The organism is Marinobacter sp. UBA5687, from assembly GCF_002420325.1.
In the GTDB taxonomy this organism is placed as follows: Bacteria; Pseudomonadota; Gammaproteobacteria; order Pseudomonadales; family Oleiphilaceae; genus Marinobacter; species Marinobacter nauticus.
The window spans coordinates 1-40,537 of the sequence record NZ_DIHV01000019.1; the positions used below are offsets into that span (position 1 = coordinate 1).

The following is a 40,537-nucleotide window of genomic DNA, read 5'->3' on the forward strand; positions in this document are numbered from 1 at the left end:
GCAAACCCGACCAGATAGGTCAGGCCGTACCAGTGAATTTTCAACGGCCCAAGGGCGATCGCCACCGGGTCAAACTGTGGATGTTGCAGCATGAATGCTCTCTCAGCTCAGAAGAAACCGTAAACCAACCAGAACCAGCATAATGGCAAAGATGCGCTTGAGCAGGCGTCCATCCAGACGATGGGCCAGCCCGGCGCCGATGCGTGCAAAGAACACACTGGTGGCGACCACACCCACCAACGCCGGCAGGTAGATAAAACCAAGACTCAGCTCGGGCAGATGGGGATCCTGCCAGCCGGTCCAGACATTGGCCAGGGCGCCCGCAATTGCAATCGGGAAGCCGCAGGCCGCCGACGTCGCCACCGCCTGCTGCATTTTGACGTTGCACCAGCTTAAATAGGGCACGGTCAGGGTGCCACCACCAATACCGAAGATAGCCGACGCCCAGCCAATGATGCCGCCGGCAGCACCCAGCCCGGTGGTGCCCGGAACATCCCGCCCCGGTTTCGGATTAACCTCAAGAATCATCTTCAGTGCCACCAGAATGACAAACACCCCGATAATGGTTTCCAGCACCGGGCCGCTTAGCATTGCCGCAGTCCAGGCACCAAGCACGGCACCGACCACAATACCAACGGTCATGGGGCGAAACAGATCCCAACGCACCGCACCATGCTGGTGATGTGTGCGTATGGAACTGATGGAGGTGAACACAATGGTGGCCAACGACGTACCGACGGCAAGGTGGGCAGCAATCTCCGGGCTAATGCCCTGTAGCCCGAAACTGAAGATCAGCACCGGCACAATCACCAGCCCGCCCCCAATGCCAAACAGGCCGGCCATGGTGCCCGCCAATGCGCCCAACAGAAGATACAGTATGATGATGCCTATCATGCTCATGGTTACAGACCACCCCGGCTCAGATCAGGCTGGTATGATACGCAGGAATGCCTGCAACTTCAGCCCACGCATCCAAGGAATTCCGTTCACCCATGTGCCTAATTGCCTTTGCCATCGGCCAGAACCCCCGTTTTCCCCTGGTGGTTGCTGCCAATCGGGATGAATTCTTCCGCCGCCCTACGGCCGCCATGGACTGGTGGCAGGCGGATAACGGCCAGCACATTCTGGCAGGCCGGGATCTTGCTTCCGGCGGAACCTGGCTGGCGATCAGCGCGGACGGTCAGGTCGCTGCCGTAACCAACGTGCGAGAAGGCAGCCCGGAAACCGGCCGCTCCAGCCGGGGCGAACTTCCCGTTCGCGCGCTGGCAGAACCCGCCAGCGAACTAGGCGCGGCCCTGAACGGCGAGACAGATCGGTATGCCGGCTTTAACCTGGTGTCTCTGACAGAACGTGGTGGCTGGTATTACAGCAACCGCGACGCGCACCCCGGGCGCCAACTATTCCGTGGCAGCTTTGGCCTGAGCAACCATCTCTTACAGACACCCTGGCCCAAACTGCTGCGCCTGAGAACGGCCTTTGCCTCCGCGGTTGAAGCGGCGAGCGACCGTACCGAGGCTTTGCATGCCGAGCTCCTGCCCCTGCTTCAGGACACCAGCCCGGCACCCGACGCCATGCTTCCCGATACCGGCGTGGGACTTGAGACCGAACGGTTTTTATCGTCACCGTTCATTGTCGGCAGTGACTACGGCACACGGGCCACTACCATCGTTACGGTGGATGCACAGGGCGAAGTCAGGGTGACAGAACAATCCTGGGGGCCCAATGCCCAGACACTGGAAAAACGGCAATTCAGCTGGCAGCGATAGCAAACCGACTCTGATATAATCCGCGCAATTTCCGAAACACCCGACCGGAGGTCGCCCCATGGCCGGCGAGAACACCAGCAGCGCTTCCATAGCCGACTTTGAGAAATCCCTGAACGAACTGGAACAACTGGTTCGTGACCTGGAGCAGGGCGAGCTGTCCCTGGAACAATCCCTGGCGGCTTTCGAGCGCGGCGTTAAACTGACAAGGGAATGCCAGAGCGCCCTGAAATCCGCCGAACAGCGGGTCGAGCAGCTGGTACAGAACAGTGACGGCACACTGGAAACCCGACCTTTCTCGGCAGACGACGAGCAGTGATGGACCATCGCATCCGCCAGGCAGAGGCCTATCTGGACCAGTGCCGCCAACAGGTTGACCAGGAACTGGACCGCAGTCTTACCCGGAATACCACCTCAGAAAGGCTCCAGGAAACCATGCGCTACAGCGTGCTGGGCGGCGGCAAACGGGTACGCCCGGCCCTCTGCATGGCGGCCGCCCGGGCCATGGGCAGCCACGACAGCACAGCCCTGGCGCCAGCCTGCGCCCTGGAACTGATCCACGCCTATTCCCTGGTCCACGATGACCTGCCGGCCATGGACGATGATGATCTTCGCCGGGGCCGACCGACCGCCCACATCGCCTTTGACGAAGCCTCTGCCATTCTGGCCGGGGATGCGCTGCAAACACTGGCATTCGCGTTACTGTCAGAAGCGCCGGCGTTGTCAGACCGACAACGCGTGGCCATGATTTCAGAGCTGGCCCGCGCCAGTGGTCATCAGGGCATGGTTGGCGGTCAGGCCATTGATCTGGAATCGGTGGGGCGGCAACTGAGCGTAGAACAACTGGAAGCCATGCACCGGCACAAAACCGGCGCCCTGATCGAAGCCAGTGTTCGTCTGGGCGCACTCACCTCCGAGACCGTGACCGAACGCCAGCTGACCAACCTGACCGATTACGCCAGCGCGCTGGGGCTTGCGTTTCAGGTGCAGGATGATCTTCTGGACATCGAGGGCGACACCGAGATTATCGGCAAGCGCCAGGGCTCCGATGTGGCCAAGGCGAAACCCACGTATCCGGCATTACTGGGTATCGACGGGGCACGCCAGCACCTGGCCCGGCTTCTTGATGAAGCCCTGGGCGCACTGGAGAGCTTCGGCCCGGAAGCCGACACCCTCAGGGCCATGGCTGACTACGTGGTGGCGCGCAGCCACTGAACCATTTACAAGGCCAAAGCATCACCATTTTGTAACAACTGGCCCGGGATGTATGAAACCGGGTCGCCTGTTCCCTTATAATGCCAGCCATAGAACTCACATTCCGATAAAGACCCGAGCTGATGCAGGACACATACATTTTCAGGGAAATCCCGTCGCAGCGGCCCAATACGCCACTGCTCGACCGGATAGACGTGCCATCCCAGCTGCGTGAGCTGCCAGCGGAGGACTTGCCCCGGCTGGCCAGGGAATTGCGAGCGTTCTTGCTGTGGTCAGTTGGCCAGACCGGTGGTCATTTCGGCGCAGGCCTTGGTGTGCTTGAGCTGACGGTGGCCCTGCACTACGTGTTCAATACCCCCGAAGACCGGCTGGTATGGGACGTCGGCCACCAGGCCTACCCCCACAAGATCCTGACCGGTCGCAAGGAACAAATGGGTAGCATTCGCCGTAAAGGAGGCCTGGCCGGCTTCCCGAAACGGGCAGAGAGCGAGTACGACACCTTCGGCGTAGGTCATTCGAGCACATCCATCAGCGCGGCACTGGGCATGGCAATCGCCGCCCGGATGCAGAAAACCGGCCGCAAGAGCATTGCCGTTATCGGGGATGGTGCCATGACCGCGGGTATGGCCTTTGAAGCCCTGAATCATGCCGGACACCTTCATGCCGACATGCTGGTGGTGCTGAACGACAACGACATGTCGATTTCACGCAACGTCGGCGGGCTTTCCAACTATTTCGCCAAGCTGCTCTCCAGCCGTACCTACAATCAGGTGCGCGACAGCAGCAAGAAGGTGCTCAAAGGCACCCCTCACCTGATGGCCCTGGCAAAGAAAACCGAAGAACATTTCAAGGGTATGATTGCGCCCGGCACACTGTTTGAGGAGCTGGGGTTCAACTATATTGGCCCCATCGACGGCCACGACCTGCCCTTGCTGGTGGAAACCCTGGAGAACATCCGTGAGCTGGAAGGCCCGCAGTTCCTGCACGTGGTCACAACCAAAGGCAAAGGTTTTGCCCCTGCCGAAGCGGACCCGATTGGCTACCATGCCATCAACAAGATTGAACCGGTGCCCGCCAGCAAGCCGGAACCGGTGAAGCCGAAACCGGCCAGCCCGAAATACGCCAACGTCTTCGGGCAGTGGCTATGCGATGCCGCCGAACAGGACAGCCGGGTAGCCGGAATTACCCCCGCCATGTGCGAGGGTTCAGACCTGCTGGCCTTTTCAGAGCGTTTCCCGGATCGCTATTTTGATGTCGCCATTGCCGAGCAGCATGCCGTCACCCTGGCGGCAGGTCTGGCTTGCGATGGTGCCAAGCCGGTCGTGGCCATTTACTCAACATTTCTGCAGCGAGCCTATGACCAGTTGGTACACGATGTCGCCATCCAGAACCTGGACGTCCTGTTTGCCATTGATCGTGCGGGCCTGGTCGGCGAAGACGGCCCCACCCACGCTGGCGCCTTCGACATCAGCTATCTACGCTGCATTCCCAACATGCTGGTGATGACGCCGTCGGACGAAAACGAAACCCGACAGCTACTGCACACCGGCCTTGAATACAGCGGCCCGGCTGCCGTTCGCTACCCCCGGGGAACCGGACCTGGGGCCGAAATCCAGCAGCAACTCACCCCACTGCCCATCGGCAAGGGCCGGCGCGTACGCGACGGTAGCGGTATTGCCATCCTTAATTTCGGCACTCTGTTGGCGCCGGGACTGGAGGCAGCAGAAGCCTTGGGCGCCACGGTCGCCGACATGCGCTTCGTCAAGCCTCTGGATGAGGCCCTGGTACTGAAACTGGCGGAAACCCACAACCTGCTGGTCACCCTGGAAGAAAACGTTATTGCCGGTGGCGCGGGCAGCGCGGTGACGGAATTCCTGAATGCCCGCCAGGTTTCCATGCCGGTATTACAACTGGGACTGCCGGACGCGTTCGTTGAACACGGTCAGCATAAGGAATTACTGCGGGACTGTGGGCTGGATGCCGAAGGCATTCTTCGCAGCATTGCCACGCGAATGGAGCAGCTCGGATACCCGACAGTGGTGGCGGCTAAATAACTCGGGAACGAAGGCGGATCACAACTGATCCGCCAGAGGTCGATCAGACCGGGTCGTCATCCTGGTGGGTTTCCAGCCAGTGGCCCAGTTTGCTCTGTTTTGTATTCAGGTAGTGCTCGTTGTGCGGATTGCGGCCCACATGCAGAGGCACGCGCTCGGCAATGTTGATGCCGTAGGATTCCAGCGCCTTCACTTTGCGCGGATTGTTGGTCATCAATCGCAGGCTTTTGATGCCCAGGTGCTCAAGCATGTCCTTGCACATGCTGTAATCCCGGAGATCTGCGCCAAAGCCCAGACGCTCATTCGCTTCCACGGTGTCGGCGCCCTGGTCCTGCAGACGGTAGGCCCGGATCTTGTTCAGCAATCCGATACCGCGGCCTTCCTGCCGCAAGTACATCAGAATACCCCGACCCTCCCGGGCGATACTGCGCAACGCTTCTTCCAGCTGATAACCACAGTCACAACGCATGCTGTACAGGGCATCGCCCGTCAGACACTCCGAGTGGGTCCGTGCCAGCAGTGGTTCTGCGCTATCAATGTCCCCCAACGTCAGCGCCACATGCTCCTTCCCGGTGTCCGGCTCCTCAAAGCCGTGCATATCAAACACACCAAAGGGGGTGGGCAAACGGCAGGTTTCAATGTAACGAACAGCCACTGTGTTTCCTCGTGGTTCGGATAAATTGGGCGGGCATTCTATCATGCGGCTGCTTGCCTGGCGTAGTGTCGACACAGTTCCCCTCCGGATTATGCAGTACCCGAAAGGTTACGGTCGCCGCCAGGCTTCAGATCATTGCTCCCGGGCCTGCCAGTGGCCGGAGCGGCCGCCTTTCTTTTCCAGCAGGCGCAGAGTATCGATCACCATGCCTTTGTCGACCGCCTTGCACATGTCGTAAATGGTCAGGGCGGCCACACTCGCGGCCGTCAGCGCTTCCATTTCAACACCGGTCTGACCAGCCAGCTTGCACCGGGTCTCGATCGCCACCGATGCGCCATCATCGCCAGCCCTCAGTTCGACTTTCACGGAGGTCAGGTTAAGCGCATGGCACAGGGGAATCAGGTCGTGGGTTCGTTTCGCAGCCATGATGCCTGCTATCCTGGCCGTCGCCAGCACATCACCCTTGGGGTGCTCACCTTCCAGGATCATTCTCAGGGTTTCCGGAGCCATCCGGACACAGGCCTCGGCTCTGGCCTCGCGTTCCGTCACCGCTTTGTCGGTGACATCCACCATTCGGGCTTCACCCTTGTCATCCAGATGGGTCAGTTTTGTCACAGAAAACTCCGATTGATCTGTTGAAGAGGTTACTTTGGCATGGCCCGGGCCTGGTTGGAATCCGTAATCGCCCCGGGCCACAGATGGCTACCACCAGAAACCGATACCAGCCACGCCCTGGCCGCCAAGCGCGCGGGCCCGGGACTGGTGCTCAGGTCCGAGACCTCCGATACCGTAAACCGGCACATTTGCCGTTGCGGCCAACGCCTGAAAAGCAGCCCACCCGATTCCGGGTTGCCCCGGATGGCTGGGCGTCTCCAGTACATTACCCAGGAACACGTAATCCGCCCCCAGGCGCTCTGCATGGCGCAATTGCTCAGCACTATGGCAAGATACACCCAACCAGTAATCGTCGCTGACAGGGCGTTCTGAATGCTGCTGCGCCTCGCGCCAGGGCAGGTGAACGCCCTGGACATCTGGAACGGCCCGACACAGGTCTGCCGCCCCATGCAGAATCAACCCGACGCCCCTTTCCCGGCACCCGCCCAGAGCCGCTACGGCCAGCTCAAGGTACGCAGCCCCGGAGAGGGTCGGAGCGCGAAGCACCACCAGTGAATCCAGCTGCCCCCGGTCGAGAGCGGCACCGAGTCTGGCCAGGCCTGCCGGCGCATCCTCAATTGTTCCGGTAACCGCCAGCCGATGGGGCAATCGCAGCGCCCTGATGATGGGCCGGTTAGCGGCAGGAAACTCTTCGTCCTTGAGCGCCTCAGGAGCCAGCCAGCTGACCGGCTGACCTTCTTTCCCCTCTGGCTCGCCCTGAGCCGAGTGGCTTGACCAGACATCAAGAAACACACACTTGTCGCCGTAGTCGTGACGTATGCCAATCACCGGCTCCAGGCTGTCCTCAGTCAGAACCAGCCCGGTCTCTTCGGCGATTTCCCGACACAGTGCCTGCTGGACGGTTTCTCCGGGCTCGACCTTACCACCCGGAAACTCCAGCAAACCGCCCTGATGGGCTTTGTCCGGGCGCCTTGCAATCAGGACACGACCATCGCGAACGATCACGCCCACCGCTACATGAACAGTCTTACGGTTAGCCGAAAGACCCTCGACAGACTCAGGTACGGTATTCGGCATTGATGGTCACGTAATCATGGGAAAAATCACAGGTCCAGACCGTTTCTCGGACATTGCCCCGCTTCAGGTCAATAGCAATGGTGATCTCTTCCTGATCCATCACCGCCTGGCCCCGAGCCTCGGAGTAGTCGTCGGCACGGCCACCGTTGCGCACCAGGCAGACATCGCCCAGGTAAATTTCAAGGGCATTGAGGTCCAGATTCTCCACACCGGCACGACCAACGGCCGCCAGGATACGCCCCCAGTTCGGGTCTGACGCGAACAGGGCGGTTTTCACCAGCGGGGAGTGCGCCACGGTATAGGCTACATCAAGCGCTTCTTGCTGGCTGGCTGCGCCGCTGACATCAATGGTGACGAATTTGGTAGCCCCCTCGCCATCCCGGACAATGGCGTGGGCCAGTTCCAGGTATACGTCCTGCAAGGCCGCCCGCAGTTCCGGCAGCAGCGGGCTGTCGGCGGTAATCTCAGGCCCGCCATACTGGCCACTGGCCAACAGCATGCAGGCATCGTTGGTGGAGGTGTCGCCGTCAATGGTAATGCGGTTGAACGACTTCTCGCCGAGCTCAGAAGCCAGCGTTTGCAGTACCTCCGGCGCAAGACGGGCATCGGTAGCGATGAAGCCGAGCATGGTGGCCATGTTGGGGCGAATCATGCCCGCGCCCTTGCTGATTCCGGAAATGGTCACCCGATGGCCATCCAGATCCAGCTGCCGCGACGCGCCTTTAGGGCGGGTATCGGTGGTCATGATGCCGGATGCCGCCTCTGCCCAGCGGTCTTCCCGGGTGTCGGCCAAAGCCTCTGGCAGTGCACTGACGATCTTGGCGACCGGCAATGGCTCTCCAATCACCCCGGTAGAGAACGGCAATACCTGGCTGGCAGAAATGCCCGCTTCTTTCGCCAGCGCCTCGCAGCAGGCCGCGGCGTCCGTCAGGCCCCGTTCGCCGGTACCGGCGTTGGCATTGCCGGTATTGATCAACAGATATCGAGGAGCATCCTGGGACAGGTGGCGGCGACTAAGGACCACTGGGGCCGCACAGAACTGGTTGCGGGTAAAAATACCCGCTACCCGGGTTTCCGGCGCCAGCTCAAACACCACGATGTCTTTTCTGCCGGGCTTTTTGATCCCCGCACTGGCTATGCCCAGCTTGATTCCCGCCACCGGGAAGAAATCGGGTAAGGTTCCTGGACCTACCGCCATGCCTGTCTCCTTGAATTTTCCTGATCTTCAAACGACAGAACCCGCAAGCGCCAGCGCACTGGCGAATTGCGGGTTCTGGTTTCCGGCTACTCAGTGGCTGATCAGCTCACCTTTCCGCAGCATTGCTTGTATTTTTTGCCAGACCCGCAGGGACAAGGCTCGTTACGACCGACCTTGCGCTCCTGGCGGACAAAGGTCTCCGGGGTTGCCTGCTGGCCATCGTCACCCTCGCCTTCTGCCTGGGCGGCACTGGCCTGCTCGTGACGGAGTTTGGCGCGCGCCATTTCCCGCTCCAGCTCTTCCTTGCGTCGACGTTCGATTTCCGCCATTTCCTCCTGGCTCTGAACCCGCACATGGCACAAAACCCGGGTAACGTCACGCTTCATGGTATCGAGCATGGTTTCGAACAGGTTAAACGCCTCGCGCTTGTATTCCTGCTTCGGGTTCTTCTGAGCGTAGCCACGCAGATGGATACCCCGGCGCAGGTGATCCATGTTGGACAAATGCTCCTTCCACAGGGTATCCAGCACCTGCAGGAACACCTGCTTCTCAAACTTGCGCATGGCTTCGGAACCGGCCACTTCTTCCTTGGCCTTGTACTCAGCCACAATGGCGTCGAGAATCTTCTGGCGAAGATTGTCTTCATACAGTTTATTGTCGTCCTTCAGCCACTGCTGGATGGGCAGCTCAATCGCCATCTCGGACTGCAACTGAGCCTCCAGCCCCTGCACATCCCACTGTTCGGGCATGCTTTGCGGCGGAATAAACTCACTGACCACCGAATCCACCACGTCTTCGCGGATGGTATCGATCATCTCGGAAATGTCGTTGGACGCCATCACCTCGTTGCGCTGCTCGTAAATGACCGTACGCTGATCGTTGGCGACATCGTCGTATTCAAGCAGCGTTTTACGCATATCGAAGTTGCGGCCTTCGACCTTGCGCTGCGACTTTTCAATGGCATTGGTGACCATCCGGTGCTCGATGGCTTCACCTTTCTTCATGCCCATGGCCTGCATCAGATTCTTCACGCGCTCCGGCGCAAAGATCCGCATCAGGTTGTCCTCCAGCGAGAGGAAGAATCGGGAAGAGCCCGGATCCCCCTGACGACCGGCACGACCCCGGAGCTGGTTATCAATCCGGCGGGACTCGTGGCGCTCGGTACCGATGATGTGCAAGCCACCGGCGTCCAGTACCTGGTTGTGGCGCTCAGTCCACTCCGCCTTCATGCGAGCCACTTCCTCTTCCGAGGGATTATCCAGGGCCGCAACTTCGTACTCCCAGTTACCACCGAGGACAATATCGGTACCCCGCCCCGCCATGTTGGTGGCGATGGTAACCGCACCCGGCCGTCCGGCCTGGGCAATAATCAGGGCTTCGGATTCGTGCTGTTTGGCGTTCAGGATCTTGTGGTCAATCCGCGCCTTCTTCAGCAGCATGGACAGAAGCTCGGAGGCTTCGATGGATGCGGTGCCCACCAGAATGGGCCGCCCTTCTGCGGTCACATCCTTGATTTCATCGATAATGGCGTGGAATTTCTCTTCCTGGGTCAGGTACACCAGGTCGTTGTAATCAATCCGCTGGATCGGCTTGTTCGGCGGAATCACCACCACGTCCAGGCCGTAGATCTGGCGGAATTCGAAGGCTTCGGTATCGGCGGTACCTGTCATACCGGCCAGCTTGTCATAGAGACGGAAATAGTTCTGGAAGGTAGTCGACGCCAGCGTCTGGCTTTCGGCCTGAATCTTGAGCCCTTCCTTTGCTTCAATCGCCTGATGCAGACCTTCGCTCCACCGGCGACCGGGCATGGTCCGGCCAGTGTGTTCGTCTACGATCACCACCTGACCGCCCTGGACAATGTAATCCACGTCTTTCTGGAACAGGTGATGGGCACGGAGCGCCGAGTGTACATGGTGCAGCAGGCTCAGGTTGGCAGCCGAATACAGGCTTTCGCCCTCTTTCAGCAGGCCCTGGCCAAGCAGCAGATCTTCGACCTTCTCGTGACCGGCTTCGGTCAGTTCAACCTGGCGGGATTTCTCGTCAATGGTGAAGTCACCGGAGGATTCGCCTTCCTCGCTGACTTCGCCTTTCTCAAGACTCGGCACCAGTGCATTGACGGCCTGATACAGCTTGGAAGAATCCTCAGCGGCACCGGAAATAATGAGCGGTGTACGGGCCTCGTCGATCAGGATGGAATCCACTTCGTCGACAATGGCGAAGTTAAGACCGCGCTGAACCTTGTCTTCAATACTGAAGGCCATGTTATCGCGCAGATAGTCGAAACCGAACTCGTTATTGGTACCGTAGGTAATATCGGCCTGGTAAGCAGCCCGCTTTTCTTCCTGTGGCTGGCCAGACGCCACTACTCCCACCTGCATGCCGAGGAAGCGGTAAAGTTTGCCCATCCACTCGGCGTCACGGCGAGCCAGGTAATCGTTCACGGTTACCACGTGCACGCCTTTACCGGGAAGCGCATTCAGGTAGACCGCGGCGGTAGCCACCAGAGTTTTCCCTTCACCGGTCTTCATTTCGGCGATTCGACCTTCATGCAGGGTCATGCCCCCGATGAGCTGGACATCGTAGTGGCGCATGCCCATCACCCGGCGGCTGGCCTCCCGCACTGTGGCAAACACTTCAGGCAGCAGGCTGTCCAGCGCTTCACCTTCATCAAGTCTGCGCCGGAACTCAGCAGTCTTGCCTTGCAACTCGGTGTCAGACAATGCGCCAAACTGTTCCTCAAGTTCATTGATGCGCGTGACTACTTTGCGCATCCTCTTGATTTCTCTGGCGTTCTTACTGCCGAACATCTTGGTTGCAAGCTTTGTGAACATAGACCACTGCTTCTTCAGTTAAACGGAGGAAGCCGGCATTCTAACCTTATTTGGCGACAGGACAAAAGGCGGGGTTCACGGGAATGGAATCAGCGGCTTGCGCGCTGGATGTATTTCACGGGATTTTCGGATTTACCATTACGGATAACTTCAAAATGCACATGGGGGCCGGTGGACCGGCCGGTGCTGCCCATCAGTGCAACAACCTGGCTTTTCTGCACCACATCCCCAACCTTAACCTTGATGGCCTTGGCGTGGGCATACCGGGTAACCAGGCCGTCGCCATGGTCGATTTCAACCAGATTTCCGTAGCCATAGCGCTCGTCGGCCCAGGTTACAACACCAGCCGCCACGGCAATAATGTCGCTGCCTTCCTTGCCTGCCAGATCAACACCGGCATGCCAGGTACGTTTTCCGGTAAAAGGATCCGAGCGGTATCCGTATTTGGACGAGAGCCAGCCCCAGGTGATCGGCCGCCCCTGCACATAGAGCTCATCTTCCAGCTTTTTGCGGGAAGCGACTTTATCGAGCAGGCGCAGTTGCTTTTCGCGATCGTTGATCTGCTGTTCCAACTGATTGATCATGTCCGTCAGCTCGGGAGCCGTGTAGGAATCCCCGGGTAGCACATCTTCTTCGGGGCCACCAACCGCTGCCGGCTTGTCAAAATTGAATTCATCGCTGGCGACCATGCCCGTTTCCACGAATCGCTGGCCGAGCGCATCCAGGCGCAGCAGACGACCCTGAATCTGGCCCAGCCGAAGGGTCAGTGCATCAATCTGCTGCTGCACGTTCTCACGAACCCGGGCGACTTCGTCCTTCTGATCTTGCAGCCTTTCTTTCCAGCCGGCCACAAGCTCAGACTCGGTGGGTTGCCGAGCTTCAAACTGACTGATCGCCACCTGATAGCCAGCCCATCCGGCTGCCGCCAGCGTGGCCAACACCAGAAAGACCAGGCCACACAACAGCGGCCCATTCAGCGGTATTGCCCTGGACTGACCGTGACGTTTGCCTACGAAAATTACGTTCATATCGTCTTTCGGTTTCATTGTTGAGCCGCAACCGTATCCCTGTAGTGCTGCGACCCGGAAATATTCCGAGCGGGTCTGCTATCCTTGGCAACAACTACGTACTGAATAATCGCAGCGCCCGGTAGACTCTCTCACTCGTGACAATGTAAAACGAGAGTAACAATGGCGCTACGCACAAAGCGTGCCGAAGTGTAACCAATCGTAAACAGGCTCGTCGAGAAAAAAGCGACCATGACGGAAAAAAATGATCAAAAAATGATCTTCGGCAAAGGATCGGCTGGCAACAATACGCTCAAAGAGCTGATGTCCAAAGCCGAACTGCACCTACAGGCCGAACAACTGGTACTCGCGGCCATTCCCGCAGAACTGTCCGAGGCTACCCGATTCGTCAGCTGTCGGGAGGGGGAACTGGTGCTGTCCACTAATAATGCGAGCAAAGCCACGCGACTGCGCTTCCGCCAGCACGAGATCATGTCGGCACTGAGGGAGAATGAACTGTTCCGCTACGTCTGGAAGGTCAGAATCAAGGTCAGCCCACCCAGATTCGCCAGCCGACGCAAACCGGTAAAAGAGCCGCTCAGCAAAGAAAATGCCCGGCTCCTCCAGGAGGAAGCCGGGCACACGAAGGATAAAGCTCTACGCGAGGTTCTCGAAAAACTCGCCAGCCACGTCCGGGATTAAGGCTTCCCGCCTTAACCCGCCGCCAGCACAGGTTTCATGTAAGAGATAGGTGCAGTGGCTTCATCATCGAAGGTCACTACTTCCCATGCATCTTCTTCTGCCCTGAGCTTGCGCAGCAGCTTGTTGTTCAGGTCGTGACCTGATTTGATACCACGGAACTCACCAATCAGGCTGTTGCCCAACAGATAGAGATCGCCGATGGCATCCAGTACCTTGTGCTTGACGAACTCGTCATCGTAGCGGAGACCGTCCTCATTGAGGATCTTGTAGTCGTCCACCACAATCGCATTATCCACGCTGCCACCCAGTGCCAGGTTCATCGCCCGCAGCTTTTCGATATCGCGCATGAACCCGAAGGTTCTGGCCCGGGACACTTCCTTCACAAAGGAGGTGCTGGAAAAGTCCACGGTCGCTGTCTGGGCACGGCCCTTGAAGACCGGGTGATCGAAATCAATCCCGAAGCTCACCTTGAAGCCTTCAAACGGCAGGAAGGTAGCTTTTTTGTCGCCCTCTTCCACAGTGACTTCGCGCTTGATGCGGATAAAACGCTTGGCCGCTTCCTGCTCGGAGATACCGGCAGACTGAAGCAGGAACACGAACGGCCCGGCAGAGCCATCCATGATCGGCACTTCTGCAGCGCTGAGTTCGACAAAACAGTTGTCGATGCCGAGACCAGCCATGGCGGAGAGCAGATGCTCTACCGTCGCCACACGGACACCGTCTTTTACCAGCGTCGTGGACAGCATGGTCTCACCCACATTCTCCGCACAGGCACGGATTTCGACCATCGGGTCGAGGTCCGTGCGGCGGAAGATGATCCCCGTGTCGACGGGTGCTGGCTTCAGGGTCAGGTATACCTTTTCCCCGGAATGCAGGCCAACACCGGTCGCGCGGATGGTGTTTTTGAGTGTCCGTTGTCTGATCATCGGTTCATTATTCCGTCACAAAAAGTCGATATTCTGAACAAAAAACTGCCCGGAGAATATCAGAATTCAAGACTGAGTACCATTTAACCAACATGACTTTACTTAACTTTTGCAATAGTCATGAGCTATGGCGCATCAGCTCAACTTAGGCGGAAGCTTATGCTTTCTGATTCACAGTAAAGCCAGCCCTGCCACGGTTGAAACAGATTATCAATCAGCCTGCCGGCGAAGGAATGCGGGAATATCGAGATAGTCCACGCCCTGTTCTTCGCTTTCTTTGCTCTGATCCAGCGCCACATTACCCTGGGCAACCGCACGACGACGCAACACGGCCGGGCGATCCAGCTGGTTGTAATCGGTCTTGCCATCGAGGGTACGGGTGTTGTCCACCACCTTGGTCGGCTTCTCGCGCTCGCCACCCAGGCCAGTCGCCACAACAGTAACCTTGAGCTCGTCGGTCATTTCCGGATCGATCACGGTACCGACCACCACAGTGGCTGAATCGGACGCGAATTCGCGCACAATGTCGCCCACTTCGGAGAACTCGCCCAGATTCAGGTCCATACCAGCGGTGATATTGACCAGAATACCCTTGGCACCCTGCAGGTTGATATCTTCGAGCAGCGGGCTGCGAACCGCGGCTTCTGCGGCTTCACGGGCACGATTCTCGCCGGTGGCGCGACCGGTACCCATCATCGCCATGCCCATCTCGGACATAACCGTTTTCACGTCGGCAAAGTCGACGTTGATCATACCGTTGCGGGTAATCAGGTCAGCAATGCCCTGAACCGCACCCAGCAACACATCATTGGCGGAGGCAAAGGCATCCAGCAGGCTGGTTTTCTTGCCCATGACTGCCAACAGCTTTTCATTGGGAATGGTAATCAGGGAGTCAACGCTCTCTTCCAGTTCCTTCAGACCGGCTTCAGCCACGCTCATGCGCTTGCCGCCTTCAAACTGGAATGGCTTGGTAACCACCGCAACCGTAAGGATACCCAGCTCACGGGCAACTTCAGCAACCACGGGGGCTGCTCCGGTGCCGGTACCGCCACCCATGCCGGCGGTGATGAACACCATATCGGAGCCGCTCAGAGCTTCGGCAATACGGTCGCGATCTTCCAGTGCAGACTGGCGACCGACTTCCGGATTGGCACCCGCACCCAGGCCCTTCGTGATGTTGCCACCCAGCTGAATAATCTGACGTGCGTCCAGGTCCTTCAGGGCCTGGGCATCTGTGTTGGCGCAGATAAATTCAACGCCTTCCACGTCGCTGTTGAGCATGTGACGAACGGCGTTGCCACCGCCACCGCCAACACCGACGACCTTGATAACTGCGTTCTGCTGAACATTATCAACGAGTTCAAACATTTCCCCTACTCCTTCGTGCTGTGTCCGGCCTTTCCAGGCCGGTTGCTTCAATCGTTGTGTTTTTTTCGAGAGACCTTCGTGTACTGCAACCGGAACACCGTCAGAAATGACCGGTGAACCAGGCTTTCATGCGCTCAACCAGCGAGGGAGCCTCCTCCCCCTTGAGCACCGGCGCCCGGCCAAGATCCATTTGCCGGAAGCCATGGATCAACAATCCGACGCCAGTGGCGTATATCGGGTTGTTGACCACTTCCGTCATACCGGAAACCGCCTGCGGACAGGCCAGTCTTACCGGCATGTGGAAGATTTCTTCAGCCAGCTCCACCACCCCTTCCATGGTGGACGAGCCGCCTGTAATCACGATGCCTGCCGGGATCAGATCCTCGAACCCGGACCGGCGTAACTCAGACTGCACCAGCGTGAACAGCTCCTCATAGCGGGGCTCAACGACCTCCGCCAGAGCCTGACGCGAAAGATCCCGCGGAGCCCGGTCTCCCACGCTGGGAACCTTGATGGTTTCTTCCGCACCCGCCAGTTGGGTCAGGGCGCAGGCGTACTTGATCTTGATTTCCTCGGCATTCTGGGTGGGCGTGCGCAACGCCATGGCAATGTCGTTGGTCACCTGGTCACCGGCGATCGGGATGACTGCGGTATGGCGAATTGCCCCGCCCGTGAACACGGCAATGTCGGTTGTACCACCACCGATATCCACCACACAGACGCCCAATTCTTTTTCATCCTCGGTCAGGATGGCGTGGCTGGAAGCCAGTTGTTCCAGAATGATGTCGTCCACTTCCAGCCCACAGCGCTTGACACACTTCTCGATGTTCTGGGCTGCATTCACGGCACAGGTCACCAGGTGCACCTTGGCCTCGAGCCGCACACCTGACATCCCCATCGGTTCCTTGATACCTTCCTGGTTATCGATGACGAACTCCTGAGGCAGGATGTGCAGGATTTTCTGGTCCGCCGGAATCGCCACCGCCTGGGCAGCGTCAATCACCCGGTCAATATCCGCCTGGGTGACTTCCCGGTCTCGGATCGCCACGATGCCGTGGGAATTCAGGCTCTTGATGTGGCTGCCAGCAATACCGGCGTACACCGAATGAATGCGACACCCCGCCATCAGTTCAGCCTCTTCGACTGCGCGCTGAATGGCCTGTACCGTGGTTTCAATGTTCACCACTACACCGCGCTTGAGCCCCCGGGACGGGTGTGAACCGATACCGACTACTTCGATGGTTCCATCCATCTTGCGCTTGCCGACTATCGCCACCACCTTGGAGGTTCCAATATCCAGGCCGACAATCATGTTTTCCGTTTCAACCGATGACATGTGTTTCACCAAACCCCAGGTTCGTAGTAATCGTTATCAGGATTTCGGAGCAGCCTGAGCCACGTCCGTCTTCCACTGCACCGCTACCCCGTTCGAGTAGCGGACATCTATCCGGCTGACCTCATCAACCCGCGAGGCCAGACGGTTCTCATAAACGGTGATAAAGCGTTCAAACCGTTGTTCTACCTGATCTCGCCCCAGCACCACTTCGATGCCATTGCTGAGAGTCAGGGTCCAGGCGCCACGTTGCTCCAGCGCCAGTCCGGCAAAACCCAGGCCATATCCCACCAACTGCTCGCTCATGGTCCGGGCCATACCGATCACGTCCCTGACCCGCTCATCCGGCCCAGCCAGACGAGGCAGCTTTCCGGCCACCTCCGGATTCGGCGGCGAGAACAGTTCGCCTGAACGGCTCACCAGTCGACCATCGGTCCAGTAGGCCAATGGCTTCTTTTCCCGAATATCGATTTCAAGACGGCCTGGCCAGACTCGCTTTATCGCTGCCGACGCCACCCAGGGGCGCCGTTCCAGTTCAGCCTTGATGTCAGCCAGATCGGTGGCGAAATAGCTTTTGCCAATCCAGGCGCCGGCCGCTCGCTCAATAGCCGTCTGGCTGTCGCCAACAAATTCGCCCCGCACATCCACCGCCAGGATCTGCTGATCCATGGCGGTCAGCATCCGGTCCGTTGCCCAGGGCACCATGGCGGCCAGAAGTACCACCGTTGCGCCCAGGCCGACCTGCAACCAGGGTACGGCCGACAGCACAGCTTTCAACACACCAAACCGGTCCCGCTCAGGCCCGACAGAGGTTGCCCCCCGGCGGCGTGGCGGTTCGGGCGGTACCGCCCGGCTCCGGATCAGCAACGTCTCAAGCATCGATGCCCTCCGCCAGCGTATCCCTGAGAATTCGCACCACCAGTTCTTCAAAACTGATGCCGGCCGCCTTTGCAGCCATCGGCACCAGGCTGTGGTCCGTCATACCGGGAACCGTGTTCACCTCAAGCAACCAGAACTCACCGGTCCGGTCCTGCATGATGTCGACCCGTCCCCAGGTGCGACAGCCCAGCACCCGGAAGGCATCCAGGGCCAGATGCTGCAATCTCAATTCGTCATCCGGCGCCAGACCACAGGGAATACGGTACCGGGTATCGTCCGCCAGGTACTTGGCGTCATAGTCGTAAAAGGCGTGATCGGTGCTCAGGCCAATCGCCGGTAACGCTTTGTCCTGTAGCAGGCTGACGGTAAACTCCGGCCCTTCGATCCACTGCTCTACCAGCACCAGATCATCCAGCCGGGCTGCCGCCTCATAGGCTTCAGCCAGCTCTGCCGCGCTGCTCACTTTACGGATACCGATACTCGAACCTTCGTGGGCCGGTTTCACACTCAGGGGCGCCCCCAGTGCCGTCACAATGTCCTCGGCCTCGCTCACGGAGGTCATGGCACGAAATGCCGGCGTAGGCAGCCCACAACCTTCGAACACATACTTGGTGCGCAATTTGTCCATGGCCAGTGCCGATGCCAGCACTTCACTGCCGGTATAGGGAATGCCTGCCTGCCCAAGGATCGCCTGAAGGGTCCCGTCTTCGCCACCACGGCCATGAAGGGCAATGAACACCCGATCGAAATCGGGTTCGTCCACGGTCCGCAGCAGACAGCCGCGAATGTCCCGGCCAACTGCATCAATACCCGCCGATTGCAGCGCTGCCAGCACGGCTTTGCCACTTTTCAGGGATACTTCCCGCTCGGCGGAATCGCCCCCCATGAACACAGCCACGCGCCCCAGTGCCCGAACCAGTTCGGGGGGTGCCTGATACGGCTGAATGTCGTTGTGGGTCAGATCACTCACTTGCCTTGACTCCTGCTGCTGCCAGCCTTGCTGCTACGCCACCGATATCGCCGGCCCCCTGGGTGATCAACAGATCACCATCCTGCAGGACATTGGCCAGCAGACTCTCGATTTCACGGTTATCTTCAACGAACACGGGTTCTACCTTGCCCCGCTGCCGGATGCTCCGGCACAAAGCCCGCCCGTCTGCTCCCGGAATAGCCGGCTCACCCGCGGAATACACATCCATCAGCAACAGTCCATCCACTTCGGACAATACCCGCACGAAATCCTCATATAGGTCCCGGGTCCGGGTGTACCGGTGTGGCTGATACAGCATCACGATCCGGCGCTCGGGCCAGGCTTCGCGGGCAGCCCGGATGACGGCCTCCACCTCGGTGGGGTGGTGGCCGTAGTCGTCCACCAGCGTCGCTGCTGCTTTCGGTGTCTGGTACTCGCCATACACCTGGAACCGACGGCCAACACCGGCAAATCCAGCCAGCCCGCGGCAGATGGCCTGGTCGTCCACCCCCTCGTCGGTCGCCACGGCAATCGTTGCCAGGGCGTTCAGAACGTTGTGACGACCCGGCATTTTCAGCTCCACCTGGAGATCCGGCCGACCACCAGGGCGACGAACCAGGAATCGGGTCTTCAGACCATCAGAGGTAATGTTCTCCGCCCGGTAATCAGCATCAGGATTGTCGATGCCATAAGTGATAATGGCCCGGGAAATGCGCGGAATGATTTCCTGAACGTAGTCGTCATCCACACACATCACCGCAACACCGTAAAACGGCAGGTTGTGCAGGAAGTCCACAAAGGTCTGCTTGAGCTTTTCGACATCCCCACCGTAGGTGTCCATGTGGTCAGCTTCAATGTTGGTGACCACAGAAATAACCGGTGTCAGATGCAGGAACGACGCATCGCTTTCGTCGGCCTCGGCCACCAGGTAACGGGAACCACCCAATTGGGCATTGGTTCCGGCGCTGTTGAGTTTGCCACCGATCACAAAGGTGGGGTCCAGTCCGGCCTCGCCCAACACGGAGGCAATCAGGCTGGTGGTTGTGGTTTTGCCGTGAGTACCGGCCACAGCGATACCATGGCGATAGCGCATGATCTCTGCCAGCATCTCGGCCCGGGGTACAATTGGTACCCGCCGTTCACGGGCAGAGACGACTTCCGGGTTGTCGCCGGCAACGGCCGAAGACACTACCACCACGTCGGCCTGATCGGTGTTTTCGGCGCGATGACCGATGTACACATCGACATCCATTGCCCGCAGGCGCGCAGTAACAGCACTGTCCCGGATATCAGAGCCAGATACGTCATAGCCCTGGTTCTTCAGGACTTCGGCGATACCGCTCATCCCGGCACCACCGATCCCGACAAAATGGATGCGGCGGATCCGGCGCATTTCCGGCACCTGATAGACCAGTGGCGGATTGGTTGCATCAGCCATTGGCGGCCTCCAGACAGTAATTCACGACTCTCTCCGTTGCATCAGGGCGGGCCAGCGAGCGGGCGGCCTTCGCCATGGTCAGAATTCGTTTCCGATCTGTTGCCAGATCTTTCAGGGTTTCCGCCAGCACCTCCGGGTTCAGCTTTGGCTGAGGAACCAGAATGGCCGCCCCGGCTTTCACCATGTGCTGGCCGTTACGGGTCTGGTGGTCATCGACTGCGTGGGGGAATGGCACCAGCACCGCGCCAATTCCCGCCGCACAGAGCTCAGACACCGTCAGCGCACCGGCACGGCAGATCACCAGATCAGCCCAGCCGTAGGCCTCTGCCATATCGCGGATAAAGGGCTCAATGCTGGCACTGACTCCGGCTTCGTCGTAGGCCGCCCTGGCCACCTCAAGATTCTTCTCACCGCACTGATGCCGAACATCCGGGCGATCAGCCTCCGCCATCAGCGCCAGGGCCCGGGGCAGTTGCTGATTGAACACCTGGGCTCCCAGGCTTCCACCAACAACCAACACCCGTAGCCTGCCACTTCGGCCCGCCAATCGTTGTTCGGGGGCGTCCATCGACGCCACTTCGCCCCGCACCGGATTGCCAGTACAGCGGGTAACCGTCTGGTCGCCGAAACTGTCAGGAAACGCCTCAAGCACCGTTTCGGCAAAACGTGTGAGCCAACGGTTAGTCATTCCAGCGATGGCGTTCTGTTCATGAATGACCAGCGGCTTGCGCATCAGCCAGGCGGCAATACCACCCGGCCCCGTGACAAATCCGCCCATGCCTACCACGCAGTCGGGGCGGATTCGGCGCAAATGGGTGTAGGCTTCGCCCAGGGCGCGCATCAACCGGAACGGTGCCAGCAGCAGCGCCAGCTTGCCTTTACCGCGCAGGCCGGAGATGTGAATGAGCGACAGCGGAATATCGGTGTCTCCAATCAGACGTTCTTCCATGCCGCCGCTGGCGCCGAGCCAGTGCACCTCGTGCCCCCGTTGCTGCAACGCGCGGGCTGTGGCCAACGCAGGAAACACATGGCCGCCGGTGCCACCAGCCATCATCAGGAAGCGACGGCGAGGTGAATCAGTCATACACTGCTCCTCCTTTGCGCCCGCTGCTCTTTATTTCCGATGCCACCCTGGCCCGATCCTGCCGCTCCAGTTCTACCCGGGCGATAACCGCGATACCAATGCAGGTAACCATCAGGCTGGAGCCGCCATAACTGACCAGCGGCAAGGTCAAGCCTTTGGTTGGCAGGAGCCCAGTACTCACCGCCATGTTGATGCCCGCCTGCAATCCGATCAGCAGCGTGATGCCGTAGCTGAAACAGGCGCCGAACGCCATGCCGGCTTTCTCCGCACGCCGGGCAATCACCAGGCCACTGACCACCAGCGCCGCAAACAGGCCGAGCACCACCAGCGCTCCAAGCAAACCGAATTCCTCGGCAATGATCGCGTAGATAAAGTCCGTATGGGCCTCAGGCAGGAAGAACAGTTTCTGTACCGAGTTGCCCAGTCCAACACCCACCCACTCGCCTCGACCAAAGGCAATCAGTGACTGAGTGAGCTGATAACCGCTGTCGAACTGGTCTTTCCAGGGGTCGAGATAGCTGACCACCCGCTTCAGTCGATACGGTTGGGTCACCACCAGAACCGTACCCAGTGCCGCCAGTACGCCAATCAATGGCATAAAACGGCTTAGCCTTACGCCGCTGAGAAAAATCATGCCCGCAGCCGCCGTCACCAGAACAACCGTTGCGCCGAAGTCCGGCTGGATGACCAGCAACACCGACGCCACACCCAGAACCCCGAGCGGTTTCAGAAAACCTGGCCAGGTATGAAGCAGCTCTTCCCGCCGACGAACCACGTAACCCGCCAGGTAGGCGATGAGGCAGAGTTTGGCGACTTCAGACACCTGCACATTGAACAGCCCCATGGGAATCCATCGGGTAGAACCATTGACGGTGCGGCCGAGAGGAGTAAGCACCAACACCAACACCAGAAGTCCAATGCCCAGCAACAACCAGCCACTGCGTTCCCACCAGGATACCGGCACGTTAACAGCTACAAGGGCAGTGGCGCAGCCAAGCCCTGCGAACAGAATCTGGCGAATAACGTAGTGGTAACTGTTGCCCAACGTGGCCGCTGCCATGTCCATCGACGCAGATGAAATCATCACCACACCGGTCACCAGCAAGGCCACGGAGGTAATAATCAGCACCGGCAGCGGCTGCAACTCACCCGCCACACCCTGATAATGAGGAACGCTGACGCCTGCCTGCATCACAGCCCCTCCACCAAAGCGCGGAACTGTTCGCCGCGATCGTTGTAATCCCGGAACATGTCAAAGCTGGCACAGGCTGGAGACAACAGCACCCGATCGCCCGGCTCCGCCGCCTGGCGGGCAAGGCTGACCGCCTCTTGCAGTGACGTTGCGCGATACTGCGGCACTGACACGCCTACCGCCTCGGATATCTTGCCGGCATCGCGTCCAATCAGCACCAAGGCCCGACAGCATGCGGCCACCGGCTCTGCGAGCGGCTGAAAATCCGCGCCTTTGCCATCTCCGCCTGCAATCAGGATCACCTTGCCTGAATCCGGCACCAGGCTTTCAATGGCGGCTACCGTGGCACCAACATTGGTACCTTTGGAATCATTGATGTAATCCACCCCATTCAGGTTGCGGACGAATTCACAGCGATGGGGCAGCCCCCGGAAGCTGCGGGCCACCTCCAGCATCGGCTCCATGGCCAGGCCAGCCGCGTGCCCCAGCGCCAGGGCGGCCATCACGTTGCTGATGTTATGCCTGCCCATCAACTGGAGTTCACTGGCCAGCAAAAGGTTATCCAGGCCCCAGGTAATCCAGGTGCCCTGGTCATCATCCCGGGTACTGAAGGTCTCCGGATTCACCCGGTTAAAGCCAAAACACAGAAACCTCAGGGTATCCCGAGCCATGGGCGTGCTCAGGGCATCGTCGAGGTTCACGATGGCATTTTTGCAGCCACGGTAGATCCGTTGTTTGGCCTGGAAATACGCCATCTTGTCCGGGTACCGGTCCATGTGATCATCGCTGACATTCAGGACAGTGGCCGCCAGAGCCCCGAGTTCTTCGGTGGTCTCCAGCTGAAAACTCGACAGCTCCAGCACATAGAGATCCGCACCCTGGTCCAGCAAATCCAGCGCGGGCGTACCGATATTACCGCCCACCTGCACATTGCGGCCCGCAGCTCGTGCCATTTCCCCTACCAGGGTTGTTACCGTGGTTTTGCCGTTAGAGCCGGTGATGGCAATAATCGGCGCGTCGGCCGCATCGGCGAATAAATCGATGTCGCCGCGAATCCGGGCGCCCCTGGCCGCCGCACCGGCAATCGCCGGCTCTGCAATACTGATTCCCGGGCTGACTATCAGCTCATTGAAACCGGCAAACAGCTCCTCATCAAACTCGCCCAGGTAAATCGGGACGTCTGGCCAACCGGCCTTCAGCTCATCCAGGCCTGGTGGCTGAAGGCGACTATCAGCCACAGCAATCTCACGCCCCTGCCCGGACAGGTAACGCACGCAGGAAAGCCCGGTCTTACCGAGCCCTACGATTAACGTGCGACGATCCGAAACAATGACACTCATAGCCGTAGCAATTTCCTATCGGATTTTCAGACTGGCCAGGCCAATCAGAACGAGAACAACAGTAATAACCCAGAACCGGACAATGACTCGTGGCTCGGGCCAGCCTTTCAATTCAAAATGATGGTGCAGCGGCGCCATCCGGAAGATCCGCCGACCCGTGAGCCGGAATGAGGCCACCTGCAGAATCACAGAAATGGTTTCCATCACGAACACGCCGCCCATGATGAACAACACAATTTCCTGCCGGACGATGACAGCCACTGTGCCCAGGGCGGCTCCCAGGGCAAGGGCACCGACATCGCCCATGAATACCTGCGCCGGGTAAGTGTTGAACCACAGGAACCCGAGCCCTGCACCCACCAGGGCTCCGCAGAAAATGATCAGCTCACCGGTTCCGGGCAGATGCGGAATCAGCAGGTAATTGGCGAACTGCGCATGGCCCGAGAGGTAAGCAAAGATGGCCAGAGCCCCCGCCACCATGACGGTTGGCATGATAGCCAGACCATCCAGGCCGTCTGTCAGATTTACCGCGTTGCTGCTACCAACAATCACGAAGTAGGTCAGCAGAATGAACAACACCGGCCCGAGGGTCAGCGAGACATTTTTCAGGAACGGCAGATAAAGCGAGGTTTCCTGGGGCAGTGAAGCAGTGACATAGAGCACGATCGCGGCCGTGGCCCCGATCACCGACTGCCAGAAGTATTTCCAGCGTGCCGGCAGGCCCCGGGGATTGCGCTCCACAACCTTACGGTAGTCATCCACCCAGCCAATGGCACCGAACAGCAGGGTAACCAGCAACACCACCCAGACATAACGATTGGTCAGATCCGCCCACAACAGAGTGGAAATGGCGATGGCCACGAGGATCAGGGCGCCGCCCATCGTCGGCGTACCGGCTTTGCTCAGGTGAGTCTGGGGGCCGTCATCACGTACGGCCTGGCCGATCTGATACTGACTCAGCTTGCGAATCATCACCGGACCGATCACCAGCGAGATCAGCAGCGCCGTAAGAATGCCCAGGATCGCCCGCAGTGTCAGGTACTGAAACACCGTCAGCGACGAAAAGTATTGCGATAGTATCTCTGTCAGCCAGAGCAGCATGGGTTCTTCACCTTTTTCTGAATTCCCTCCACCACGCGATCCATGGCGGAACTACGAGAACCTTTCACCAGGACCGTCATAGCACCACTCCGGCCCGCCACAATGGCGTCCACCGCCTGCTCATGACTCGGGAAAAACTCTGTCTCGTCACCAAATCCGGTGCCGTAGCCGTTACCTCCGGCTCCCACCACCATAACCTTCTCAATTCCACGGGCACGGGCATGTTCACCCACCTGCCGGTGCAGCTCGTTCGCCTCATCGCCCAGCTCTGCCATGGCGCCGAGCACCGCCAGCCGGGGCGCCGGGTACGACGCCAGAACGTCCAGCGCCGCTTTCATAGACGCCGGATTGGCGTTGTAACTGTCGTCAATCAGGGTCAGATCCGGGGCCGGCTTGAGCACCTGGAGACGCCCCTTCACGGCTTCTACCTGCATGAGCCCGGACTGAACCTGCTGATCTGTCGCTCCAAGTTCCCTGCAGGCCGCGAGAGCCAGCAGAGCATTGGTAATGTTGTGTTCACCGGGCAACCCCAGCACCAGATGACAGCGCCAGTTGTCTGGCCCCAACACCAGGAATTCAAACCCCTGATCAGTGGCCATGATCGCCTCCGCGCGGTAATCCGCGCCCGGGTGCCCCATCCGGGAAACCCCCAGCACCCGCCGTTGGCCCGCACGGGCATGCCATTGATCGAAGGCAGGATCGTCCCGGTTCAGCACGACGGCTCCATCTGCCGGCACGCCATCAATAATCTCGCCTTTGGCCAGAACAATATTCTGGTAACTGCCAAAACCCTCCAGGTGCGCCTGGCCTGCATTGGTCAGAATCGCAACCTGCGGTCGGGTAATTGACACCGTGTGGGCAATTTCGCCAAGACCACTGGCCCCCAGCTCAATGGCGCCGAACTGGTGATCCGGCGTCAGCCGAAACAGGGTCAGCGGAACACCAATGTGATTATTGAGATTGCCTTCAGTCACCAAGGTCGGCCCCATGCCGGCGAGAATGGCCCCGGTCATTTCACGAACCGTGGTTTTGCCACTGCTGCCGGTAATCGCCACCAGCCGGGCCGCGCTTCCGCTGCGATTGGCGCTGGCCAGATCGGCCAAGGCCTGAACCGTATCGCTAACGACCAGTTGCGGAATGGCAACGTCGGTGACCTCGGTATCCACTACCGCGGCGACGGCGCCCTGTGTCAGGGCCTGGCCAAGGAATTCATGACCATCAAACCGCTCACCGCGCAGAGCAACAAACAGCTGCCCATCTCCAACCAATCGGGTATCGGTGGAGACGCCATCAAACCAGAGTTCACCCGCATCAGTGCGCGCCCCTGCCAGGGTGGCCTGAAGCCACTCGCGAGCTTCCGCCAGCGAAAAGGCGCGCATCATGCCACACCTCCATTCAGGTTCAATAGATGGCGTACCTGCTCGGCGTCGCTGAACGGCAACTTCTGGCCCCGGATCTCCTGATAGGCTTCATGACCTTTACCTGCAATCAGCACCAGATCATCCTCATTGGCCATGCCCACTGCCTCGGCAATTGCCTGAGCGCGGTCGTGAATCACCTGCCAGCGACCAGCCTGAGTGAAACCAGCAGAAATGTCGCTGACAATCCGTTCAGGCTGCTCGGTACGAGGGTTGTCGTCGGTTACGATGACGTAATCCGCCCGCTTTTCCGCTTCTTTCGCCATTTCCGGCCGCTTGCCGGGGTCCCGGTCGCCACCGCAACCGAACACACAGATCAGCCTGCCCCGGATGTGGGGCCGCAATGCTTCAAGCGCATTGGCCAGGGCATCGGGGGTGTGAGCATAGTCCACCACCACATGTTTGCCGGTTGAGCCGGTGAATCGTTCAAGACGCCCAGGGGGCGGTGACAGCTCCCTGACAATGGACACCGCCCGCTCAACGGGTACGCCAAGCGTCAGTACGGTAGCCAGGGCCGCCAGAACATTGCTGGCGTTGAAACTCCCTAACAGGGGGACAGCAAGATCAAACTCACCCCATTGCCCATCGACCCTGGCGCGGAACCCTGAGGCCGTGGGCGTAAATTCCTTCAACCAGAGTTCCGTCTGGGCTTCATGCAGACTGTAACGAACACGGTCACACTGGCCCTCAAGCTGACCGTAAAGCTGCCGGCCAAACGGATCGTCAAAATTGATCACTGAGAAGTGCAGTTCTTCCCGCAGGAACAGCCTGGCCTTGGCCTCACCATAGGCCTCCATGGAACCGTGGTAATCCAGATGATCACGCGTGAGGTTGGTGAACACCGCACCGGTCATGGTCAGGTTATCAACCCGCCCCTGATCCAGAGCGTGCGACGACACTTCCATTACCGCAGCCCGACCACCCTCATTGCGTATGCGGTTCAATACCCGGTTCACCTGGACCACATCCGGCGTGGTATGCGTGGCCGACTCGATACTGCCCGGCATGCCATAACCCAGGGTACCCAGCAGCCCGCAGGGCGTGCCGGTTTCCCGTAACAACTGGGAGATGTATTGGGTCACCGACGTCTTGCCATTGGTGCCGGTAACCCCGATCACTCTCAGATGGCGCGACGGATGCTCGAAGAAGCGATCGGCAATTCGGCCCAGACGGGCGCGCAGACCAACCACGGGCACAATCAATGCGCCGTGGCGCTCATGGCACTGCCGCTCCTGCTCGGACTCAAGCAGAATGGCCGTGGCACCGGCGCTGATGGCCTGATCCATATAGTGCTCTGCGGGCGTTCGGGCCCCGGCCAGCGCAATAAAGGCGTCACCGGACTGCACTTTCCGGCTATCCGTCTTCAGGCCGTGGATAGTGACATCGAAGACCGATGGCACCTCAATAATGCCCTGAAGCAAGGTGCTGATGGATGTGATGCACATGGCTTACCCTCTCCCCCCGGAGGTCACTTGCGAAACGCGTGTTTCACTGACTTCCAGTTCAGGCTTCACATTCAGCAGTCGCAGCGCGTCACCCATCACCCGGGCGAATACCGGCGCGGCAACTTCTCCGCCGTAATATTCTCCGGCCTGCGGCGCATCCACGGCCACAACGGTTACAATTCTGGGGTCATCAATCGGTGCCATACCGGCAAAGATGGCCTTATATTGACTGTCTTCGTACCCGTTCGCCCCCACCAGGTGAACGGTCCCGGTTTTGCCCCCGGCCGCATACAGCCCGGGCCGGGCACGCTTGCCAGTACCACGGGCAACCGCCTGTTTTAGCATGTCTCGCACGGCCCTTGTCACCTGCTCAGACAGTACACGTTGTCCCTGCGGCCTCTGCTCCTGCCTCATCAGGCTGAGAGGGTAACGAATTCCACCATTGGCAATAACCATATACGCCTGTGCCAGTTGCAAGGCGTTAACGCTCATGCCGTAGCCATAAGACAAGGTGGACTCTTCTACCGGCCGCCATTTCGGGGGGGCCGGCAAAACACCAACGGCTTCCCCTGGGAAGCCGATACCGGTTGCCTGGCCGAGGCCCAGGCGGGCATAGAGGTTTCTCAGAGTATCGCCACCCAGATCCGTTGCGATGTTGCTCACCCCGACGTTGCTGGACTTGACAATAATCTCCGTTAGATCCAGCACCCCGTAATTGCGATGATCCCGAATTGTGAAGCGACCAAATCTCCGAAAGCCCGGGGAAGTATCAATGGTGCTGTTAACCGTGTATTCCCCGGACTCCAGAGCAGCCGCTATCGTCAGCGGCTTCATGGTTGAGCCGGGCTCGAACAGATCTGTAATCGCCTTGTTGCGCAGGTTTTCTGCGGCAAGCTGTGACCGGTCATTCGGGTTGTAGGAACCTTGATTGACCATGGCCAGCACCTCACCGGTGTCGACATCCAGCATCACCAGCGTGCCACCGCGAGCCTTGTGAGCACCGACCACCGCCTTGAGCTCCCGATAGGCCAGATACTGCAGCCGGAGATCAATACTCAGTTCCAGGTCTTTCCCGGGCCGGGCATCGCGGATAAGCATCAGATCTTTGATGACGCGCCCACGGTTATCCTTGAGCACCCGCTTCTGGCCCGGCTCACCGGTCAACCATTTGTTATAGGCTAACTCGATACCTTCCTGGCCATGCTCGTCGATATCAGTAAACCCGACCACATGAGCGGTGACTTCTCCCGCGGGGTAATAACGACGATATTCCTGCCGGGCATAGATACCACCGACACCTAGAGCCAACGCTTCACGCGCCATTGAGGGCTGCACTTTGCGTCGCAGGTAAATAAATTCGCGGCCAGCATACTGGCGCAATCGCTCCCGCAGCGCGCCCTCAGACAACCCAAGAATTCGGGCAAGCGCCGCCAGTTGCGGATCTTCGGGATCGGTTTCGGAAGGATTTGCCCACACGGTCTGAACTGGCGTACTGACGGCCAAAGGCTCGCCATGACGATCCGTCACCACGCCTCGATGGGCATCGATAGATTCAACGCGGATAGTTCTGACATCTCCCTGCTTGCGCAGGAAGTCATTATCCACCACATGAAGATCCACCAACCGCCATCCAATGCCGGCCACAACCAGCAGGAAAACGCCCAGCACAGAGCCGAAGCGCCAGGCTTTCAAGCCTGCCACCAGCTTCTGCTTCCAGCTGTTTGCGTGCGTTCCCTGACCGGACACTTCAGTTACCCCGGATGGTTATTGTTGGTTTTAGTTCGCTGCCAGCGGTGACATCAAAGGCACGAGTACAATGTCCTGCCGCCCGGGCACCACCATGTTGAAGCGCTCAGCAGCGAGTTTCTCGACCCGCCCGTGAGCGCTCAAAGCACTCTGTTCCAGCAGCAACTGACTCCACTCACGCTGATAGGCATCGCGCTGCTCCTGCAGACCCGACAACGTATTGAACAGCTCGCGGTTCTCATGGGCACTGACCACCACCCCGATGGACGACAGCGTCAGTACGGCCACCAACACCAGCGTCACCAGAACCCGGCTTTCCCGTGTTGCATCAAACACCTGACGGGACAAACGAACGGCTGTCGCAACACCCTCGCGAACCCGCTGTTTGTTTATCCTGTTGGTTTTTACTGGTTGCTCAATCGCTACCGCGCCCATGGCGTCGCGCTCCCCTGCGTTTTCGATTAATTCGCTTTACGTTCAAGCACTCGCATGACCGCGCTGCGAGCCCTGACGTTTTCAGTAATTTCCTGCTCATTGGCCTTGCTGGCTTTGCCAATCAGCTGGAACCCGGATTCTTCCTGCTCCGCCGTGACCGGTATCCCCTTCGGCAGCTTTGGCCCCCGCGCCAGATCACGCATAAAGCGCTTGACCAGACGATCCTCCAGAGAGTGAAAGCTGATCACCACCAGGCGCCCACCGGGAGCCAGGCGATCAACTGCCGCGGCCAGACCGGCTTCCAGGTCCTCGAGCTCCCGGTTTATAAAAATCCGGATAGCCTGAAAAGCACGGGTGGCAGGGTGCTTGTGCTTCTCTTTCTTCGGCACGGCCTCCGCAACCAACTCCGCCAGCTGCCGCGTGGTTTCAATCGGCTGCTCCTGACGCCGCTCCACGACAAGACGAGCGATACGGCGAGAAAACCGCTCCTCGCCGTATCGCCAGATCACATCTGCTATTTCCCGCTCATCAGCCTCGGCCAGCCACTGGGCCGCACTCGGCTCCTGCTGCGGGTTCATTCTCATATCCAATGGACCGTCCCGCATGAACGAAAAACCGCGGGAAGCATCATCCAGTTGTGGCGAAGACACCCCAAGATCCATCAACACGCCATCAACCTGTGACCAACCTTGACGTTCAAGCGCAAGATCCAGTTCGGCGAACGAGCCGTGGTACCACTGAAACCGGGAATCCCCAGATGCCAGCTCTCTGGCGACGGCAATAGCCTCCGGATCCTTATCAATGCCCAGGAGCTGACCATCCTGACCGAGCTTGCCGAGAATCAGACGACTATGACCGCCCCGGCCAAACGTGGCGTCGACAAAACGGCCATTTTCATCTGTAACCAAATAGTCGACCGCTGCATCCAGCAGTACCGAGCGATGCTGATAGCCTTCATTGGCCTGATCGTCCTGGCGTGCGCTCATAGCGACAGCGCCTCCATTTCCGGCGGCATTTCCTCGTCGGCTGCGGAGGCATCAAGGTAAGCATTCCAGCTTTCCTCACTCCACAGCTCATACTTCTTGCCAAGCCCGACCAACATCAGCCGTTTTTCAAGATTGGCGTGATTTCTGAGGGTCTGCGGCACCAGAATCCGGCCGGACCCATCCAGCTCCATAAGGGCAGCGTTACCCAGAATGAGGCGCTGCAGGCGCTTGGCCGCCTTGTTCATGTTGGGCAGCGCCTCGATTTTCGGGCGCAGCACTTCCCATTCCGGCTCGGGGTAGAGCAACAAGCATTTCTCCTCATCGGCGTTGGCTGTCAATACAATACGGCCACCGCAAAGCTGCGCGAGCTCTTCACGCACCTTTGTCGGGATCGCCAGGCGACCCTTCGCGTCCATATTGATGGCATGACTGCCAAGAAAATTGCTCATTAACGTCTAGTCCGAGGTTTTCATTTCCACAAAATTCCACCAAAAACCACTTTTTCCCACTCCCGCACACTATAGAAATACGCAAATAACAATGCAAGCGCCGCGACAGGCACCACACACAGGAAAGTTCCTTTAACGACAAGAGGTTACAAAGCAGAAACGGAACGAAGCGTTAAAAAGACGTAAAGAAAAGGATAAAAAACAAATACCTGCAGACACCTTTAGATAGCCAACTTCAGGTTTAAGATTTTTTGGCTATAAAAGGTAACTTGTGAGAAGGATGCGGATCACATCCGAATAATCGGGAAAAGAGGCGAGCTCGCCGATAAGCCGGGTTCTGTCTTGGACAGTCATTCATCTAGGGCCTGCGTCACCACAGGCCTCAAGCAACCTACCCGAATCCAGCGCGGGCCACGCCATTGGATTCCTATTTGGTCTTGCTCCAGGTGGGGTTTACCATCGCCGTGGACTGTTGCCAGCCACGCGGTGCGCTCTTACCGCACCATTTCAACCTTACCGGCGCCCGAAAGCGCTTAGGCGGTATACTTTCTGTTGCACTTTCCGTCGGCTCACGCCGCCCAGGCGTTACCTGGCACCTTGCCCTGCGGAGCCCGGACTTTCCTCCCCCGGATCAACCGGCGGCGACTGTCTGGCGAGCTCGGCGCTGACAATACCCGCGTGCGCGCAGGCATGCAAGGCTTAATCACCCTTTAACTGCAGCGCTCGCTGATACAGTTCATTTTTTCCGATGCCGCTGACTTCCGCGACGATTTTCGCAGCCTTTTTGACCGGCATCTCTGCAACAAGCAGCTTTAACAGCTTATCGGCATCCAGATCGAGCGACGAACCGGTCACGACATCGTTACCCCGGACCATCACCACGAATTCGCCCCGACTGCCATGCGGGTCGGCCTCCAACTCCGCCAATACCTCTTTAACCGTCCCACTGTAGAAAGTTTCAAAGGTTTTGGTCAGCTCCCGACCGAGCACACACTCCCGGCCCTCGCCAAACTCATCAACCAGATCCTGCATCAGGTCCAGAATTCGATGGGGGGATTCGTAGAACACCAGAGTGGCAGTCTGTTCACGCAATTCCACGAGCGCTGAACGTCTACCCGCCCGTTTAGCCGGCAAAAAACCTGCGAAAAGAAAACGATCCGTCGGTAAACCTGCCGCCGACAATGCCGCAACCAGTGCACATGGACCGGGGATAGGGGAAACCGGAAAGCCCGCCTTTCTGGCTTCACGTACCAGGATGTACCCGGGATCGGAGATCAATGGGGTACCGGCATCGGAAATCAGTGCCACTTGCTGCCCTTCAGCAAGGGCAGAGAGGATTCTGCCGACGCGATCCCTCTCATTATGATCGTGTAGCGCCAGCAAAGGCTTGCTCAGGCCCAGGTGCTGTAACAGGCGTGAGCTGTGACGGGTGTCCTCAGCGGCGACCAGATCCGCCGCAGCGAGCACCTGCCGGACACGATCAGAAAGATCGGCCAGATTACCGATGGGCGTGGCAACAATTGAAAGCCGACCACCGACAACGCTTGCTACAGAACTGGACATAATAAACTCCACTGAAGTGAACCGCGGCGCCGCTATTTCCGGCCCATGACTGTCCCGTCATGTGAAATGCGCCGGGAGCTGGTAAACTTGCCAGCTAAAACGCGGCACCACAAGCCCAACGATTCAGAGAGTACCGAGCCCGCCATGACAAATCGCTTCCGTCACAGCCCAATTCTGGCCCTGATCACCCTCGTTCTGTTCTATCTGGGCGGCTGCGCCACCGTCAATCTCGACGAACATATGGCACAAAGCCCGGAACAGGCACTGTCACTGGCCAGCGATGAACGTGATCCGGTGGTTGGCCAACGCTATCTATTGAGGGTGGCCAGCCGATTCCAGGATCAAGGCCGCCACGAAGATGCCCGAGTCATTCTCCAGGCCCCCGTTCTGGAAAATGCTCCGGAGGACATCGCAAGACAACGCTCGCTCCTGTCCATGGCCAGTGCCAGCGAGTTACAGGACAGCCAATGGGCTGAGCAACTCGCCACAGATAGCACCCCTGAAAGCTTTCTTGCCTACCCCGCGGAGTTAATGTCCCGGGCTGCCATGCTCCAGGCCCGGACCTATGAGCTGGCCGGACAACCTTTGGACGGGGCACTGACGTTGATCCTGCTCAGCCAGACCGACTCCAGCACTTCCCCGCAGGAGGTGCACAATCGCATTTGGCAATTGCTCAAGCCCATCAATCGCTCAACCCTGCAATCCGCCTCCGACAACGCCCTCGGATTCGAGGTTCAAGGCTGGCTTGAGCTCGCTCTGCGCCTACGCACCAAAGGGGCCAGCCTGGATGATCAGGGGCGTCTGATCCGGCAATGGCAGAATAACTGGCCGGGACACCCCGCAGCACAGGTACTCCCCATGGATCTCGCCCTGCTGGCTGAACTGGCAGCAAGCCGGCCGGAGAAACTGGCATTGGCGGTTCCACTTCAAGGTGCCCTCGCCAGCGCCGGCAAAGCGATTCGCGACGGTTTCCTGGCCGCCTATTATCAGGATGAAACCACTGACCGCAGCAAAACCGATATTCGGGTCATCGACACCTCCACCGGCTCTTTTTCCGAGCTCTACGAGGAACTCTCCAATAACGACATTGATTTGATTGTTGGCCCGCTGGACAAGGAAGCACTGTCCCAGCTCGCTAACATGAACACGCTGCCGGTTCCGGCACTGGGCCTGAACTACCTTGGCCCGGATGCCCGCATTCCGGACGGCCTTTATCAGTTCGGGCTATCTGCCGAAGATGAGGCACGACAGATCGCCGACAGGCTCGATGCCGAGAACATCGAGCAGGTTCTCGTACTGATTCCCCACGGTGAATGGGGAGACCGGGTTGAAACCGCCCTGCAAACAAGGATGGACCAGCTCGGGTTGCGAGCGCTCGACGTCGAGCGCTTTTTCCCGGAAGACAACCTGCGCTCAGTGACAGCTGACCTGCTGGGCATTACCGCCTCCCGCCAGCGCGCCATTCAGGTGGAGCGAACAATTGGCCTGAATGTGGAATTTGAACCCCGCCGCCGCCAGGATGCCGAGGGCATCGTGCTGGTTGCCGCACCCACGGTTGCCCGCCAGTTCAAGCCACTGTTCGCCTTCTATTATGGCGGCGATCTGCCGGTATACTCACCTTCCATCGTGTACGAGGGTACGCCGAATCCGGGCCGGGACCGAGATATTGACCGGGTTTTCTTTACGGACATCCCCTGGGTATTGGCCGAGACGAATCCCCTGCGGGAAGAATCACGCCAGTATCTGAGTGGCACCACCGGGCAACTGGGGCGCCTTTTCGCCATGGGCGCCGACGCCTGGCAACTGAGCAAGCGCTTGCCACTTCTACGCCAGGTTGAAGATGCCGCCATTGAAGGACAAACCGGCATTCTGACCATGGATCCTGACGGCAGCATTCATCGCGAACAACGCTGGGCACAATTCCAGGGGGGAACACCCAAACTGCTTTCTCCGACCGTACCCCGGGAAGGTGAACCCGCCCCGACTGCAAACAACTGATAACCGATGGCCAGGGAAGGCTCCAGAAAACTCGGACAGCATTACGAAGGTGTCGCCGCGCGGTATCTGGAAAGCAGAGGCATCCGGATTATTGAGCGGAACGTGCACAATCGTGGCGGCGAGATCGACCTTATTGGAATGGATGCCGAAGCACTGGTGTTCTTTGAAGTTCGCTTCCGCGCTGATGGTGCGCTGGTGGACCCGATAAGCTCGGTGTCCGCGGTGAAGCAGCAACGCTTGGTGCGTGCAGCCTCATTCTACCTGCACCGCCACGGACTCTGGGACCGGGTCAGCCGGATCGATGTTATCGGCATCACACCAGGCCAGTCCAGCAAGTACCGTATACAATGGATCAAAAACGCAATTCAGGCAGACTGACCAGAAACCATGACCGACACCGAACAGAGAATCAACCAGTGGTTCGCCAGCCATATGGAGCACACAGCGCAGGCGGCAAGCACCGCTGGTCCCGCCATTGAGCAGGTAGCGCAGGCATTTGTTGACGCCCTGCTCCAGGATGGCAAGATCATTACCTGCGCCAATGGCAACGCCAATGTACTGGCCCAGTATTTCTGCACGGCATTGTTGTCCCGCTTTGACCAGGACCGCCCGGCCCTACCGGCAATCAACCTTGGGGCAGACGCCACCACCTATTCCGCTATCTGCCGTGACAATCGATTCAACGACACCTTCTCTCGTCAGGTCAGAGCCATAGGCAAACCCGGCGACCTTCTGTTTGTGATCGTGGATGATGGCCACAAGGCAAACCTGATCCAGGCCATCCAGGCGGCCCACGACCGGGAAATGAGGATTGTGGTGCTGAGCGCCAGGGAAAAATCCGACATCACCTCCCTGATGCACCCTGAAGACCATGAAATCGCACTTAACGATTTGCCGCCAAGCGAGGCCACGCCCTTGCTGCTGGTCATCATCAACGCCTTCTGCGACCTGATTGACCACAAGCTTTTCGGAGGCTAATAAAAAAGCCGGCATCGCCGGCTTTTTTATTACTTGACCACTTTCAGGGTTGGCCTGCCATTCGGGCGGTCTTCCGCTCGCCGTGACGACTTGGGCTCACCTCCACCCTCCGGATCGGGAGAGCCTGGCTCACTGCCAAACACCATGCCCTCGCCGTTCTCCTTGGCATAGATGGCCATAACCGCTTGCAACGGTATGAAAACCTGCATCGGCACACCACCGAAACGAGCACTGAATTCCAGCGCACCATTGCCAATCACCAGCCCGCGCACGGCGCCGGGGCTGATATTGAGCACAATCTGGCCGTTGGCAACGTGCTCGGTAGGCACCTGAACACCCTGAATGCCGGCATCCACCACGATATACGGGGTACAGTCGTTATCGAGGATCCATTCGTTCAACGCACGGACCAGATAGGGACGACTGGATGTCATGGCGATAGTCATGTCAGACACTGCTTAACTCCTGCCCTGAAATACGGGCGCTGACAATCAGCTGCGAATATCTTCTTCCAGATCTGAAAGGCTTGCCTTGAAGCCTTCTCTGGCAAAGATGCTCTCCATGTACTTCTGCAAAGGCTTGGCCTGCTTTTCATTCAGCTCAATACCCAGAGCCGGCAAACGCCACAGGATCGGCGCAATACAACAGTCCACGATGGTGAACTCTTCCGACAGGAAGAACGGCATTTCGGCAAACAAAGGTGCCGTGGCCAGAAGGCTTTCCTTGAGTTCCTTGCGAGCGGCATCGCTGGCCTTGGCCCCCGGCTGCGCCAGGATCTGATCAACCAGTCCGCACCAGTCTTTCTGGATGCGGTGAATCATCAGGCGGCTGTTAGCCCGGGCAACGGGGTAAACCGGCAGCAGCGGCGGATGAGGAAAACGCTCATCCAGATACTCCATCATGATGTTGGGCTCGTACAGAACCAGGTCCCGATCTACCAGGGTTGGCAGGGCGTTGTACGGATTCATATCCGCCAGTTCCGCCGGCGGGTTGTCCGGATCCACATCCACGATATCAACAGTGACACCTTTCTCAGCCAGGACAATACGCACCCGGTGACTGTAGTGGCTTGCGGGATCCGAGAAAAAAGTCATTGATGACCGCTTGGTCACAACGCCCATATAGCTACCTCACGATTCTAAAAATCGAAACAATGCAAAACGCAAAAATCCAGCGAGCCTTAAAGACTCGCTGGAATCAAGGACACGGGATTATACCCTAAATCTTAGTGTACGTCTTTCCAGTACTCGCGGTTGAGCAGGTACGCGAAGACAAAGAAGATCGCCACAAAGATCAGCACGAAGATACCGAGACGCTCGCGCTCCACCTTGACCGGGTCGCCCATGTAGGACATGAAGTTGGTCAGATCCCACATGGCCCGATCAAACTCCGCACCGGACATCGAGCCTTCCGTTGCGTAATCCGGGCAAGCGTCTGCGTTATTGACGTTACCACTCAACGGCTCAACAGACGCCCCGACACCAATGTTCGGCTTCACGGCGCACAGACCCTGCATCTCGACCAGAATGTGAGGCATACCAACGTTATCGAACACCACGTTGTTTACGCCCAGTGGCCGGGAATCGTCCTTGTAGAAGCCCCGCAGGTATGAATATACCCAGGACTCACCACGCAGACGGGTTTCCAGCGTAAGATCGGGTGGCGGCGCACCGAACCAGCCGGCCGCCATATCCTTGTTCATGGAGTTCTTCATGAGCTCACCGATCTTGGCACCAGTAAAGATCAGGTTTTCCTCGTAAAGCTCGACAGGGATCTCCAGATCATCCGAAACACGCTTGTAGCGAGCATACTCCATGGAGTGACACCCCATGCAGTAGTTGGTAAACAAGGCAGCACCGCGCTGCAGCGACGCCTTGTCCGTATGATCCGGCTCCATATGATCAAGAGGAACCGCGGCACCAGCCGCCAGGCCAAGCGCTGGCAGGAGTGCGATGAAAAGACCAACAATCAGCTTTTTCATTATCCTGTCACCCTCTCTGGAACTGGCTTGGTGTTCTCCATGCGCGTGTAGAACGGCATCAGAATGAAGTAGAGGAAGTACAACACTGTCAGAATCTGAGCGACAGTCGTGCGACCTTCTGTTGCGGGAACCAGTCCAAGGTAGCCAAGGATTACGAAGCTCACCGCAAAGATTGCCAGGGCAATCTTGCTCAACCAGCCCTTGTAGCGGATTGAGCGGACAGGACTTCTGTCAAGCCACGGCAACACGAACAGAATCGCAATCGCACCACCCATGACCACAACACCCCAGAACTTCGCCGGCAGCCCCATAAAGTCTACCGTCACCGCCCGCAACATCGCGTAAAACGGCGTGAAGTACCAGACAGGCGCAATGTGCGCTGGTGTCTTCAGGGCGTTGGCCGGTTCAAAGTTCGGCTTTTCCAGGAACAGACCGCCCATCTCCGGGAAGAAGAAGACAACGATGAAGAAGATGAAGAAAAACACACCCACGCCCAGCAGATCGTGAACGGTGTAATACGGGTGGAACGGAATACCGTCTTTCGGAATACCGTTTTCATCCTTGTTCTTCTTGATGTCGATGCCGTCGGGGTTGTTAGAACCCACTTCGTGCAGCGCCAGGATGTGAAGAACAACCAGACCCAGCAGAACGATTGGCAGAGCAACCACGTGCAGGGCAAAGAAACGGTTCAGCGTGATACCGGAGATCAGATAGTCACCGCGAATCCACAGAGACAGATCTTCACCGATGACCGGAATCGCACCAAACAGGTTAACGATTACCTGGGCACCCCAGTATGACATCTGGCCCCAGGGCAGCAGGTAGCCCATGAAGGCTTCTGCCATCAGCACCAGGTAGATCAGCATACCGAAAATCCAGATCAATTCCCGCGGCTTCTGGTAGGAACCGTACATGAGACCACGGAACATGTGCAGATACACCACAACGAAGAACGCAGATGCGCCGGTCGAGTGCAGGTATCGCAGCAGCCAACCCCACTCCACATCACGCATGATGTATTCCACCGAGGCAAACGCCCCCTCGGCAGACGGGTTGTAGCTCATAGTCAGCCAGATACCGGTCACTAGCTGGTTGACCAGCACCAGCATTGCCAGTGAACCGAAGAAATACCAGACGTTAAAGTTCTTCGGCGCGTAATACTTGGCCAGGTGCTTGTTCCAGGCCTCAACGATTGGCAGACGCTCGTCTACCCAGTTAATCAGCTTTTGCATCACGCGGCCTCCGGATCAAGACCAATGGTCATGGTCACATCATCGTCAAACCGGTACGGCGGAACCTCAAGGTTCAGCGGCGCGGGTTGAGCCTCATAAACCCGACCGGCCATGTCATAGCGGGAACCGTGACACGGGCAGAACAACCCACCAAGCCAGTTTTCACCCAGATCAGCCGGCGCAACCTCTGGCCGGTAGGAGGGCACGCAGCCCAGATGGGTACAGAGCCCCACATAGACACCGAACTCTGGCTTGATCGCGCGCAAGGGCCCCTGGATATACGAAGGCTGCTGAGGCGCCTCCGACATCGGGTCCTTCACTGCGTCATTGAGCTTCTCGATATTCGCCAGCATTTCTTCCGTTCTGCGGATAATCCAAACAGGCTTACCTCGCCACTCAACGGTGATTTGCTGACCCGGTTCGATTTTGCTGATATTGACGGTTACCGGTGCACCGGCCGCTTCCGCTTTCGCACTGGGGTTCCAGGACGCTACGAAAGGAACGGCTGCACCGACGACGCCGACACCACCTACCACGGACGTAGCACCGATCAGAAACCGGCGCCGGCCTTGGCTCACGTCGCCATTACTCATTATGGTTTTCTCCCATCAGGCGAGGCACAGACGCGGAAAAACCGGCACTGCGCTTCGAAAAGGACTTCACAACCCAAAAATATAAGCGCTGAAATGGTAATGAAATTACCCCCCGCTTACAAGCCGGAAAGGTCGGCAGGCGAGCCTATCCCTGCGCCAGATCAAAAATATTTCCGGAGTACAGATATAAAAAAACCCGGCCACAAGACCGGGTTTTTCCAAATCGACTGAACGTCGATTAACGCTTGGAGTACTGCGGACGCTTACGCGCTTTGCGCAGACCCACTTTCTTACGCTCAACCTTACGGGCATCACGGGTTACGTAACCCGCTTTGCGCAGTGCCGGACGCAGAGTTTCGTCGTAGTCCATCAGAGCGCGAGTCAGGCCGTGGCGAATGGCGCCAGCCTGGCCACTGATGCCGCCACCCTTTACGGTAATGGCGATATCGAAACGATCTTCGGATTCGGCAACCACCAGCGGCTGACGAACAATCATGCGCAGGGTTTCACGACCGAAGAAATCTTCGATAGTGCGACCGTTGATGGAGATGTTACCGCTACCCGGCTTGATAAAGACGCGAGCCGTGGATGATTTGCGGCGACCAGTACCGTAATTTTGTGCTACAGACATATTCGCCTTCCGTTAGATGTCGAGTTCTTTGGGCTGCTGGGCGGCATGAGCATGCTCAGCGCCTGCGTACACTTTCAGCTTCTTGAACATGGCGCGGCCAAGCGGGCCCTTCGGAAGCATGCCTTTTACGGCCTTCTGAATGACTTGCTCGGGAGCCTTGTCAACCAGCTTCTCGAAATTGATGGATTTGATTCCACCCGGAAAGCCGGTATGGCTGTAATACATTTTAGCCGATGCCTTTTTGCCGGTAACCTTCACCTGGCTGGCATTGATAACAATGATGTAGTCACCAGTGTCCACGTGAGGGGTATACTCAGGCTTATGCTTGCCCCGC

General features: G+C 58.5%; 38 protein-coding genes, 1 other RNA gene and 2 pseudogenes. 8 read left to right on the forward strand and 33 right to left on the reverse strand.

What is annotated here, in order from left to right:
• Together B3Y70_RS01930 and B3Y70_RS01935 are read right to left on the reverse strand one after the other, a co-directional pair.
• Positions 1-92, reverse strand: a pseudogene (locus B3Y70_RS01930) (prolipoprotein diacylglyceryl transferase); the annotation flags it as partial.
• Between the two features lie 10 nt (positions 93-102).
• Complete coding sequence (locus B3Y70_RS01935) at positions 103-900, reverse strand: sulfite exporter TauE/SafE family protein (protein WP_286893640.1); 798 nt, start codon at positions 898-900, stop codon at positions 103-105.
• A 92-nt stretch (positions 901-992) separates the two neighbouring features.
• On the opposite strand from B3Y70_RS01935, the gene B3Y70_RS01940 reads away from it, so the two are divergent.
• The 4 genes from B3Y70_RS01940 to dxs all read left to right on the forward strand — a co-directional run bounded on the left by B3Y70_RS01940 (position 993) and on the right by dxs (position 5,032).
• The gene (locus B3Y70_RS01940; RefSeq protein ID WP_153740866.1) at positions 993-1,766 is read left to right on the forward strand and encodes an NRDE family protein; all 774 of its coding nucleotides are present in this window, start codon (positions 993-995) and stop codon (positions 1,764-1,766) included.
• 58 nt (positions 1,767-1,824) lie between these two features.
• Positions 1,825-2,082, forward strand: a complete 258-nt coding sequence (locus B3Y70_RS01945) for an exodeoxyribonuclease VII small subunit (RefSeq protein WP_011785895.1) — start codon at positions 1,825-1,827, stop codon at positions 2,080-2,082.
• On the forward strand, positions 2,082-2,978 hold the full coding sequence (ispA, locus tag B3Y70_RS01950) for a (2E,6E)-farnesyl diphosphate synthase (protein ID WP_153740865.1): 897 nt from the start codon (positions 2,082-2,084) through the stop codon (positions 2,976-2,978). Before B3Y70_RS01945 ends, ispA begins: the two co-directional genes overlap by 1 nt.
• A 122-nt stretch (positions 2,979-3,100) precedes the next feature.
• Entirely contained in the window at positions 3,101-5,032 is a 1,932-nt protein-coding gene (gene dxs / locus B3Y70_RS01955; RefSeq protein ID WP_288589109.1) for a 1-deoxy-D-xylulose-5-phosphate synthase, read from the forward strand.
• Between the two features lie 43 nt (positions 5,033-5,075).
• On the opposite strand, the gene ribA is transcribed toward dxs, so the two are convergent.
• From ribA to B3Y70_RS01985, 6 genes are all read right to left on the reverse strand, one after another.
• Entirely contained in the window at positions 5,076-5,687 is a 612-nt protein-coding gene (ribA, locus tag B3Y70_RS01960) for a GTP cyclohydrolase II (RefSeq protein ID WP_014420644.1), read from the reverse strand.
• Between the two features lie 132 nt (positions 5,688-5,819).
• Positions 5,820-6,302, reverse strand: a complete 483-nt coding sequence (moaC, locus tag B3Y70_RS01965; RefSeq protein ID WP_286896434.1) for a cyclic pyranopterin monophosphate synthase MoaC — start codon at positions 6,300-6,302, stop codon at positions 5,820-5,822.
• Positions 6,303-6,389: 87 nt separating this feature from the next.
• Positions 6,390-7,379 (reverse strand): Nudix family hydrolase, encoded by a 990-nt coding sequence (locus tag B3Y70_RS01970; protein WP_286896437.1) that lies wholly within the window; start codon positions 7,377-7,379, stop codon positions 6,390-6,392.
• On the reverse strand, positions 7,360-8,577 hold the full coding sequence (gene argJ, locus B3Y70_RS01975) for a bifunctional glutamate N-acetyltransferase/amino-acid acetyltransferase ArgJ (RefSeq protein ID WP_222448341.1): 1,218 nt from the start codon (positions 8,575-8,577) through the stop codon (positions 7,360-7,362). Before argJ ends, B3Y70_RS01970 begins: the two co-directional genes overlap by 20 nt.
• Positions 8,578-8,678: 101 nt before the next feature.
• Positions 8,679-11,408, reverse strand: coding sequence for a preprotein translocase subunit SecA (gene secA, locus B3Y70_RS01980; protein ID WP_286896442.1), 2,730 nt, complete (start codon positions 11,406-11,408; stop codon positions 8,679-8,681).
• Positions 11,409-11,497: 89 nt separating this feature from the next.
• A complete protein-coding gene (locus tag B3Y70_RS01985; protein WP_227548904.1) occupies positions 11,498-12,436 on the reverse strand; it encodes a M23 family metallopeptidase in 939 nt (312 codons plus the stop codon).
• Between the two features lie 231 nt (positions 12,437-12,667).
• Here B3Y70_RS01985 and B3Y70_RS01990 point away from each other — a divergent pair, with 231 nt between their 5' ends.
• Positions 12,668-13,117: a DUF721 domain-containing protein gene (locus B3Y70_RS01990; RefSeq protein ID WP_153740859.1), complete on the forward strand. Its 450-nt coding sequence runs from the start codon at positions 12,668-12,670 to the stop codon at positions 13,115-13,117.
• Between the two features lie 11 nt (positions 13,118-13,128).
• Here B3Y70_RS01990 and lpxC read toward each other — a convergent pair whose 3' ends face one another.
• From lpxC to rsmI, 18 genes and pseudogenes are all read right to left on the reverse strand, one after another.
• On the reverse strand, positions 13,129-14,043 hold the full coding sequence (gene lpxC, locus B3Y70_RS01995; RefSeq protein ID WP_011785905.1) for a UDP-3-O-acyl-N-acetylglucosamine deacetylase: 915 nt from the start codon (positions 14,041-14,043) through the stop codon (positions 13,129-13,131).
• A gap of 378 nt (positions 14,044-14,421) precedes the next feature.
• Positions 14,422-15,411, reverse strand: a pseudogene (gene ftsZ / locus B3Y70_RS02000) (cell division protein FtsZ); the annotation flags it as partial.
• A gap of 100 nt (positions 15,412-15,511) precedes the next feature.
• Entirely contained in the window at positions 15,512-16,747 is a 1,236-nt protein-coding gene (gene ftsA / locus B3Y70_RS02005; protein WP_011785907.1) for a cell division protein FtsA, read from the reverse strand.
• Positions 16,748-16,783: 36 nt separating this feature from the next.
• Positions 16,784-17,623: a cell division protein FtsQ/DivIB gene (locus B3Y70_RS02010; protein WP_011785908.1), complete on the reverse strand. Its 840-nt coding sequence runs from the start codon at positions 17,621-17,623 to the stop codon at positions 16,784-16,786.
• Entirely contained in the window at positions 17,616-18,593 is a 978-nt protein-coding gene (locus tag B3Y70_RS02015) for a D-alanine--D-alanine ligase (protein ID WP_014420638.1), read from the reverse strand. The genes B3Y70_RS02010 and B3Y70_RS02015 overlap by 8 nt, the downstream gene beginning before the upstream one ends.
• Positions 18,586-20,031: a UDP-N-acetylmuramate--L-alanine ligase gene (murC, locus tag B3Y70_RS02020; RefSeq protein ID WP_153740858.1), complete on the reverse strand. Its 1,446-nt coding sequence runs from the start codon at positions 20,029-20,031 to the stop codon at positions 18,586-18,588. The genes B3Y70_RS02015 and murC overlap by 8 nt, the downstream gene beginning before the upstream one ends.
• Entirely contained in the window at positions 20,024-21,115 is a 1,092-nt protein-coding gene (gene murG, locus B3Y70_RS02025) for an undecaprenyldiphospho-muramoylpentapeptide beta-N-acetylglucosaminyltransferase (protein WP_153740857.1), read from the reverse strand. The genes murC and murG overlap by 8 nt, the downstream gene beginning before the upstream one ends.
• Positions 21,108-22,307 (reverse strand): putative lipid II flippase FtsW, encoded by a 1,200-nt coding sequence (ftsW, locus tag B3Y70_RS02030; protein WP_153740856.1) that lies wholly within the window; start codon positions 22,305-22,307, stop codon positions 21,108-21,110. The genes murG and ftsW overlap by 8 nt, the downstream gene beginning before the upstream one ends.
• The gene (gene murD / locus B3Y70_RS02035; RefSeq protein ID WP_153740855.1) at positions 22,307-23,647 is read right to left on the reverse strand and encodes a UDP-N-acetylmuramoyl-L-alanine--D-glutamate ligase; all 1,341 of its coding nucleotides are present in this window, start codon (positions 23,645-23,647) and stop codon (positions 22,307-22,309) included. Before murD ends, ftsW begins: the two co-directional genes overlap by 1 nt.
• A gap of 15 nt (positions 23,648-23,662) precedes the next feature.
• Positions 23,663-24,748, reverse strand: coding sequence for a phospho-N-acetylmuramoyl-pentapeptide-transferase (gene mraY, locus B3Y70_RS02040; protein WP_014420633.1), 1,086 nt, complete (start codon positions 24,746-24,748; stop codon positions 23,663-23,665).
• Positions 24,733-26,130, reverse strand: a complete 1,398-nt coding sequence (locus B3Y70_RS02045; protein WP_153740854.1) for a UDP-N-acetylmuramoyl-tripeptide--D-alanyl-D-alanine ligase — start codon at positions 26,128-26,130, stop codon at positions 24,733-24,735. Before B3Y70_RS02045 ends, mraY begins: the two co-directional genes overlap by 16 nt.
• Positions 26,127-27,611 (reverse strand): UDP-N-acetylmuramoyl-L-alanyl-D-glutamate--2,6-diaminopimelate ligase, encoded by a 1,485-nt coding sequence (locus tag B3Y70_RS02050; RefSeq protein ID WP_153740853.1) that lies wholly within the window; start codon positions 27,609-27,611, stop codon positions 26,127-26,129. The genes B3Y70_RS02045 and B3Y70_RS02050 overlap by 4 nt, the downstream gene beginning before the upstream one ends.
• Positions 27,612-27,614: 3 nt before the next feature.
• A complete protein-coding gene (locus B3Y70_RS02055) occupies positions 27,615-29,357 on the reverse strand; it encodes a peptidoglycan D,D-transpeptidase FtsI family protein (RefSeq protein ID WP_199452096.1) in 1,743 nt (580 codons plus the stop codon).
• Positions 29,358-29,387: 30 nt separating this feature from the next.
• Complete coding sequence (gene ftsL, locus B3Y70_RS02060; protein WP_014420629.1) at positions 29,388-29,792, reverse strand: cell division protein FtsL; 405 nt, start codon at positions 29,790-29,792, stop codon at positions 29,388-29,390.
• Between the two features lie 26 nt (positions 29,793-29,818).
• The gene (rsmH, locus tag B3Y70_RS02065; protein WP_183580826.1) at positions 29,819-30,778 is read right to left on the reverse strand and encodes a 16S rRNA (cytosine(1402)-N(4))-methyltransferase RsmH; all 960 of its coding nucleotides are present in this window, start codon (positions 30,776-30,778) and stop codon (positions 29,819-29,821) included.
• On the reverse strand, positions 30,775-31,227 hold the full coding sequence (gene mraZ, locus B3Y70_RS02070; RefSeq protein WP_022991988.1) for a division/cell wall cluster transcriptional repressor MraZ: 453 nt from the start codon (positions 31,225-31,227) through the stop codon (positions 30,775-30,777). Before mraZ ends, rsmH begins: the two co-directional genes overlap by 4 nt.
• A 310-nt stretch (positions 31,228-31,537) precedes the next feature.
• Positions 31,538-31,888: RNase P RNA component class A (gene rnpB / locus B3Y70_RS02075), an RNA gene on the reverse strand.
• Between the two features lie 38 nt (positions 31,889-31,926).
• Positions 31,927-32,790, reverse strand: coding sequence for a 16S rRNA (cytidine(1402)-2'-O)-methyltransferase (gene rsmI / locus B3Y70_RS02080; protein ID WP_199452095.1), 864 nt, complete (start codon positions 32,788-32,790; stop codon positions 31,927-31,929).
• Positions 32,791-32,934: 144 nt separating this feature from the next.
• Between rsmI and B3Y70_RS02085 the strand changes: the two genes are divergently transcribed.
• The 3 genes from B3Y70_RS02085 to B3Y70_RS02095 are packed head-to-tail and all read left to right on the forward strand — an operon-like array spanning position 32,935 to position 35,766.
• Positions 32,935-34,788 (forward strand): penicillin-binding protein activator, encoded by a 1,854-nt coding sequence (locus tag B3Y70_RS02085; RefSeq protein ID WP_199452094.1) that lies wholly within the window; start codon positions 32,935-32,937, stop codon positions 34,786-34,788.
• A gap of 6 nt (positions 34,789-34,794) precedes the next feature.
• Positions 34,795-35,166, forward strand: coding sequence for a YraN family protein (locus B3Y70_RS02090; RefSeq protein ID WP_153740848.1), 372 nt, complete (start codon positions 34,795-34,797; stop codon positions 35,164-35,166).
• Between the two features lie 9 nt (positions 35,167-35,175).
• Positions 35,176-35,766, forward strand: a complete 591-nt coding sequence (locus B3Y70_RS02095; protein WP_011785924.1) for a D-sedoheptulose-7-phosphate isomerase — start codon at positions 35,176-35,178, stop codon at positions 35,764-35,766.
• Positions 35,767-35,795: 29 nt separating this feature from the next.
• Here the strand turns inward: B3Y70_RS02095 and B3Y70_RS02100 are convergent, their stop codons facing one another.
• The 7 genes from B3Y70_RS02100 to rplM all read right to left on the reverse strand — a co-directional run.
• Positions 35,796-36,200, reverse strand: a complete 405-nt coding sequence (locus B3Y70_RS02100; protein WP_206769525.1) for a ClpXP protease specificity-enhancing factor — start codon at positions 36,198-36,200, stop codon at positions 35,796-35,798.
• 57 nt (positions 36,201-36,257) lie between these two features.
• A complete protein-coding gene (locus B3Y70_RS02105; protein ID WP_011785926.1) occupies positions 36,258-36,887 on the reverse strand; it encodes a glutathione S-transferase N-terminal domain-containing protein in 630 nt (209 codons plus the stop codon).
• 104 nt (positions 36,888-36,991) lie between these two features.
• Positions 36,992-37,747 carry a cytochrome c1 gene (locus B3Y70_RS02110; RefSeq protein WP_153740846.1) on the reverse strand — a complete coding sequence of 252 codons (756 nt, stop codon included), beginning with the start codon at positions 37,745-37,747 and terminating at the stop codon, positions 36,992-36,994.
• Positions 37,747-38,979: a cytochrome b gene (locus B3Y70_RS02115; protein ID WP_014420622.1), complete on the reverse strand. Its 1,233-nt coding sequence runs from the start codon at positions 38,977-38,979 to the stop codon at positions 37,747-37,749. Before B3Y70_RS02115 ends, B3Y70_RS02110 begins: the two co-directional genes overlap by 1 nt.
• The gene (gene petA, locus B3Y70_RS02120; RefSeq protein ID WP_014420621.1) at positions 38,979-39,572 is read right to left on the reverse strand and encodes a ubiquinol-cytochrome c reductase iron-sulfur subunit; all 594 of its coding nucleotides are present in this window, start codon (positions 39,570-39,572) and stop codon (positions 38,979-38,981) included. Before petA ends, B3Y70_RS02115 begins: the two co-directional genes overlap by 1 nt.
• A 238-nt stretch (positions 39,573-39,810) precedes the next feature.
• Entirely contained in the window at positions 39,811-40,203 is a 393-nt protein-coding gene (gene rpsI, locus B3Y70_RS02125) for a 30S ribosomal protein S9 (RefSeq protein ID WP_011785930.1), read from the reverse strand.
• A gap of 12 nt (positions 40,204-40,215) precedes the next feature.
• Positions 40,216-40,537: 50S ribosomal protein L13 (rplM, locus tag B3Y70_RS02130; protein ID WP_288589116.1), on the reverse strand; the 322-nt coding region annotated here is incomplete at its 5' end.

Excerpts from the sequence above, each read along its gene's own strand:
- petA (WP_014420621.1), bottom strand. The coding sequence starts at position 39,572 with ATGAGTAATGGCGACGTGAGCCAAGGCCGGCGCCGGTTTCTGATCGGT.
- B3Y70_RS02010 (WP_011785908.1), bottom strand. The coding sequence starts at position 17,623 with ATGCTTGAGACGTTGCTGATCCGGAGCCGGGCGGTACCGCCCGAACCG.
- dxs (WP_288589109.1), top strand. The coding sequence starts at position 3,101 with ATGCAGGACACATACATTTTCAGGGAAATCCCGTCGCAGCGGCCCAAT.
- B3Y70_RS01970 (WP_286896437.1), bottom strand. The coding sequence starts at position 7,379 with ATGCCGAATACCGTACCTGAGTCTGTCGAGGGTCTTTCGGCTAACCGT.
- argJ (WP_222448341.1), bottom strand. The coding sequence starts at position 8,577 with ATGGCGGTAGGTCCAGGAACCTTACCCGATTTCTTCCCGGTGGCGGGA.
- B3Y70_RS02045 (WP_153740854.1), bottom strand. The coding sequence starts at position 26,130 with ATGATGCGCGCCTTTTCGCTGGCGGAAGCTCGCGAGTGGCTTCAGGCC.
- ftsW (WP_153740856.1), bottom strand. The coding sequence starts at position 22,307 with ATGCAGGCAGGCGTCAGCGTTCCTCATTATCAGGGTGTGGCGGGTGAG.
- ftsL (WP_014420629.1), bottom strand. The coding sequence starts at position 29,792 with ATGGGCGCGGTAGCGATTGAGCAACCAGTAAAAACCAACAGGATAAAC.
- B3Y70_RS02095 (WP_011785924.1), top strand. The coding sequence starts at position 35,176 with ATGACCGACACCGAACAGAGAATCAACCAGTGGTTCGCCAGCCATATG.
- murD (WP_153740855.1), bottom strand. The coding sequence starts at position 23,647 with ATGAGTGTCATTGTTTCGGATCGTCGCACGTTAATCGTAGGGCTCGGT.
- mraY (WP_014420633.1), bottom strand. The coding sequence starts at position 24,748 with ATGCTGCTCTGGCTGACAGAGATACTATCGCAATACTTTTCGTCGCTG.
- B3Y70_RS02090 (WP_153740848.1), top strand. The coding sequence starts at position 34,795 with ATGGCCAGGGAAGGCTCCAGAAAACTCGGACAGCATTACGAAGGTGTC.
- secA (WP_286896442.1), bottom strand. The coding sequence starts at position 11,408 with ATGTTCACAAAGCTTGCAACCAAGATGTTCGGCAGTAAGAACGCCAGA.
- murC (WP_153740858.1), bottom strand. The coding sequence starts at position 20,031 with ATGGCTGATGCAACCAATCCGCCACTGGTCTATCAGGTGCCGGAAATG.
- rsmH (WP_183580826.1), bottom strand. The coding sequence starts at position 30,778 with ATGAGCGCACGCCAGGACGATCAGGCCAATGAAGGCTATCAGCATCGC.
- mraZ (WP_022991988.1), bottom strand. The coding sequence starts at position 31,227 with ATGAGCAATTTTCTTGGCAGTCATGCCATCAATATGGACGCGAAGGGT.
- B3Y70_RS01935 (WP_286893640.1), bottom strand. The coding sequence starts at position 900 with ATGAGCATGATAGGCATCATCATACTGTATCTTCTGTTGGGCGCATTG.
- ftsA (WP_011785907.1), bottom strand. The coding sequence starts at position 16,747 with ATGTCATCGGTTGAAACGGAAAACATGATTGTCGGCCTGGATATTGGA.
- murG (WP_153740857.1), bottom strand. The coding sequence starts at position 21,115 with ATGACTGATTCACCTCGCCGTCGCTTCCTGATGATGGCTGGTGGCACC.
- B3Y70_RS01945 (WP_011785895.1), top strand. The coding sequence starts at position 1,825 with ATGGCCGGCGAGAACACCAGCAGCGCTTCCATAGCCGACTTTGAGAAA.
- rsmI (WP_199452095.1), bottom strand. The coding sequence starts at position 32,790 with ATGTCCAGTTCTGTAGCAAGCGTTGTCGGTGGTCGGCTTTCAATTGTT.
- B3Y70_RS02115 (WP_014420622.1), bottom strand. The coding sequence starts at position 38,979 with ATGCAAAAGCTGATTAACTGGGTAGACGAGCGTCTGCCAATCGTTGAG.
- B3Y70_RS02110 (WP_153740846.1), bottom strand. The coding sequence starts at position 37,747 with ATGAAAAAGCTGATTGTTGGTCTTTTCATCGCACTCCTGCCAGCGCTT.
- B3Y70_RS01990 (WP_153740859.1), top strand. The coding sequence starts at position 12,668 with ATGACGGAAAAAAATGATCAAAAAATGATCTTCGGCAAAGGATCGGCT.
- B3Y70_RS02105 (WP_011785926.1), bottom strand. The coding sequence starts at position 36,887 with ATGGGCGTTGTGACCAAGCGGTCATCAATGACTTTTTTCTCGGATCCC.
- B3Y70_RS02050 (WP_153740853.1), bottom strand. The coding sequence starts at position 27,611 with ATGTGCATCACATCCATCAGCACCTTGCTTCAGGGCATTATTGAGGTG.
- ispA (WP_153740865.1), top strand. The coding sequence starts at position 2,082 with ATGGACCATCGCATCCGCCAGGCAGAGGCCTATCTGGACCAGTGCCGC.
- B3Y70_RS01985 (WP_227548904.1), bottom strand. The coding sequence starts at position 12,436 with ATGAACGTAATTTTCGTAGGCAAACGTCACGGTCAGTCCAGGGCAATA.
- lpxC (WP_011785905.1), bottom strand. The coding sequence starts at position 14,043 with ATGATCAGACAACGGACACTCAAAAACACCATCCGCGCGACCGGTGTT.
- B3Y70_RS02085 (WP_199452094.1), top strand. The coding sequence starts at position 32,935 with ATGACAAATCGCTTCCGTCACAGCCCAATTCTGGCCCTGATCACCCTC.
- B3Y70_RS01940 (WP_153740866.1), top strand. The coding sequence starts at position 993 with ATGTGCCTAATTGCCTTTGCCATCGGCCAGAACCCCCGTTTTCCCCTG.
- B3Y70_RS02100 (WP_206769525.1), bottom strand. The coding sequence starts at position 36,200 with ATGACATCCAGTCGTCCCTATCTGGTCCGTGCGTTGAACGAATGGATC.
- rpsI (WP_011785930.1), bottom strand. The coding sequence starts at position 40,203 with ATGTCTGTAGCACAAAATTACGGTACTGGTCGCCGCAAATCATCCACG.